Source organism: Geitlerinema sp. PCC 9228 (assembly GCF_001870905.1).
Lineage (GTDB): Bacteria > Cyanobacteriota > Cyanobacteriia > Cyanobacteriales > PCC-9228 > PCC-9228.
The window spans coordinates 3,136-43,873 of sequence record NZ_LNDC01000051.1 but is presented as its reverse complement, the minus strand read 5'-3'; the positions used below and the strand labels follow the sequence as shown (position 1 = coordinate 43,873).

Sequence of the window (40,738 nt, the reverse complement as noted above, 5' to 3'; positions counted from 1 at the left end):
AAGTTGAGTCTATTCTGGTCATTACGGCAAGAGGACATGGATGTCGTCAAATGATGCTCATGGATAAATATGGTTTTCCCCGGGTTGGATATCAGCCCAAAAATCCTCCCAAAGACTGGAAAACGGGAGATATTGTCCGTGTGGTCAAAGGCAAGCACCAAGGTCTTCGTTCGGCAAGGATCAAAATAGTCAGGTCTAAAGGCAGCTTTAGCCTGAGTGTGAAGGGAAAGATAGTCAGTGTCTGCCGTAATCACATCCAGCCAATCTTTAAGAAAGATGGCTACGACTATCAAGTCAATATAAGTCAATTATTGTCCAGTAAACAACCTATTAGGAAGTAGCAGTGGCAAGTAGGGGGCGGCGGCAACACCACCAAAACGCAACTATTTTCCCCTACGGCAGCTCTTTCCCCAAATCCGTATGAAGCAGCGTATTTGGGAAAAAGCTTTTTGAGTTGGCGCAATCGGGATGACAGGATTTGAACCTGCGACATCCTGCTCCCAAAGCAGGCGCGCTACCAAGCTGCGCTACATCCCGTTAGTACCTTTATATCATACAGGAAAATGTTGTGTTTGTCCAAGAAAAATATACCGTTCAATTTTGACCCCTTGTCTGCTTTCAGAACCGCCTATAATGATGCAGGAAGTGGGTAGCCAATCGTTCCTAGCCTTGGCTGCACCGACCCACAACCAAGGGGGAATTTACTGGAACCATATGTGGATACAAAGATTGATTGCCGCTATTTTTCTTGGGGGTCAAGTTATCGTTCATCTGGTCGAGGGGAAACTGCACCGCCGCAATACCATGGAACAAATGTCCATGGTGGGTCCCGAATCCCTGGGAATTACCTTGTTGACAGCTTTGTTTGTGGGGGCCGTTTTTACCATTCAGGTAGCTAGAGAATTTATCACCTTCGGGGCAGGCCAAATGGTTGGCGGGGTTTTGGCTTTGTCGCTGGTGCGAGAGCTGGCACCTGTTTTGACGGCTGTGGTTTTGGCTGGTCGGGTAGGATCGGCGTTTGCGGCGGAGTTGGGGACCATGCAAGTGACCGAGCAAATCGATGCCTTATATGTTTTAAAAACCGACCCCATCGATTATTTGGTAATTCCCCGAGTGGTGGCTTGCTGCATTATGCTGCCTTTGCTGACCATTCTTTCCTTTGTTACGGGAATGGCTGGCGGTGCTGTGGTGGCTGCGAACATTTATAATTTGCCCATCAACAGTTTTATCGACTCGGTGAATACCTTTTTAAGTGTATTGGATTTGGTGAATGCCTCTTTGAAAGGCTTGTGTTTCGGTTTGTTGATTGCCGTGATTGGCTGCAGCTGGGGATTGACCACTACTGGGGGTGCGAAAGGCGTTGGTAAATCCACCACCACGGCTGTGGTCACTTCTTTGCTGGCAATTTTTATTAGCAATTTTTTCCTGTCTTGGATTATGTTTCAGGGATTGGGGCAAAGCCTGCAACAAGGATTTTAAGGGGCGAACTCGATAGAATAGAACCATAGACTTCAAGGATAGCTAGTTTACGAGAAAAGACGGGAGCTGGAAAGCCCTGCCTCTTTCCCAGCCGGGATGAAAAGCGACCCGTGTGGCGGTCGCCGCCATCGGTCAATCTGAAATTTATGCTAGGATTTTCAGAATAATGCAGCATCTCTAGCCATGCTCGTTGTTGAGTTCCAAGTAAAAGGAAAGCCCTACCAATACCGCGCCATTGATGAAGCCATCTCGTGCTGAGCCTGTCGAAGTATCGGACAGCTCAATTTGTCCGCAACCAGGCTTGGTGCCATTGGATGCACCACCGAGGCGTTGACAAACACGATCGGCGCCAATCTTGCCAAGTGTGGTGCCACAAATTTTCTTGGGTTCAACAACTCAATAGCATGGTAGGCAGGCGGCTGCCGAACGAGCCTGGTCGGCGATTTCACGTTTTTACGAACATTGTAAGTAGAAAATTCCTGACAAAAAGGGATATTCTCAATTTAAAAAGAATGAATACTCGTTCGGTCGAATACAAAATCTCAGGTGGGAAGCTTGTTGACCCCAAACAAATCGTCTTCAAAGACAAAAAGGGAATTGGACGTCTCCCAGGTAGTCGAAGGGATTTAGCCTTCTTTGGGGCAGAAAACATCAAGCGGGTTCGTTTAATTTGTAGGGACGCAACGCGTGACGCCCCTACTGATGGCTATTATTGTCAGTTCTGCGTTCGTGCTGACAACGAACAACAATTAGAACCAACGGGAAAAACCTACCGATTGGATGTAGGATTGAAAGCCTTCTACACGGACTCCAACGGTTATAGCGAACCTAATCCTAGATTCGATCGGAAAAGCGAGAAACGATTGAAGCGTTTTCAACGCCGTGTTGGGAGTAAAAAGAAAGGTTCCGCGAAGTTGCTTTCCACACGAATCTATATTTGTCAGTGTGGGTGTCGGTTGGATCGAGAGGAAAATGCGGCACATAAAATTTGGGAACTTGTTTTAAGTACGGTGGGGCACACCGAAACTTCTGTCGGTGAGACAGGAAATGCTTCCGGAGATTGGTCCGCTACGGTAGCTGGCGAAAGCCTGTTTCCGCAAGACGAGTCGTTGAAGGAAGAATCCGCGTCTGGTTACAGTGCGGAGTGTCAAGTATTGGTGTTTAGCAAATGGGAGGGAGTTATTGTGGCTACTGCGTCCTCTATGAATTCATCTGCTTCTACGGTAGAACTACGACCCAGCTACAAATTGCCCTTGGCTTTGGTCGTCATTGCTGTGGCTTTGGTTTGGTGGCAAATTGCGATCGCTTCTGCGGTTGGTTTGTTCGGTTTGTTTCTAGCCTTCCAAGCAGCGACTATTCGCTTGCAGTTTACTGATTCAGCGTTGGATGTCTACCGTTCGGGGAAACTCATCCGCCAGTTTCCCTATTCCGACTGGCAGAATTGGCGCATTTTCTGGTCGAAAGTCCCCATTTTGTTTTATTTTAAAGAAGTCAAAAGCATTCATTTCGTCCCGGTTTTGTTCGATGCTCGCACGCTGCGTAGCTGTTTGGAGCAAAAATGTCCCATTGTCTAGCCGCTTGGGGAAAAATTGGCAAGCATTTTTCATTGCAGGTAGGACAATCCTGAGCTATGTTGCTTTCCCATCCCCAACCCTCCAACTATAGAACCTTCGCTTTGCGGCCTATTTTCGTTTTGTCCATGAATTCAGAAGCAAATCAAAATCGAGATTCGCAAAACCAAAACCCACAAAAGTCGCGATCGCAGGAATTAATGTCCCCAACCAACCAAGTCCCCCCGTCCGATCCCTGGGAAACTGATAGCGAAGCCACTAACGAACCCACCTCGCCAACGGAACCTGTAGAAGGTATTACCGATCTGCAACGCCAAAAAGAGCGTTTGCAAGCAGAGATCGAGCAGTTGCAAGCCAAAAAAAGGCAGCTGAGTGAGGAGCAGTTGCAGCCGACCCAAGCCAAAATCGATCGCATGATCGAGCTGGGATTGCAGGAGTTGCAGGAACGCAAGCAGTCTTTGGAAGTTTCCATCGAACAGCTGGAACGGCGGCGGGAACGCATTCAAAGAGAAATGCGGACGACGTTTGCCGGTGCTTCCCAGGAACTGGCGGTACGGGTGCAAGGGTTTAAAGATTATCTGGTAGGGAGTTTGCAGGATTTAGCGGCGGCGGCGGAACAACTGCAACTTACCCCGGAAGAAGCGATCGTATCGGAACCCACAGCTACGGAAGCCACCCCATCGCCGACCCCCTCACCATCGGCGTCCGAATCCTCTCCATTTCGCTCTCGCAACGGACGTTTCCAAGACGAAGCTCAGGAAATTCGGCGCTGCTTGGACCAATACCGCAAACGACCGGATTACTACGGTCCTCCCTGGCAGCTACGCCGTACTTTTGAACCGGTGCATGCGGAACGGGTTTCCCAATGGTTTTTTGCTCAAGGGGGCCGCGGTGCGGTTCGTTCCATGGGAAGTCGCTTGCAGAATATTCTCATTGCAGCGGCGGCAATTTCTATCTTGCGTCGCTTGCATGGCAACCGCTTGCAAACGATGATTTTGGCCCACACTCCCGAACGTTTGGGAGAATGGCGACGGGGATTGCAAGATGGTTTGGGGATTTCGAGAGCCGATTTTGGTCCGGATAAAGGGGTAACGCTGTTTGAATCGCCGGAGGCTCTGGTTCAGAAAGCGGACCGCGTGGAACAGTCGGGTCAACTACCGTTGATTGTGGTAGATGAAGCGGAAAATCAAGTAAGCCTGTCGATTTTGCAGTTTCCTTTGTGGATTGCTTTTGCTCCCGACCCGTCGGCACCCACTCCGACCTATTGGTAGTCCCATTTCTAAAAAACAATGATTTTCTGAGATTTGTCAATATCTCTGGAAGGGGCGTTTTAAGAAGCGCCCCGATAAAAGCATCCCGATTATTTATTGCAATTTTTTAAGAAGGTGGGCTCGGATGGTTTTGCTATGGGGTTGACAAATCCCTGGGAACCGATGCTGTGTTCGTTTTCTGCTCAAAAGGCTACCTCGCGATCGCGACTTCGGTGTACAGTAACTTTAGAAGATATGTATTCTATGCAATTATGACTTCTTGGCTTGTATTGAACGGTTTCTTGCTGCTCGCAGCTTATTTGCTCGGTTCGATTCCCACTGGCTATCTGTTGGGACGCTGGCTGCAGGGAGTTGACATTCGGGAACACGGGTCCGGTTCCACCGGAGCCACCAACGTTCTGCGTACGGTGGGAAAACTTCCCGCTTTGGTTTCACTGCTGGTAGATATCGGCAAGGGCCTCGCCGCGATCGCTTTGGTAAGCTGGAGCTATACCTGGCCGGTAGCAACCCAACTTGTCCCCGATGCTACCGGGATGGAAACCTGGCTGCCGTGGATAGCTACTTTGGCTGGTTTGATGTCCCTGGTGGGTCACAGCAAATCCCTTTGGATTGGTTTTAGCGGTGGCAAGTCGGTAGCTACCAGTTTTGGCGTTTTGCTGGGAATGTCCAGTTCTGTGGCTTTGGGAACTTTGGGAATTTTTGTTCTTGTCATTGCCCTTTCTCGCATTGTTTCCCTCAGTTCCATGACTGCTGCTATTGGGGCCAGTGCTTTGATGGTTTTCACCCACGAACCCCTGGCATACCAAATCTTTGCTATTGCTGGCGGTATTTACGTCCTATGGCGGCATCGCAGCAATCTCTATCGTTTGTGGACCGGTACCGAGCCAAGATTAGGACAAAAATGGTCTACCAGTAACAGCCAATCTTAAACTTAAAATAATTCAAGGGCAATTGAATTTCCGTATCATTTTTGACACTGCGGACAAAAATGGGAAGAGCGACCGGCTAATTTCAAACGTTCGATGGGGGTTTGGCAGCAGCGGCAGGGTTCTCCGGTACGACCGTATACCCAAGCCATGCCGCTGTAGTTGCCGTTCACCCCTTCTGTATTTAAAAAACTGCTAAAAGTCGTTCCGCCAGCATCGATGGCTTTTTGCAAAATTGTCTGAATAGCTTGCTGCAAGCGTTCGCAGGTATGGCTGGTGATATCGCAACAAAGGGTTGTGGGGTGGATGCCGGCGACAAACAGGACTTCGTCGGCATAAATATTTCCCAAACCAGCTACGATTTCCTGGTCCAAAAGAGCGTTTTTGATCGGACGGCGTCGCTTGTGCAGCTGTTGCTGTAGGTACTGGTAGGTAAAAGTTTCGCCAAGGGGTTCCGGTCCTAGTTTTTGCAAACCAGTCATAATGACCTCGGGGGAAGTTTGCGGCGGTACCCACCAAAGGCGTCCGAAGGTCCGTTGGTCTACAAAACGCAATTCGCCTTCGTTGATAAAGAACAATCGCACCCGCGTGTGTTTGCCAACGGGAGTTTCTGGGGTGACCCACAGCAGCTGACCGCTCATCCGCAGGTGTACTCCCAAGAAACCGGCGTTGGCCTTGGTTTGCGAATAGTAGAGGGAGGCTAGTAAATATTTTCCCCGCCGCTGCCACGAGGCAATGGCGGTTCCAGTTATGTTTCCCCAAAATTCCCATGAGGAAATCGGGTAGGCAAGGCTGCGATGGAGCAAAACCTCACCTCCCGATATGACAGTATGACGGGTTTTTTGATTTAATCCCCGACGAACGGTTTCTACTTCTGGCAATTCAGGCACGAAATGCCAAGACTCCTTGCATGAGGGGAGTACTAACCTTGAGATTTTTTCTTAGATTTTTTCTCTGGTGCCGCTTCGACAACTTCTAGCTCTTCCATAGCGAAGTTGTTGGTGTTTACACCATAAGCACCAGGGGAACTGCTCAGTCCGGTATAGTTAAGTTTATCAAAACGGACGATGACGGGATAGCGGATACCGCTTTGGTCCACAGAGGCCACCGTACCTACGTCTTTATACCAGTAGGATTCGGGACGCAGGATGCGGACTTTCGCACCACGTTTAATTTCAGCTTGTCCTTGAGTCATAGTTTTCCTCTGGAATTTGCTATCAAAAACAAAAGGTTTTCCCTTTAGAGTACTATGCGATTGGCAATCTCAAAACCGTTTCGTTTTTAAGTTTTATTACCGATTGCCATCAAGTGGTTACTGCTGCCACCGCAAACGCACGAAGTGAGCGGGACGACCCCACATATCCTCTACGGGGAGAATTTCCTCGAAGGCTAAGTTAAAGGGGATGCTGGTGGTTAAATATTTTTGCGCGATCGCTCCCAAATCGGGTGCCACGGTTGCGGCTGTGGTGGCTGCCAATCCTAACCCTGCCAGTTGGGTGAGGGGGTCTTTCGGTAAGAAGAAATTGGCGCCAACCGCAAATCCTGCGGTTAGTAATAGGCTAACAGATAAGTTGGTGCCGCAGCGAGGGTGTACGGCCAAGTCCCATTCTCCGCTGGTAATGCGTTGCAAAGCTGTACGGACGGCATTTTCCAGTTGGTTTTTGTTGACTTGACCGTACAGGTAAAATCCCGACTCGGTGGACATTCCCCCCAGCATTTGGTTATCTGTACCCATAGGAGGGTTGGGTGTGCGATCGCGGTGGGGACTGGTTTCGCTCAATACCCACACGGTGGCATGTTCCAGTGCGTGTACCTGACGTAGCATCAGCAGTTCTTTTAACCCAGGAAAAAAGTTGAGCTGTTCTAGCAGTTCCAGGTCCTGGGTGGCTCTGGGTACGAATTCAAAGGGATACTGTCCGGTAGAAGCGGTACTTGTCATGGCAAGGAACCTCCAACAATGGCTTGGGTTGGCTCGATACGATCGATGTCTCTTTATAGATCGACTCTAACCCCAAATTTCAAAAACTGTCGGCGGTTGTTCGGATTTTTTGGCCAATGGCTGGTTGGCCAGTTTTCCCCTGGTGCAACTCACTTGAGCGGCAGCCAACCCAATTCAGAATTGCTTCAGGAAAGCTCGACTTCGATTCGTTGCCGATTTTTTCCACCTGCGGCATTTCCATCCAAAACACCGCCGCCTACGTCCCAGGAAAACAAAAATTCACATATCGGGGTAAACAACTGGAACCAACGTCAAGACGCTCACGGAACCTTTGCCTACGTGGCTAGTTCTGACGACAAACACTACTTCGTTCTCGAATCGCATTTAATGTTGCGTGGCGGTGTGGAAGAAGAAAATATTCGCTTCTGGTTGAAGAACCTCATCAAACATATCAATCCCTTTGAAGAACAGGTAATTGCCACCCTGAAGGAAGTTGGCGAGGATAATAATATTTGTCAAGGAAACGGCAACGGTATTTGGGGTTCTCTGTTGGACCTGACAGCTAGTGCTTTAGATACTTATAATGTATGGAATTCTTCCCGTGACTAGCCGTCTATAAATTTTTCTTTGAGCGATCGCGAACTGCACCCAGGAAACGCGATCGCTCATTTGGGATTATTTTTCCGCCATTGATGGCTGTATTTGCAAGGAATCCATCATGGCATCGAGGATTTTCTTGTTGCGTTGGTAATTGCGCGAGGAACTATCGTAGGTAGTAGCCACGAAAGTGCGATCGCCCAAATCGACTTGATAGCTATAAAATTTCATATTTTTCGGCAGCATTCCTTTGCCTGTTGCTTGTCTTTCTATGACAATCGTCGTGCGATCGCCGATGGTTGTGGTATTTTTAAACAGTTGCTTGCTGCTAATTTTCGTTTCTTTACTCATTTGGCGAAGCTTCTGAAAAGGAATTGCTTCTATGCGAATATTGATGGCAGCAAAGTTTTCCGTACGTGGTTCGATTTCCAGTGGTTGCTGGTCAAAGAAATGACAGGTGGCTACCACTTCCCCTGAATTGGTAAACCATTGCTGGGGATACTGAATGCTATAGCCTTGTTCTTCGTTGGTACAGGTTTGGCTTAAAGCGGGAATGTTTCCGTTTTTCCCTGTTTTGGGTGTTTGAGGTGTTTCTTGATTCGGTTGAGGAGTGGCAGTTGGCGAAGGAGAGGTGGTTGGTTGGTTTTGGGGATTTTTTGCTTGCTTTTGCGTGGTTAAGGTGCAACTACTGCACAAGGCGACGGTCAAAGCCAAGCATCCCCAGCAACTCAAACGGCGAATGAATTGCATGTTTCTTGCATCGACTCTCTAATTCCGTTTGACCACAATAACGTTTTTTCTCCGCCACCAACAAACTAGTACAATCAATTATTCCCAACCACCAAGCGCTCGTTTGAATAGATACCATGTCTAAAAAAACATTGATTTTCTAGAATTTCCCAATTTCCCTGGTAGGAGTACCTCACGAAATGATTTTGCTATTTACTCCTGCCGGATTCAATTTCCGATCGCAGCGATTTTGGTAAGAAGTTTTGGCGAAAAAATTGAACCAGTCTCTACTTCTACATAAGCTGGCGCTCGTCTCTTTTTTGAAAGTTTTTATACGATCTCCTTAAAAGTTGGCAATAAATAATCGGTGTATTTTTGTAAGCTTGTTTCTGCCGCCAAACGCTCAAAATTCTAAAACGCCTACCAAAAGGAGAACGCAAGCGATCGTCCTTCCCAGTCCCCTTCCCATTGGCTAAAATAGCTTATTAGAAAGTCGGTTCTGTAGATATTGCAAAAGCGATCGCAGCAAGCAGGGTTGCAGCCATTTAGTCCTCACGATTTCCGGCGTACGTTTTGTTCGGATTTGCTGGATGCCGGCGTCGATATCGTTACCGTACAACGACTAGCCGGCCAAGCTTCCCCAGCTATGACGGCGCGTTACGACCGAGGCGGCGAAGAAACCAAACGCCAGGCAGTGCAAGTATTGGGATTTTGAACCTTGAGCGCGGCAATTCTCGATCGCCGTGAAAGCAGTTCAATCTAAATTTTCCGCATTGGTTTGGCGACAATGTTGCAAAAATTCCAGCAACTCAGCTTCTTGAAACCGACTGGCTAGCCGAGTAACTTTTTGGGTAAAATCGGCTAGATTGGGGTTGATATTTTGCAAGTGGTGGACGTATTTTTCAACTCTTCTCAAACTACCTTTACGTACTAGTTCTTGCAAATATTGTAGTTCGTTGCTGGGAGGCAACGCCAGCCTTTGCGGTTCTACTGTTTGTGGTTGGGTACTTGCTTCCCGCTCGACCCATTGCAAGTCCAAATGGTATGCCAATTTTTGCAACAACTCCGATAAATCGATCGGTTTGGGTAAAAAATCATCGCTGCCGGCTTGGCGAAAACGATCGCGATCGCTTGCAAAAACCCGAGCAGAAGAAATTACAATTGGTACTTGAGAAAACTCTGGCGAGCAACGCAGTCGTCGAATCCAATCCCAATCGTTTTGGGGCGATACTGATGTATCGGTTATCAGCAAATCTGGGGGCAAATCTTGCGCTTTTTGCCATAGGGTTGGGGCATCAGCAGCTTCCACAATTTCAAATCCCAAAGGTTGCAACCAATTGATAAGAACGGTACGGTTTTCCCAGCGGGCATCGGCTACCAGAATTCGCCGTATTTTTCCTTGATAGCCAATAATTTGGCGTAACTCTGTAGAATCGGTTTTGGCTGTTGTTTCCACCACCGGCAAAATCAAATCAAACCAGAAAGTACTGCCGTGCTGGGGAATGCTACGAACTTGAATAGTACTGCCCATTAATTGTGCAAATTTTTGACTTAAAGGCAATCCCAATCCCGTTCCTTGGGTATTTTTCTTGGTAGGCGAAGCTTGTTCAAAGGGTTGGAAGATTTTTTGGATTTCTGCTTCTGGAATCCCCACGCCAGTGTCTTGAACTTGAAAGCGAATTTTGGCTGTTGGATGGTCTTTATCTGTTTGAGAAGATGCTAATATGTTGACTTGGAGGGTAACGGTTCCGCGCTCGGTAAATTTGATAGCATTGCCCAATAAGTTGACCAGAATCTGTCGCAATCGTTTGGCGTCACCTGCCACCATTTCTGGTAGTTGCTCGTCGGGTAGGTAGCGAAAAGCAATGCTTTTCTGTTGGGCTTTGATACGACACATCTGAACCACACCCTGGAGAAAAGAAGGTAGTTGAAAATCGCTGGGATGCAGCTCCATTTTCTGGGCTTCGATTTTGGATAGGTCTAAAATATCGTTAATCAAGGTAAGCAAATGGGAGCCGCATTCGTGAATAATATCTGCCCCTTGGCGATCGCGTGCAGAAATTTCTTGCGATCGCTGTAAAATTTGTGCATAACCTAAAATTCCGTTGAGCGGCGTACGCAATTCGTGGCTCATGGCAGCCAAAAATTCGCTTTTGGCTTGGTTGGCAGTATCCGCTTGTTCCTTGGCGACGGCAAGTTCTGCGGTGCGTGCTTCAACTTTTTCTTCTAACGTGCGAGAATAGTCTTGCAATTGTTGATACAGGTAGGCATTTTCCAAGGAAATTACTGCCTGTGCTGCCAAAATTTGCCAAATTTCTAGGCGATTTTCTGTAAAAGCCCCTTTGGTTAGGCGATTTTCCAAATAAATTAATCCTTGCAGTTTGCCTTGATTGACCAACGGCGCGCACAGTAAAGATTGGGGTTGGTTGTGTTGGATATAAGGGTCAGTAGCGAAATCTTCCCCGTCACTAGCTTCATTGAGCAAGACTGTTTCTTGGGTTCGCGCGACGTAGTTAATAACGCGAAGCGGTAGTTGGCTGGTATATTGGTCAACTGGAATGGCTTGTCGCACCTGTGGAGGTTCCGTATGGCTATTTTGAATGGCTTCTACCAGCAGTTTTTCGCCCACAACGCGGATAAAGACGCCCCGTTGCGCTCCCGCATTTTTAACCGACGTTTCGACGAGCAAAGCAAGTAATCGATCGAGAGCCAACTCACTGGAAATGGCTTGGGAGGTTTTGAGAATGCTTGTGAGGTCTAGCGCCGTGTTGGTATCGGAACTCGAATTTTGGGAGGCGTGAGAAATAGAAACCGCGATAGACGTTGATGTAGGTGCGGTGGTTGTCTCGGTTGATGGTAAGATGGGAGCTAGCAATTGGGGGTAGTGGGTGGCGAGATGCTGGGTTTTGGCTTGGGCACCCCAACGTTCGTAGCCAAGATAGGCATTTTGCATGTAAGTGGTGGCAATTTTTTCTTTTTCCCAATCCAGATAGAATCGTGCGGCCAGTTCGTTGGCTAAGGCTTCTTCTTGGATGAATTGGTTTTCCTTGGCACCTGCGATCGCTCGATCGTACAAGTCGATCGCATTGGCTTTGTCTCCCAAAACTCGGGATTTTTCTGCTGCCACTAGATCGGCTTTATGCTGGTAATTCATAGGAGCGTAATGTGCCCAATCCCGTTGCAGAGGAACTTGGCTGCGCTCTACCAGCTGCAATTCCTCACTGGTTCCAGTAGAGGTTGCGAGTAGGCTCAAGGCATCGTAAAAATAAAATGCAGGAATGGCCGTGGGTCCTCCAATGCCTTGAAAATATCTTCTGCATGCAAGCGCTTGCTCCCGGGCTGCTGCCATTTCCCGGAACCAATAACCAAGCAGCAATTTGGATGAATGAAACAAAAATAGCCCATAAAGGTCGTTGGCACCATGCAATCGCTCCAAAAATGCCGCTTCTTGAAGAGCTTCTCCAGATAAAATCATTGGATTTTCTGTCTTGCCCAATAAATTTAATAGCAATTGCCAGTAAATATAACAATAAGTAGCGGCTGTATGCTGATTTAATTGCAATAATCCCTGGTAGTAATCACGAGTTTCTTTTTCTAAAGCAGTAAGTTCGCGGCCGCACCAAAAAGAGTCGCGACACAAACTAGAAGCACTATATCCGGCAAATCCCAAATCGCCAACTTCCAAACTTTTGGTATAAGCTTCTCGTAACAGAGGCAGAGTTTCTTGCATATGAGAAGTACGATGGATAAGATACGAGCCAACGACCATTAAAGTCTTCGGTTTGGCTGTTTTTGCTTCTAGTTTGGGGAGTAGTTGCAGGGCGAGGTGACCGAATTGAGCACTCGTTTTTACATCAGAAAATTGAGCACCTAATAGAGTCAACCCATAGGTTGCATACGTAAATGGAGAATCGGAAGTATGACCATGTTGAATGGATAGCTGAGTTGATAAAGAGGTCACTAAGGGAAACAGCAAGGGTCTGGTTAGGAAGGTAGCAGGTATAATACTGTTGGCAATCTCTACAATGGCAATTTTTTCTGGATCTACCATCCACGGCAGATCGATCGGACTTTCAATATGGCGACCGGCAAGCAGTTGATTGGCTTGGGCAATGCTCTTTTGAATATCCTCTGGCGTTGGATTTTCCGGGAAGATAATATCGAACTGCTGCAAAAATTCCCGGGCAAGGGTGATGGCGGTGGCAAATTCTCCCTGACAGGTGTAAGCTTGGATTTGAATGCGGTAAATGGTTGCCTGTTCTGGCAAGGAGTGGGTGTGTGCAATAATTTCCCCTGCCAACTGTTCCATGGTTTCCCGGTCGCCACACAAAGCAGCCAGTTCCGCAGCGAGTTCGTATAAGGTACGTGTTAGTTCGTATTGGTGCGACCAAGGAGTTTCTCCTAACAACGATAATCCTTGATGGGCATACTCGCGACTGGCTTGATAGGCGGTAGCGGCTTTAGCTTTGCGACAGGCAAGAAGGTTCAGCTGGGCGAGTTCCTCTCGTTCCCACGGGGTTTCCAAGCGGGAAATGCCCTGATTTAGCTGGGTGACTACATTGAAAATTTGTTCTTCCCTTTCGTCTGGAGAGAGGTTCTGCAACAGCAATCGCCCAATGCGGTAGTGGGTGGCTTCCTGTTGGTTTCTTGGAATGAGTGCGTAAGCAGCTTGCTGGATGCGATCGTGGAGAAAACGGTAGTAAATCGTGAGGTCTTTTGATTTTTCTCCGATGCGATCGCTTGTTTGAAAGAATTTGTATGTCTCGTTTTCGGGCACCACCAACCCTTCTTGCAAAGCAGACCACAAATTCCAGGCTACCTCTTCCCCATCGCGATCGCAAACCACTGTCAGGGTCTCCAAGTCAAAGCGATTGCCAATACAAGCTGCCAGACGCAATACTTCCTGAGTGGTTTCCGGCAGCTTCTGCAACCGCCCAACCAAAAAATCCACCACATTATCGGTTAAAGCCGACTGCCGCACTTGCGCCAAATCACACTGCCAGGAACCTGACGTCAAATCGAAGTAGATATATCCTTCTTCATAAAGTCCTTGCAAAAATTGGGTAATAAAGAAAGGATTGCCCTGGGTTTTTTGATACACTAACTGCGCTAGAGAGGTGGCAGCTTTTGGCGAACACAGCAAAGTATCGGCAATCAGTTGGGTGGTATCGGATTCTTCCAAGGGGGATAGGGCTATTTTACTAACTTTCGTTCCCTGCCTTTCAATTTCATTAAAGGTTAAAAGCAACGGATGTCCCGGAAATACTTCGTTATCTCGATAGGCACCCAACACCAATAAATATCCCGATGCCGCAGGGCCGACCAACAGTTTCATCAACGCCAGCGATGACGCATCCGCCCATTGCAAGTCGTCTAAAAATAGAACCAAGGGGTGTTCTGGCGCAGTAAAAACGCGCACAAATCTACGAAAAAGCAAGTTGAAGCGATTCCGGGCGGCGTCCCCTGATAGTTCTGGTACGGCCGGTTGTTCTCCAATAATTTTTGTCAGCTCTGGGATTACATCAATAATAACTCGACCGCTCTCTCCCACGGCTGCTAAAATTTTCTCCTTCCAAGCAGCTAGATCCACATCGGGTTCTGACAGTAGCTGTTCGATCGAGCCGCGGAAAGCTTGCACAAAACCAGAGAAAGGGACATTGCGATTGAATTGGTCGAATTTTCCTTGGATAAAAAATCCTTTTTTTCGAGTGATAGGCTTATGAATTTCGTTGATGGCAGCGGTTTTGCCAATCCCGGAAAAACCAGCGACCAGCATCAGTTCCGTTTGCCCTTCGCTAACACGGTTGAAGGCTTCTAGCAGGATTTGTACCTCTTTTTCTCGCCCGTAAAGTTTTTCGGGAATCAAAAAGCGATCGCAACTATCCCGTTGGGCAATTTCAAAGGAGGCAATTTCGCCGGTGGCTTGCAACTGTTGCTGGCATATTTCTAGGTCGTATTTCAGCCCCAGGGCACTTTGGTAGCGGTCTTCAGCATTTTTGGCGGTCAGCTTCCGAATTATGGCTGGCAAGGGTTGGGGAAGGTTTCGCTGGCTGGCGTGGGGAAATTCTATCGGACGCGCCAGGTGGCTGTGTACCAGGTCCATGGGATCTGTACTGGTAAAGGGAAGTTCTCTCGTGAGCAGTTCAAATAAGGTGATTCCCAAAGAATAAAAATCGGTGCGATAGTCGATGCCTCGGTTCATACGTCCGGTTTGTTCGGGAGAGATATAAGCGAGGGTTCCTTCCAAAACGTTGGGATTGGTAAGTTGCTGGCGTTCTTTGGGTAGCAGTGTAGCGATGCTGAAGTCAATGAGTTGAATTTGACCGGTTACTGGATGAATGAGGATATTGCTGGGTTTGATGTCTTTGTGAATGACGCGCTGGGTGGTGAGGTAGTGAAGAATATCTGCCATTTGAATGGCGATGGAGAGAAAGGTGGTGAGATGGCGATCGCTTTTTGACCAGTACTGACTCAAAGAAACCAATCCCTCGTCGGGCATAATCAGGGCGTAACTGTTGCCGTAGGATTCCAGGGCGAGGGGGCGAACAATACCGGGATGGTCTAGCTGCCGGGCAATGGCATACTGATTGCGAAATTGAAGCAGTTCGTCGAAACTAGGCTGGGAATTGCGTAATACTTTGACGATTGCCGTTCGATGGTCTGTCTGGCGAATAGCCCGATAGACGAAAGTGCGATTGCCGGTGTAGATGGGATGGCATTCTTGGTAGCCAGCGACGGTCAGCATGGAAGCTATGAAGATATATCGTAGGAACTACTTTTATTCTGCCCGGCTATTCGCTATATATCAACCGATAGTTGGGTGAAATTTTGCCGCCATAGGGGGAAATTACTTAGAAAATGGCATCTTTGGTCCTATTTTTCTAGCAATTCCTGGAATAAAGACAGGTAACGTTTGGCTTGAATTTCCAAGGCAAAGGCGCGTTCGGCTTTTTCCCTAGCATTTGTGCGTAATTGTTGGTAGCGATCGCGATCCTGTAAAATCCAAGCAATTCCCCTGGCCAAATCTTCGGTTTCGTAAGGTTTGGCTAGATAGCCATTTTGTTGGGAATCTACAATATCCCGCAACCCAGTTGTATCAAAAGCCACCACTGGCGTTCCGCAGGCTAAAGCTTCCGAAGCTGTTTGTCCAAATGATTCTTGCAACGAAGGTACCACCATGACATCAGCCGCCGAATAAACTAAAGCCAAGGAGAGGTCATCGGAAAAATTGCCCAAATAATGAACTTTGAAGCCCACATCCAACGGTTTTTCCGGTGGGGAAGCTCCAAAAACCACCAGTTCCACATTTTCTTGAGATTCCCATTGGCTGAGTTTTTGTAAAGCGGGTATTAGTAAATGAAAGCCTTTACGGGGGTCAGCGGTGGCAGAAATTGCCCCAAACAAAACCAAATGCTTGTCTTGGGGCAATCCTAATAAGTTTCTGGCTACGTTTGTATCGATGGGGCGGTAGGTTTGTGTACTTAAACAAAAGGGAATAACGGCAATACGGCGATCGCCTAACAAAGAACTAGCTTGTACGCATTCTGCCATCCACCGGCTGGGGGTGACCACGGTGAGGTTAACATGTTTCCATGCTTTTTGTTTCCTTTTCCATATTTTCCGGGAAAGGTCCCGTTCCTTGTGACTTTTTAGTTGGGGGCAGCTGCCACATTGTTGCTGGTAGCGATCGCAATTTTGGCTGTAGTGGCAACCACCGGTAAACGCCCACATATCCTGCAACGTCCACACCACCGGCTTTTGCAATTTGGCGAGCGTTTCAATGCGTACGTAGCCGCTACAAACCCAATGTAAGTTTACAATATCCGGATTCAGTCGTGCTACCTGCGCCGCGATCGCATCGGGGAACCATTGCGCGGAAAATAAGGTTTTTTCCCGTTGGGGATAGCGACGTAGGGGCCACCGACTGGCAGGTGGTCCTAACTTGGTCAGGACGCTTTTTTCGGCCAGAACATGGCGATCGCTGCTATACTTGGCACGAACCAACATTTGCGACCCCTCACCCACAGCCAGCAATCCCTGGTGTAGCCGATAAGCCGCGCGCGCCGCGCCACCTTCAATATCTGAGGTACTGAGAATCAGCGTTTTCATAAAGCCAGAGGCTGAGAAACCTCACGTGTGGTTTTCTGGGAAAGAATGGTTTGGAAGATACGATCTAGTTTAGCTACCGAATGGCAATTTCTATATCCCGCAAAATCAAAACGCAATTTCGGGGTATCGCTTTCTAATTGCTGGCAGAGAAAATGCAAAGCTTCTTTACATTGTTCCACGTTTCCTTCCTCAATGGTTGCTCCCATTTCAAAAGTTTCCACCCGGTTGCCCATACAATATCCTTGGCTGACCACAATGGGTTTTTCAAACGCCGCCGCTTTGGCAAGCAAGTTGCTGCTGTAGGGGAAATTTTCGTAGGCAGCAAACAAAATATCGCAGGTATTGATTAACGCATTAAATTGCGGTTCGTCGGGAATGTAGTCAAAATGGAAGTAACAATTGGGCAGACCATTTTTAAGGATATCAAGAATGCGGTAGTAGTCTTCATTTTGTTTGTGGCGAAAATCTTGATGGAATGCTTTTTGGGAAAAATGACCGGCAAACACAAAAAACCAGTCCTCGCCGAGGGATTTTTGCGCCACTTCGAGCAAGGTTACCATGCCTTTACGTTTGCTCATGGAGCCAATGATACCGATAATTTTGCGATCGCCGGCTTGTTTTTTAATTTCTTGAGCGATAGAATAGGTAAAATCTGGTGGTGCTTCGTCGGTAAAATCGGGAAAGGACAACACTGGATTCCCAATTTTTTCCTGTAAAGAAGCTACCCTATCTTCGTTGAGAATCGCCAGCGCTTGGCAGCGACCAGAACGAGCTACCAATTCATGGTATAGGGGAAAGTTGAATATAGGAAAAGTGCGATCGCCAAAACGAAATTCCCCCGGTCGAAAATAAATTCCCGACCATTTATAAGGAAAAATTATATCTAAAAGCAAAGGAGGCAGATAGTAGCTAAAATAGTTATCCAACCAGTTAAAAAATACCAAATCGGGAACCACAGCCAAAGCCTGGCAAGCCTGACGCACTCGACTGGCAGCGTATTGCCAGCGCGCCATTGCCGCGACAAACTGCGGCGGTCGCTTGAACACCGGCATACTACGGGGGAGTTTTCCGTAAATAGGAATTTGCCGGCTTTGCAACTCCTGCATCGACCGGGCAAACAAATGGGTAGCTCTTTGAGGAGAATGCTCTTTGATCCACCAGCGAATTTCTCTCGGTTGGGGATACAAAACCACCACCCGGCAATCCATTTCTAGCAAGGATTTAGCCAAAAATCGCATATATGTAACGTGGTGACCGCCGTGGTTGGTATCAATGAGGACGACTGTTTTCATGGTTGGCTTGATGAATTTTTATTCTCTTTGTAGGGAAGTTTTGCGAAATTCTCCTACATTCAATTCCTGTAAGATCGTATCGACCGCTCTGGCTGTGGATTGACCATCCAAAGCATAGGTAATATCGCGAACAATTGTTTCGTGGAATGGGTGTTCGCTAGTAGAGTCAGGCGGAGAAAACAACGCTTGGGAAATTACTGTGGCTAGCTGTTCTTTGGGTTTGGCATAGGCAGTAGTATAGCGACCGTACTCTTCTAAATGTTTGTATCCTTTTGATGGACCTTCGGGAAATAGATCGAAGGCAACCACTTTTTTGTTTGCCAGCAAAGCTTCCTCGGCTACAGTGGAACAGCGGGTTAGCAATAAATCGGAAATTAAGAGAAGTTTGTAAATATCCAATTCAGTAACTTCCGGTTCGATAATCGCCATTGCATTCCTATCGATAAGTTCCTCGGCGGCTGTTTGATAGAGATTGGGATGTTTTTTATCTAAAGGATGCATTTTCACCAACAACACCACTTGGGAAAAATCCAAACTGCGATAGATATGACGGATATATTGTTGGTAGAGTTCTTGTTCGTTTTCGTAACCGTAATATTCGCTATGCAAGCAGCTAGCGAGCAAGATAATTTTTTTGGTTTCGATTTGTTTTTGTAGGTAGGGATAGCGATCGCGCAATACCTGTAAAACCGATTGTGGCTTGCTAGAATTGATACTATCTCGCAACATTTGGGCAGAAGCATCGTGCAAAGGATTGCCCACCAAACGCAAGCGACTGGCATTGACGCCGTAGGTTTCTACCAACTGCCGATAAACCCGTTTTCCCCACACCAAAACCACATCCGAAGCCGCCGTTGATAAGCCTTCCACGGCATCTTCCCGCGTACCGCCGTGTTGGATAGAAAGGGTTTTGACGCCAAAAGTTTTTAACGTATCGGCGATATCAACACCACAGCGATGGAACTGGGAAAGATGGCGGTGATCCAAACACAAAACCACCAATTTGTTTTGGGGTTGCTGGCAAAAACGAAGCAAACTATAGTGGTCGGTTTCTACAGAACAGCCGAGTTTTTTTAGATGAGCGATCGCATGGGGATTTAATTTCAACTCGTGAACCCCACTTAAAGCGATCGCACGTATTTTATATCTTCCCAACTGGGTTTCTTGCCGCTGTAACAAATGAAACAGCAACGGCAACAACATACGTTCGCAAGCCTTAGAATACAACACAAAACAAATTTCCGGTACTGCCACCTGCGAAGATGGAGTTGTCACCGGAACCAACATATATTTGCCCAGCAACCGCCAGCGTTCTGCTATGGTTAAATAGCGATGGGTAGGGAAATAATATGGCGAGAAAATGGGTTTTTCCACCGTTGTGAGAAACTGGCGCAGCTGCTGGCGAATTTGCTTTTGGAAAGCCGGTTGCGTACTTATCAAAGTCTTTCCCCACCAAGAACGAAACTACGTTTTGCCGTGTAAAGAAAGTAACAAATTGCAAATTTCCCGTACGGCACCATCGCCACCTGATTTTTCCGTGATATAAATAGCAACAGCACGATTGGCAGGCATGGCATCGGCAACCGTTAGCGGGCAACCCACCGCACGCATCGGTGGTAAATCATTGATATCATCTCCCATATAGGCAACTTGGGAAAGGTCGAGTTCGAGTTTTTGGCACAGTTCCTTCAAGGCAGTGAGCTTATCCTCAACCCCCACACGAACATGCTGAATGCCCAATTTTTGGGCGCGGTGACGGGTAGCTGGTGCCTCGCTGGCGGTGATGATGGCCGCTTGAATACCGGCTTTGAGAATCAGCTTAATCCCCATGCCGTCTTTGACATTGAATTTCTTGAATTCTTCGCCGCTTGCGGTATAGTATAAGCCACCATCGGTGAGTACGCCATCCACATCCAAAACCAGCAGTTGAACGCGGGCAAAGTTGGGTTGCAAGTCGGTAGGAACGATTCGAGTCATGAAGATAGTACCGGTATATCCGTCTCAGCTTGTAAGGCATAGCGGATTTCCAGAATCGGCCGCAAAACGCCTTCCAACTGTGCCAGGGGAATCATGTTGGGTCCGTCGCTAAGGGCAATATCGGGGTTTTCGTGGATTTCCATAAACAAGGCATCCACGCCTACAGCAGTAGCAGCGCGCGCTAGGTAAGGCGCAAACTGACGCTGACCGCCGGAATGTTTTCCTTGCCCTCCCGGCATTTGTACGCTATGGGTGGCGTCAAACACCACCGGATATCCCAACTGGCGCATTTGCGGTAGCGAACGAAAATCCACTACCAGGGTATTGTAGCCGAAACTGGTACCGCGTTCGGTCAGCAAAATATTACTGGCACCACCAGCAACTAGCTTGTTGACCACGTTTTGCATATCCCAAGGGGCGAGAAATTGCCCTTTTTTGACATTGATGGCGCTGTCAGTCGCAGCAGCCGCTAGCAGCAAATCGGTTTGGCGGCAGAGAAAGGCAGGAATTTGCAGTACGTCAGCCACTTCGGCTACTGGTGCCGCTTGATGGCTTTCATGAATGTCGGTGAGAATGGGAACGCCTACTTCTTCTTTCACCCGTTGCAGGATTTTTAGACCATCTTCCAGGGGTTTTCCCCGAAACGAGTCCACAGAAGTACGGTTGGCTTTATCAAAAGAAGATTTAAAAACAAAGGGAATTTGCAAGCGATCGCAAATTTGCGCAATCCGATCCGCCATGCGGAGGGTAAAATCTTCTGATTCGATGACGCAGGGACCGCCAATTAACAGCAGCGGCAAGCCGTCACCCACAGCAATTTGGTCGGTAATTTGAGCGCGAACCATTAGGCAATCCTTTCCGAAACAAACAACTGAGCTCTTTCTAAATCTTCGGGCGTGTTAATTTCTAAGGTAGAAGTTTGCGTAAAGGCGACGCGAATGGTATAGCCGTGTTCCAACACCCGCAACTGTTCCAATCCTTCGCATTGTTCCAGAGGCGTAGGCGTTAGCTGGGCGTAAGCAGCCAGGAAATCCCGGCGAAAGGCATAAAGCCCCAAATGATGGTAAACTGGCACTTCTCCGCGATTCCGGAAATAGGGAATGGCAGCGCGGGAAAAATATAAGGCATGACCCTGAACCGAACAAATAACTTTGACCGTGTGAGGATTCAGGCGGTCTTCTTCACAATTGAGGGGACATCCCAAAGTGGTCATTTCCGGGGCTTCTCCTTGCAAGTAGGGTGAAACCAACTGCTGCAACGCCTCGGTCGTCACAAAAGGTTGGTCCCCTTGTACGTTGGCAACCACCTGCATTTTGGGATAGCGGGTGGCAACTTCCGCCACCCGGTCGGTTCCAGTGAGGTGGTCCTCGCGGGTCATTTCTACTTTACCACCAAAATTCCGCACGCAGGTGGCAATTTGCGGGCTATCGGTGGCAACAATGACTTCGTCAAAAACTTGGGCGTTTTTGGCGGCTTGGTATACCCATTCTATCATGGGGCGATCGCCCACCAAGGCTAAGGGTTTTCCCGGAAACCGCTGGGATTGATAGCGCGCTGGAATGACAGCTAAAATCTTCACAGGAGACCACTCCTAGCAATATCGTGCAATCGTAACAAACCAACGCAGCGGCGGTCGGCATCCACCACTGGCAAAACGGCAATTTGGGAAGGTCGGTTTTCCATCACCTGCAAGGCATCGTACGCCAACCACTCACGCATAGCGGTAATGGGGTTGCGGGTCATGATGCTTCCAGCTTGGAATTTAGCTAGTTCTACTGGCTGAATCGTTTCCATAGCCCGACGCAAGTCACCGTCGGTAATGATGCCTAACAGCCGCTGCTGTTCGTCAACAACGCTGACAGCCCCCAATCCCCCCTGGCTGATACCGGTAACCACCTCCAACCAACTGGCATCGGGAGAAATGGTAGGATTATCTGTTCCCCCATGCATGATATCGGCAACCCGCAGGGTTAAGCGTTTGCCCAAACGACCGGCGGGATGGTTGAGGGCAAATTTTTCCGGGGTGATGCCTTTGGCGGTGGCAACGGTCATTGCGATCGCATCGCCAATGGCAATGGCTACCGTGGTACTGGTGGTGGGTGCTAAATTGAGGGGGCAAGCTTCCCGTTCGATGGTGGCAGCGAGGACCACATTTGCCTGTCGCGCTAGGGTAGAATCGAGATTCCCCACCAAGGCAACAATGGGAACGCAACGCTGTTTTAAAGAGGGCAGCATCGCCAGCAGTTCGTCGGTTTCGCCGCTGTTGCTGAGGGCAATTACCACATCATCCGATTGTACGATGCCCAAATCCCCGTGAAGGGCTTCTGCGGGGTGCAGAAAAATGGCCACTGTGCCTACGCTGGTGAGAGTAGCAGCAATTTTGCGGGCAACGATGCCGGACTTGCCTACCCCCGTGAGGACGATTTTCCCCGTGCAAGTACTGAGAAGTTGGACAACGCTTTGAACGGATTCTGGTTGCAATCGCTGACTCGTCTGTGCGATCGCTTCTGCTTCTAGCTGCAGTAGTTCGGTAACTTGCTGAAAGTACGAACGACTCTGGGAGAAAACGGAAGGAGAGGCTTGGGTTTGCATAGTTGGCTAGGACGATTTGAAACGATGGATATCCGTAAAACTCGCGAATTACGCCACAAGCTAACTCAATTCAGTATAATTTTCCAGTGCTAGCACGGAGCTTTATCAAAAAAATACATAAATTTTTCCTAGTACGTTCCCGATGGCAAGCCGATACTTGCGTATTGCAGCACTTAGGACAGTTTTTGGCCGGGGCAAGCGATCGCATTTTTGTATAAAGTTTTGGCAAAGATACCCTACATGCGTTTATATTACGCCAACCACGCCGAGAAATCTCGTTGCAGCAAATCCTGTAGCTGTAAAATATCCTCGCGATATAAATCTACCAGTTGCTGGCGAATTTGCGGGGATAATTTCGGTTTGGCGAGATTTTGTTTGTTGATGCGAGTTGCCAGTTTGCGGGTTACCCCTGCCGGAACCAGGGTTTTCACGGCTGCCTTGAGGGGATTGCTGGTAAAAATCATATCGTGTAACAGTTCGCTTTTGCGAGTGTAGGATTGATTGTACTTACCGGAAAAATCGGGAATAAAAGTGTCATCAACTTTTAGAAATCGGAAAATATCTTGCATGGTAGCTATGGGATTGGCTTTCAAATCCTCAAACAAATACACCCGAATTTGTTCGCGTTCAAAACGCTGAAAATATTCCCGAAGATATCGCGAGTAGAAACCGATTTCTTGGTAATGCCAAGCAGGTCCCCAATTTTCTTGCAGGCGACGTTTTTCATCTTGTAAAGCTGCAGCAAAATCAGTAAGCGGTTCCCGGCGATCGCGAATATTATTAAGAAAATGGGAAAAAGCACGCTCGGCAGGATGGCGTAAAATAGCAATGAGTTTGGGACGATCGAGATAGTGACGAATACGCTGGGGAGCTTTGGGGGTAAAATATAGATAGATAGGAGAAGCCTCGCCAATCGCTTTTTCGTTGGTGACACCAGCAAATTCAGCCTGGTAAGTATCCAAATCTCTGATGCCGCATTTGTAAAGATAGGTTTGCTGGAAACCAGGTCCATTAAAGTCTAAATCATCCCCTTCAATGGCAAAGAAACTGGTTTCTTTGGTAGGGCTCATGTAGATTTCTGGATGTTGCTTCAGATAGTGATAAACAGATGTTGTCGCTGATTTGACAGCACCAATTACTAAAAAGTTGGGCATCGTCATAGTTTTTCCTCCATTGGATACAAAAATTGGCAGTAAGATGAAATCCGTGTTTCCCGAGCCTGCGGGGGACTACAGGGGGTTCTTTTTCATAAGTTTACAGCAGGATTTCGTATAAGATTGGGAAAAAAGCTAGGCACTATTATTAACAGCATTTTCTACTTCGTTTGTAGCTTCCACGACTTCCTGATAGGTTCCCGATTTGACAATTTTTCCTTTTTCCATGAGATAAATGCGATCGCAATTTTGAATCGTACTCAGGCGATGCGCGATCGCAATGGTGGTTTTTACACCAGCTAAAGATTCAATGGCTTCGCTGACCAAATTTTCAGTTTCGTTATCGAGAGCAGAAGTTGCTTCGTCAAGTATTAAAATGGGTCGGTCGTGGTAAATCGCTCTGGCAATACCAATTCGCTGGCGTTGACCTCCAGACAAACGCACCCCTCGTTCCCCTACAGAAGTTTTCATTCCTTCTGGAAGTTCGGCGATTAAATCTTGTAACTGAGCAGCTTGTATGGCTTTTTCTACTTTTTCGCCATCGATGGCTTCATCGGGAACCCCAAAAGCAATATTCCTTTCGATGGTATCGTCAATTAGGTAAATAGATTGGGGAATGTAGGCAATTAAATTTTGCCAGGAACGCAAATTTTGGTAAATTGAAGTATCGTCTACTTGAATATCTCCTTGCTGGGGTAATAGCAGTCCTAAAATGACATCGACCAGGGTGGTTTTGCCAGCACCGGATTTGCCGATAAAAGCAATGGATTCTCCTTTTTGAAGGGTTAAGGAAATATCGCTGAGGGCATGTTCGTTAGCTTCCGGATAGCGATAGCTAACCCCATCCAAAACAATGCGATCGCGGAAGGTTAAATTTTTCTTTTGGTAATTTTCCCTAGATCTGGTATTCATAGCCACAGAAAATTGAGAAACAGCTTCTTTTTGAAAAGATTCTATTTCTTTAAATTCCAAATAGAGCCGGTCCAGCGTGTAAGTGGAGTTGCGCAGGGTACTGGCTCCTTTGACCAACCCTGTAATGGCTGGAACCATGCGCAAAGATGCCACGGTAAATATCCCTAAAACTGGCAAAAGAGATTCCAAATTTTGGTACACGATTAACGAGATCGATGTAAAGCCAACCAACCCCAAAACCAGCATCGTTTCGATCATCAGCCTGGGCAAAATTTTAAATGAGAAAAATCCCGTCATGGCATCGGCTAAGCGATTGGCTTGTTGGGAAATTTGCCCTTGAAAATGGGGTTCGCAGCCAATAATTCGCGTTTCCTTAATGCTGCCCAAACTGTGATTGACAATGCGAATCATTGATGCATTGGCTTCCCCCACTTCTTGTCCCCATTGTTTGATTTTCTGGCGGAAATGATGGAAAAGCAGCAACAAAGGTAGCAAGATCGATAAAACCATCACCACCGCAATAGAATTGGCAATAAACAGAAGAGCGGTTAGGAACAAAACGATTGTTAGGTTGGAAAGTTCCACCAAAAACGTAATCAAAATTGTGCCAGAAAACTGTCCGGTAAATTGAATAACATTTTGAATGCTTTTGGCACTGCTATTACTTAGGTGAAAAGAATAGGGAGCTTCCAGATATGCTTGCAGCAACTGGCGACACAGCTCAGCTCGTTGTTGAAAACTGAAGCGAAAAATATGAACGTTAACGCGCCAGTGAACGTAGGATTTCAGGATAAAAATAGCCACAATCAACAAACCGAGAAAACCTAGAAAGTGGGTTTCGTTTTGGAAACCCGTTTGTAGGTAAATTTGATGCAACCAAGGCGTTTGGGAAATGGTTTGTGGGTTGCTAGCGAGGGAAATAAACGGACCAATAGAACCAATGCCAAAAACTTCTAACAGCGATACCAGGAGAAACAACACAACCAACATGACCAAGCTGCGTTTTCCCGCTGGCAAAACGTACAAAAATTTTGATAGGTATGCAGACACGTACGCCTCCTGAGTTTGCGATCGCGAAAACAACGAGAAACGAGAAAAAATTCTGACCCTCTATCCAAATCGTTCCAGAAAACCCCTCTGTTCGATTCCCCAATCGCTCCGTGTGGCAGCGAGCGATCCCTCATATCCACCAGCTGACCGACCGCTCTATTCCCAATCTTCGCGATCGTGTGTTCCCCCGTTCGATCCTCCCTCCTCATACCAGCTGCGGATGTAGTATACGTGACAGTACTGAGAATGAAGCATCCGAAGGTATTATAACCAGGAACATTCCTCGTTGTCACACGTAAATGTATTGGGTATATCCTTTTTGTGCAAAAAAAAGGCAAACCGAGAACGTCGCGATAAACTGGAGACAAGATCACCATGCAACGTATTGTTGGCCAACATCTTATGCGGTCTGCTGCTTATGCTGTGCTGGTTTGGGGGGTCACTGCTTCCCTCGTACTGTTCGGTTCCGGAGGACGCGCGCAAGTGCCACCTCTTTTCCCAGAAAGGGAAACTGCCACCCCACCCAGTCCCAATCCCAACTTTCCCAACATCGATCTGGAAAACCACACCCATCCCTTCCCAGGGAACGATCGCGGCGAGGCTTCCCACCACCGTCCCTACACCCTAGGGGCCGGCGATCGCATTCAAATCGATATTTTTGAAGTTCCCCAATACAGCGGCCAGCGGGAAATCCTCGTCGGTGGCAACCTGCAACTGCCTCCCATCGGTACCATCACCGTGGAAGGACTGACCCTAGAAGCCGCCGCCAGCGCGATCGCTGCAGCCTACGAAGAAGCCAGAATTTTGCGCAATCCGCGAGTCACCGTTACCCTGACCACCCCCCGTCCCTTGCGAATTGGCATCGCCGGAGAAATCCAACGTCCCGGTTCCTACACCCTAGAATTCAACGGGTCTCAGTTCCCCACCCTCACCCAAGCCATTCAAACCGCCGGTGGTATCACCCAGGCAGCCGACCTGCGGCAGGTGCAAGTACGCAGCTGTTGCTCCGATGGTCAAACCATCACCGTCAACCTGTGGCAACTGTTGCAAACCGGTAACTTACAAAGCGACATTCCCCTGCGAGACGGCGACACCATTGTCATTCCCACCAGCAACCAAATCGACATCGCAGAAAGCAACCAACTGGCCGCTGCCAGCTTCGCCAGCGATCGCGCAGAACCGATAGATATCGCCGTCTTAGGAGAAGTGCGCCGTCCCGGACCCCATGCCGTAGCTGGAGAAGGCGGTCCTGGAGGCAAACCCACCGTCACCGAAGCCTTACAAGCCGCCGGTGGCATTCAACCCCTCGCCGACATTCGCAACATTCAAGTTCGCCGCACCGCCAAAAACGGTACCACGCAAACCATTCAAGTCAATTTAATGAAACTGCTACAGGACTCGCAACTGCAGCAAGATTTAATTTTACAAGACGGCGATACAGTGGTCGTACCGACAGTTCCGGAAACCAACCTAGCAGAAATCTCCCGGCTGCGTTCTGCCAGCTTTGCCCCCGCACAAACCCAACCCATCAACGTCGATGTTTTAGGGGAAGTACGCCGTCCCGGTCCCCACACGGTCACCGGTCAGGGAGGTCCAGAAGGCGCTCCCACGGTTACGCAAGCCTTACAAGTCGCCGGCGGTATTGACACCCAAGCAAACATCCGCCAAATCCAAGTCCGTCGCCAAACCAGCAGCGGCGAACAACGAACGCTAACCGTCAATCTTTGGAAACTGTTACAAGCTGAAGATACCAGCCAAGATATTGTCTTGCAGGAGGGAGATACTATCGTGGTTCCTACTGCCAGGGAATTGCGACCGGAAGAAACCACCCAGCTAGCTGCCGCCAGTTTTGCTCCCGAGACGGTGAAGATCAATATTGTGGGGGAAGTGCGGCGTCCTGGTGCCTTGCAGCTGCCTCCCAATACTCCCCTCAATCAAGCCTTGCTAGCAGCCGGTGGCTTTAACAACCGCGCCAAAACCGGTTCGGTAGATTTGATACGCCTGCAACCCAACGGGACGGTGACCCAGCGGGAAATTGCGGTGGATTTCGAGCAAGGGGTGGATGAGGAGAAAAATCCGGTATTGCGCAGCAACGATACCATTATTGTGGGTCGTTCGTTTCTAGCCAGCGTCGGCGATGTATTGGATACTACCCTAGGTCCCATCAACCGTGTCTTAAGCATTTTGGGACTGCCGGCTCGCTTATCAGATGTGGTGGACACTTTGCAAATGGATTGATTTGCGGGCATAGTAAGGAGTAGGGATCGAAGATGTTAGCTGCACCATGCTTGTTTCTGCTAGGAGAAAATTTCGATATATTGTCGCCCATGTCTGGAATTGGCTAGTAGCTTGGTTGCCTGGGGTGCAGAAGAAACGCTATCGAATTTATGACTATACGAGCGCGATCGCTGGCCAAGACTATATTGTGGATCTCATCCAAAACGGCGAACAAGCCTATTTGAGCGCTCAGGGAAATGTACCACGATCCGGCGATCGCATTTGGCTGGATGTGGCAGGTCGCACAATGCAGTTTCGCGTTATAGAAGCTGACAGCTATGACGATGCCGCCGAAACCTGGATGGCTTTGCTGCTGCGGGAGTCATAAATTATACGCTCCCAGACGCTCAAAAATGAAATTGATATCGATGGTATTGATTTTTTCTATTGTTTATGAACGCACAATCCCCTTCTCAACTGCTCAAAATGTCGGAAGCTTCTCAATTTGACGATAGCGATGAAGGTGGCTTGGATCTAGAACGGGTGCTACGAGCCATTCGCCGCCGCGTCTGGCTCATCGCAGGCAGTACTACAATTTTAGCAGCTGTGGCTGCCTACGACGCAATCACCGAAGTTCCCGTATTTCAAGCACGCTTCGAACTGCTTACCAAACCAGTGACCCTAGAAAGCCAAATTATTTCCTCCGCCAACCCGGAAACCCTCAGCAATCGCGAAGAGATTGTCGGGGTCAAAGTAGACGAAGTGAAATTAAAAATTCTTAAAAGTCCCGACGCGCTCGATCCCATTGTAAAAAAACTGCAAGACGAGTATCCCCAAATCAGTTACGGAACCATTGCCAAAAACCTCGACATCAAACAAGCCGGCGGTAACACCGATATTTTGGTGGTTTCCTACCGCCATACCAACCCGCAATTGGTCCAAGCTGTTTTGGAATCTCTCTCGCAAGCATATCTCAACTACAGCTTGCAAACGCGGCAACGGGATATCAACCGCGGTATCGACTTTTTGGAAGACCAGCTACCGCTACTGCGCAGCCGCGTGGAAGCCAGACAGCAAGACTTGCAAACCTTGCGGACGCAATACAACTTGGTGGATCCTACCACCACCGGCCAGCAGCTCTCCACTCAGGTAAGTGGTTTTACCCAAAATCTTTTGGATACCCAACTGCAGCTGAAGGAAACGCAAGCACAATACCAAGCCTTGCAGCAACAACTGGCGAATAACCCAATTACCGAAATCACCGCACCGGCTTTGAAAGAAAATACCCGCTATCAAACCCTGCTGGCGCGCTATCGGGAAATCGAGCAGCAACGAGCTGAGTCCTCGACCTTATTTTTAGAAGCTAGTCCCGAACAGCAATTGTTGCAGGACAAACAAGCCCAGTTATTGCCCCTGCTGCAGCAAGAAGGAGAACGTACGCTCCAGGAACTAGCCAGTCAAATTGACCAGTTGCGATCGCGCGAGCGGATTTTAGAAAATACCATCGAACGCCTCAACCAGCAAATCAAACAGCTGTCGGCTATCGACCGGGAGTATACGGAAATTCAACGACAGTTAAAAATTGCCACGGAAAACCTCAACCAATTTCTGACCAAACGAGAGGCGTTCCGTTTGGATGCCGCCCAAAAAGAAGTTCCCTGGCAGTTGCTGACCCCACCCAGCCCTCCCCACTCGTCCACAGCTAGTATCCGCAAAAATGCCGTTTTGGGTGCTGCTTTGGGTATGATGGTGGGATTGGGATTGGTCCTATTGCTGGATTGGTTGCGCAACGTACTGCATACGCCGAAGGAACTGAAAAATGTGGCCAAACTGCCTTTGCTGGGGGTAATTCCCAAGGAAAAAGGATTGGAGAAAGCGCCGGTGGCCCGTGCCGAAGTGGCGGCGGCACCCAGTGCTGCCATCATCCGTGCTGGCGATCCTAGCGGTCCCAGCGCTCAGTATCAATGTAGCAAGACGCTGCTGTTTTTGGAGGCGTTTCGTTCTCTGTGTACCAACATTCGCCTGTTGGGACACGATTTGTCTATTTTTTCCTTTGTGGTCAGTTCCGCAATGCCACAGGAAGGAAAGACTACGGTGGCTTTTTATTTGGCACAAGCAGCCGGCACCATGGACCGGCGGGTTTTGCTAGTGGATGCCAATTTGCGCCATGCCAATTTGCACCAGCATTTGGGATTGGACAATACCCAGGGACTTACGGAGGTCATTGCCCAAGATTTGGACCCCTATCAAGCCATCCAAAAATCGCCTTTGGAGGAAAATTTATTCGTGCTGCCAGCGGGGTCGGTTCCTCTAGATCCGGTACGCTTGCTGGCTTCCCATAAGATGCAAGAGTTGATGGATAAGTTGCAGGCGGCGTTTGATTTGGTGGTGTACGACGCGCCTTCGCTGTTGGGATGTGCTGATGCTCACCTGCTGGGCAATCACACCAGCGGCATTTTGCTGGTGGCTGGTTTGGGTCGGGTCAAAGGTCCGCGCCTGCAGGAAGCTTTGGAAGAGCTGCGTTTGGCTCGAACGCCGGTGTTGGGCATGGTGGCTAATGGGGCCACTCCCAGCCACGATGCCTGTTCCATTACGGCTTATTCCACTCCCGATACCGGTGGAAATCGGACTTCTGGAAGCTCGGAAACTTCGGAAAATGCCACCCAAAGCCATTCCCAAACCCTGCAAACGTGGTACGACCCCCAGAAATCGAGGTCAGTGGCGGAAAATCCAGTCCGGGCTTGGTTGCAAAAATGGCGGCAAAAGTAAAAAGTAAAGAATGTTTGAGATTTTGTCAAGGAAGTGTTTGCAGTAGAAGCGAAAATTTACAAAAAATTTAAAAAAGTAGGCGATCGCAACGGGGAATTATAAATTTGCAGTAAAAAAAACGATTTTCCGGAAAAACCTCTAGGAATATTTGGCTGTCTTCTCCTACAATACCTAGGTGATACGGTTTCTCCGTGGAAGTACGGAAGCTTTTTTGAACGGTATTGACCTAAAAAAAGCAACCTACGGGCAATGGTTCTCCAGACAGCTGTCTTGGAAACGTTGCTTTTACGAACAAAGGAAATTGCGTCCCCTTCTACTAGGTTCGTTTTATGGAAAGCAGGCTATTCCCCCCTGGGTCTTCCGTGCAACTACCGAAACAGCGCCTCCTTCGCTCTGGCGTAACGGCAGCACGTTTGGAAGAACAGGTGGATGCAATCGTACAATGGGCTCGGCACCGGGAGAGTCGCAACGTTTGCGTGGCCAACGTGCACATGCTCATGGAAGCTTACTGGCATCGGGCGTTTGCACGAGTTTTAGAAAGTGCCGATTTGGTCACACCGGATGGCATGCCGCTGGTGTGGATGTTGCGGTTGTTGGGATTCCCCCAGCAAGACCGCGTTGCCGGTATGGATTTATTTTTACAACTTTGCGATCGCGCCTCTCAAGAAAACCTCCGTGTCTTCTTCCTGGGGTCGCACAGTGCCGTTCTCGAACGCATGCACCAGCGTTTGCGTCGGGAATTTCCCGACTTATCCATCGTCGGCATGGAACCTTTACCCTTTCGACCCCTCACCCCCACCGAAGACCGGGAATTGGTGCAAAGAATTCGCGATCGCCAAACGCAAATCATCTTTTTGGCCTTGGGATGTCCCAAACAAGAAAACTGGATGGCACAGCATAGCCACCAACTCTCGGCAGTGACCCTGGGTGTAGGTGCCGTTTTTCCCGTATATGCTGGCTTGCACAAGCGCGCTCCCGAATGGGTGCGGCAAGTAGGTTTGGAGTGGCTGTATCGCCTCATTCAAGAACCGCGCCGCCTGTGGAAACGCTACGCCAAAACCATTCCCCCGTTTGTGTGGCTAGCCAGCCAGCAATTGGTACAAACCTGGTGGTTTCGCCGCCGTAGAGATTGCCCACCAGCATCAATGGTATCTGTTCCCCCAGCCAAACCCAGAATTGGCGAAGCCCTCCAACAAGCTGGTTTGCTCTCTACCGAGCAAGTAGAGACCACCCTCCAGCTGCAAAACCAGCACACCCAAAACCAATCTTCCCAACAACCTTCTCCCCGGTTCGGTGAAATTCTGGTCCAGAAAGGATGGGTGGAAATAGAAACCGTGGACTTTTTTGCCGTGCAGCTACCGCAACTAGCCAACCATCATCCCCAACATCCCATTGGCTACTATCTCAAATCAGCCGGCTTGCTCGACGACGGCAAAATTAACCATATCCTTCAAGAACAAGTCCACACCAGCCTGCGTTTTGGCGAAATCGCCGTACGCAAAGGTTATATCAAATCAGAAACCCTCAATTTTCTCTTACAATATATTCTTCCCGCCCAAAGTAGCGACGATTGCACGGCGGGGTATCGTTCCATGGCAGCGTAGTGGTTTTTGGGAGATGAGGGATCGGGGCGTTGGAGAAAACAAGCGATCGTACTTTTCTATCTCCTAGGCAGTACGCTCCCAATCTCTTATCGCCCGATTCCCCGTTGGGAAACAGCTTCTGCAGGCTCGACCGCATCCACCGATGGCTTGTGATTTTCTTCTTTGCGAAAGATATTGACAATGCCACCGCTAAAGCGATCGATATAGCTGAACAGCACCGGCACCACCACCAGCGTTAGCAACGTAGATGTGGAAAAACCACCAATTGCCGCGATCGCCATGGGAGAGCGAACCTCGCCCCCCGCACCTAACGCCAACGCAATGGGCATCATCCCCGAAATCGTAGAAACCGCCGTCATGAAAATCGGGCGCAAACGGGAAACCCCCGCTTCAATAATTGACGGAATCCGGGGTTTGCCTTCCCGTTGGTTGGAGCGCGTAGCATCCACCAGCAAAATAGCATTTTTGGTTGCCAGCCCCATCAACAGCACAATGCCAATCAATGCAAACAGCCCCAACTCCTTCTGGGTAACCAACAGCCCCAGCAACGCCCCACCAATGGATAACGGCAGCGCCACCAAAATGGCAAAGGGATGGAGGAAATTGTTGTACAGCAACACCAACACCGCATAAATACACAGAACCCCAAAACCCAGGGCACCGAAAAAGCGGCTAAACACCTCCCGCATAATTTCCGCATCCCCATCGGGTTTCTGATTCACCTCCGGCGGTAAATTGCGAAAAGCTGGCAAATCTTTCACCGCAGTCAGTGCCTCGCCTAGGGAAAGCCCCTGCAAATTCGCCGATAGGGTCACTTGCCGGGCGCGATCGCTGCGATCGATTTGTGCCGGACCGCTGCCAATCGTAATATCGGCAACAGTAGACAAAGGCACCAACTCTTGGGTATTGGTGGGTACCTGCAAATTGCGCAAGGTTTCCAAATCGTTGCGAAACTCCGGTGCCAGTTGCACGCGAATGGGAATTTGTCGGTCGGGCAGGTCAAATTTGGGCAAGTTCGCCTCATTATCGCCAATGGTTGCCAAGGTCACTGTTTGGGAAATCGACTGTACCGAAACCCCCAAATCCGCAGCCCGCGCTGGGTTGGGCTTGATGAGAATTTCCGGTTTCACCAAACTAGCTGTAGATTCCACTTCCACCATGCCGCTAATATCCCGCATTTGCCGCTCTATCTTGTTTGCTGATGACACCAAAGCGTCGGGATTTTCGCTGGTTAGCACCAAACTGAAATCTTTGCTGCTACCGCCAGCACCACGGGATTGGAAGCTGATGCGGGCACCGGGAATATTGGCGAGAACACGCCGCAGGGTTCGTTCGAATTCTGACTGGGAAACCGCCCGTTCGGATTTTTCTAATAAGTTTACATACAGGGTTGCTGAGTCAATTTCCTTTTGTTGGTCTCCGCCAATACTGGCAAAAACATTCGCTGCAGCTGGATGTTCTAACAATATATTACTCGCCTGACGGGCAATGCGATCGGTATCTTCCAGACGAGACCCCGGCGGCAGTTCCACCGAAACCACGCTCAAACCATCGTCTTGGCTGCCAAACAATCCCTTCGGAAGGTACGGAACCAACTGCAAGCTGCCGATAAACAGCGCTACTGCTAGCAATAAAGTGGTAATCCGGTGTTTTAATGCCCAAGTGAGCAAACTGCGGTAAGGACCGGATTGGGGAACTGGACCGTTGCAGGCTGCTGATGGTCGCCGTTTCGGTTTGAGAATATATGCCGCCAGCATCGGCGTCATGGTCACTGCTACCAATGTGGAGAATAGGGTGGCTGCAGAAACTGTCACGCCGAAGGGTTGGAAAAATTTCCCCGGTACGCCACCCATAAACGCTACTGGCATAAAGACGGAAACAATGGTTGCTGTGGTGGCAACTACTGCTAGTCCAATTTCCCGGGAACCATCTAATGCTGCCTGCCGGGATGTTTTCCCTTGCAGTAGGTGTTGGTCGATGTTTTCTACCATGCAGATGGCGTCGTCTACTAGGTTCCCTACGGCTAGGGAGAGCGCTAGCAGGGTCATGTTGTTGAGGGTGTATCCCAACAGTTTCATGACGATGAAGGTGGGGATAATGGAAAGGGGTAATGCCAAACCGGTGATAACGGTGGGTCGCCAATCTTTTAGGAAGATTCCTACGGTGATGACTGTGAGCAAGCAACCCAAAATCAGGGCGTCGATGGTGGCTTGGTAGGAATCCCGGGTGGCGTCGGCGCGGGTGAAAATTAATTGTAGCTGGATGTCTTCGGGGAGGGTTGGGCGTAAATCGGCGATCGCTTCCCGTACTCCTGATTCTACATTCACTAGGTTGCTACCGCTGCTGCGCAAAACGGAAAAGGCAACTACCTGCTGGTTAGCCCCATTTTCTTTTGTGGCATAGCGCGCCAGTTCTGTGGGGTCGGCGTAGCTGTCTTTGATGCTGGCGAGGCTTTCCAGGGTAACGCTATCGCCGTTGGGTAGGGAAATGCGGTAGTTGCGTAGGGTTTCCACGCTGGGGGCACTGCCCAGGGTACGGATGTTCTGCTCGCTAGAACCTACTGTGGCGCGACCGCTGGGGGAGTTGAGGTTAAAGGCGCGGATTTGGTTGTTTACTTCTGTGGCGGTGATGTTTAGGGCTTTCAGGCGGGTGGGGTTGAGTTCTACTAAGATTTCTCGGTCCAAACCGCCGGTACGTTCTACCTGCGCTACTCCCGAAACGGAGAGCAAGTCTTTGGCTATTTTATCGTCTACTAGATTGCTGAGTTCTTCTACGGAACGTTTGTCGGAGGTGACGGCGTAGGTCATGATGGCACCGCCGGCAAATTCTACCCGTTGTACGACTGGTTCTTCGATGTCGGCGGGCAGTTCTTGGCGAATTTGTGCGATCGCGTTGCGTACGTCGTTGGTGGCGCGATCGCTATCGGTTCCCAGTTCAAATTCAATGCGGGTGTTGGAAACGCTATCGTTGACTGTAGAGGTCAATCGGTCGATATCCCCCAAACCGGCTACCGCATCTTCTACGGGCTTGGTTACCTGAGTTTCCAATTCGCTGGGGCTTGCTCCTGGTTGGGTTACGGTGACCGATACCACTGGCAAGTCAATGTTGGGATTGCTATCGATGCCCAGTTGGTTGAAGGAGAATAACCCACCAATGGCGAGGATTAAGAATAAAACAATGGTGGGAATGGGTCTGCGAATGGATGCTGATGAGATATGAAAGTTCATGGAATGAATGGATGCATGACCAGCAATATACGGTGTAGGGGCGGTTCGCGAACTGCCCGCCCCAGACGGGAGTTACGTTATTTGGTAATGGGTTTGACGCGATCGCCATCAGCCAAGTAGGGGGCACCTTCCACCACTATGCGATCGCCCGGTTGCAAACCCGATAGAATTTCTACACGGGTGCCGTTGCTACTGCCTGGGGGACCGCTTGCGGTGAGCTCCGTCGTTGGGCTGAGGATTTCTCCTACCTCTACCGATACCGCTTTGACAGTATTGTCGGGTTGCAGCTTAAAGACTGTATTGTTGCCATCGGATTGCGGCAAAACGGCTTTCCCCGGTATGGCAACGCGCTGGGCAGTTACTGTTGCCATTTTCGCATGTAAAAACATTCCCGGTCGCAATTGCTTGGTAGGGCCGATTCGCGATTCGCCCCTAGTGGGAATGTGAATTTTGACTGTAGCTTGGCGACTTTCCGCATCTACCAAAGGGGCAATTTCGTGGATGGTTCCTTGCAGTTGCAATTGCTCAAAAGCTTCGGAGGTAATTTCGGCTGTTTTGCCTACTTGCACCTGCGGCAGTTGGGTTTCGGGAACTTTGACTTGTAGTTCCAAAAGTCCGTTTTCAATTAAGGAAAATAATTTTTTGGTATTGCTGGTTACATCTCCCACTTGCGCCAAACGTTCTGCCACTAGACCCGAAGCTGGTGCTCGTACAATGGTTTGTTCTAACTCCACCTCCAGTTGGTTCACTGTTGCTTGGGCAGATTGGACGCTGGCTTCGGCTTGAGCGATCGCTTCGACGCGGGGTCCGTTGCGCAACTGTTCCAGACGTTCGCGGGCGCGGGAGAGCTGGGCTTTGGCTTGGGCTAGTTCGGCACGGCGGTTGCTCGCCGATGTGAGAATTTCATCCAAGCGATCGCGGGCGATCGCTCCTTCATCAGCCAGTTGGCGATTGCGTTCTACCCGGGCGTTAGCCAGTTCCAAAGAAGATTTCGCCGATTCTAGCTGCGCCTCGTACCGTTCCACATCTGCTTTGGCTTGGGCAATTTCTTCTTGGCGGGTTCCCGAACGCAATTCCTGCAACGCTGCCCTTTGCCGGGCTAAATCGGCACGAGCTTTTTTCAAACGGGAACGCAACACGTCGTTATCCAAACGTACCATGACCTCCCCAGCCTGTACCCGATCGCCTTCATCCACCAAAATCTGTTCGATTTGCAAACCAGTGGCTTTGGGATAAACGGGGACCATCTCCCGCGCTTCCAATGTTCCCGTTGCTTCCAAGGTGCGAGACACTTGCATGGCTTTGGCTGTTGCCGTTGTGACCGCCACCGCCGAGGAGGTTTGGTCTTCTGAAGCCACCGCAGTGGCAGACATAGTAGGGGCCAATCGCGAATCGCCCCTATTTTGAGAAAATTGGGACGTATCCGACAGCAAAGCAAAGGTTGCTACAGCCCCAGCAGCCAGACCGGTACCAATTCCCCAAACAAAGCCACGACCAATGCCGCGCGTTCGCCCAGTACCAGGCTGGTGGTTGCTAGGAAATCGATTTTGAGATGGCGATTCGACTTGCTGATGTTCGTGGGATAGTCCTTCGTTGGCGGGGGCACTTCCCGTTGCGCCCCTATTGCTTTCGCCGCCAGCAGTTTCGCGTTGCTCGTCGCTAGAAGATGGGTTCAAAGTCACGATCGTCCTCGTAAATCTGCCTGCAAGGTTCAAAGGATTAGGCACGGGGGCACTGCCCCTACAGTGTCGGTTGCGCTTATCGCCAGCTACAACCATATCGCCTAGCTGGTGAAGGCTCCTTAAATATATTAACGTAACTTTACATAGAACCGTATTTTTCTTTTCCAGGTGTCGATCTCAAAAATTGCCTTCCCCCCCGAACTAGCAAAACAGAACGAAAATCATCATCGCTCGTCGTTTCCCACTCTCCCCACCGTTCCCCCTCTTGATATTCCCGAGTTCCTTCTTTGGAGAAATTCCCTTTGCACGCGATCGCGATCGCATTATACTGAGACCAAGACAGAGTAGGCTGTTACTAAGACAAACTGGGAGATTGGGGTTGGTTTCTCCCCACACCCAAAGCAAATTCCTTGCTCTCCTTTTTGCCGTCTGAACCACCAACGCTATCCTTTTCAAACTGGACCATGGTATTTAACGCCACTGAGATCCTCATCGACGAATTTGTCAATCGCATTCGAGAAGGCTACCGCCGCACCTACGGCGGTTTAAAACCGAACTATTCCGATATCATCGCCTGGGCAGGCAGCATGGCCCTAGAAAACATCGCCAACAGCGATGCCCTGTACCACAACGTAGAACACACCATTCTCGTTACCCTGGTGGGACAGGAAATTTTGCGCGGGCGTCACATTCGCGAAGGCGGTGTTTCCTGCGAAGACTGGTTGCACTGCATTATTTCCCTAGTTTGCCACGATATTGGCTATGTCAAGGGGGTTTGTCGCGAAGACCGCAATGGGGTTTACGCCACAGGCAGAGAAGGCGTGAAGGTATGCCTGCCCCCAGGTTCTTCCGATGCCGGGTTGACCCCTTTCCACGTAGACCGTGCCAAACTCTTTATCGACGAGCGTTTTGGCGGTCACAATCTCATCGATGCGGAAGTTATCAAACGCAACATCGAACTCACCCGTTTCCCGGTTCCCGCAGCCGAAGACCACCAAAATACCGTGAATTACGCCGGATTGGTCCGCGCCGCCGACCTCATTGGTCAATTGAGCGACCCCCGCTATCTCAAGAAAATTTGCGCCTTGTTCTACGAATTTGAAGAAACTGGCACCAACCAAGTATTAGGGTACAAACATCCCGGGGATTTGCGATTGAACTATCCCCGTTTTTACTGGAACGGCGTTTATCCCTATGTGAAAGATGCCCTCGCCTATCTGTCGCTCACTCAACAAGGACAGCAAATTATTGCCAATCTCTACTCCAACGTATTTGTGGTAGAACACAAAACAGAAGTAGAAGCCTAAAACGTAGAGCGAGGCGCGTAATTTATGAAATGGTGGCAACGGCTGAAAAAGAACCCCCTAGCCCAGCTAGGGGCAACAATTTTGCTCATCCTATATATCATGGTCCTGGGAGCGGATTTTGTCGCGCCCTACGACCCCTACGTCTCCCAGCCGGGCGGTTCCCTCTTGCCACCAACGCAGATTTATTGGAACGACCAACAAACCGGCGAGTTTATCGGTCCCCACGTTTATCCCACCCAACAAGGACCGACGGATTTAGAAACCGGAGAGCGGGAATTAATTGTCAACTGGGACGAACCATCCCCCCTGCGGCTGTTTGTTCAAGGCAGCAGCTATAAGTTTTTGGGACTGATTTCCAGCGATCGCCATTTATTTGGTACCATCGGCGCAGGCAAATTCAATCTGTTAGGCACCGACGAACAAGCCCGCGACCAATTTAGCCGCATCGTTCACGGCGGCCGCATCAGCCTCAGCATCGGTTTGGTGGGCATTGCCATCTCTTTCCCCATCGGAATGCTAGTCGGCGGCATTTCCGGCTACTTCGGCGGCTGGATCGACACCATCCTCATGCGACTGGTGGAAGTCCTCATGACCATTCCCGGTATTTACCTATTGGTCGCCCTCGCCGCCATCTTGCCCCCGGGATTGAGCAGTACCCAGCGATTCTTGCTAATTGTGGTCATCACTTCCTTTATTAGCTGGTCGGGATTGGCGCGGGTCGTACGCGGACAAGTGCTTTCCATCAAAGAACGAGAATTCGTCCAAGCCGTGCAAGCCATGGGCGGTGGGAATTTCTACGCGATCGCTCGCCACATCTTGCCCCAAACCGCAACTTATGTTATAATATCCGCCACTTTAAGCATTCCCAGCTTCATCATCGCCGAATCCGTCCTCAGCCTCATCGGTCTAGGCATCCAACAACCCGACCCCTCCTGGGGCAACCTCCTCTCCATCGCCACCAACGCCTCCATCCTAGTCCTCCATCCTTGGCTCGTCTGGCCCCCCGCCATTCTCATCGTCGTCACCGTTTTATCTTTCAACCTCCTAGGAGACGGACTCCGAGACGCCCTCGACCCCCGCAGTTTCTCCCAGTAGTTTTTTTAGGAATACCGAGGAGTGGGAGGAGGGGGAAGAGTGGGAGGAGGGGGAAGAGTGGGAGGAGTGGGGAGACTGACTGGACAGACAAGGTTTTGCGACAGAACTGGTCCCGATCTACAATAAACCTGTTTCCATTGCCCCCATGCTCCCACGCCCCCACGCTCCCACGCTCCTACGCTCCCACGCCCCCACGCCCCCACGCTCCCACGCTCCCACACTCCCACACTCCCACGCCCCCACACTCCCATGCTCTCCAAACTCCTCCACCCCCTCAAAACCCTCTGGCGTGCCATCAAACGCCTCTTCTCCCACCCCTCCCCACAGCAACCGCCAACAGAACCCGACCTACAACCCCTTTCCGACAGCAACTACGAAGCCTTATTTTTTGAACTGCTAGACGGCGTCGCCGAGAAAGGCTGGGGGGCAGCGCAACTGGAAGCACATTTGGGCAACCGGTTGCAAGACAAACACTTTCGCGGCTGGCTGCGACGCTTCGGCAAAAAAGTCACCAACGCCCCCGTTCCCAACTTAGAATTGGGGCAACGCATGGTACAGCTATCGCAAACCGGCGGTGGCGAAATCGGTAAACTAGCCGGCGACATCGGCAACCAACTGCTGCAACGCCAGCAAGAACCCCTCCAACCAGAAGACTACGAACCCGTCTTTCGCCAACTCCTGGAACGCCTCGCCCAGGGAGAATCCGCCGTCCAGCAATTTTTACAAGAACTTGCTCCCCGCGCCAGCAAGGACGATATGGCGGCTTGGCTGCGGGAATGGGGCAACCAACAGCTAGCGGCTAACGAACCCAACTACAGTCGTATTGTGCCTTTGCTACAGTTGGGGCAAATGTCTGTAGGCGAGTTGGCATCGGTGGCGCAAGAGGTAGGTACGCAGTTGCAACAGCGTCAAGAGGAAGAGGCGATTTGGGAATATGCGGGACCGGATTTGTTTTCGGTGGCGGAGAATCGGGGCAATGGTGAGGAAGGGTCGGATTCGGATGTAGAGGCTGAGGCTAAGAGTTGGTTTGACAGAGGTGTACAGCAGTTTGAAGCAGGAGATATGGAAGGAGCATTAGCCAGTTGTGACCGAGCCTTACAAATCCAACCCGATTACTACCAAGCCTGGACCAACCGGGGCGCTGCCCTATACAAGTTAGGAAGAAAGGAAGAAGCGCTAGCTAGTTATGACCGAGCCTTACAAATCCAACCCGATTACTACCTAGCCTGGAACGGACGG

General features: G+C 49.5%; 28 protein-coding genes, 1 tRNA gene and 3 pseudogenes. 15 read left to right on the top strand and 17 right to left on the bottom strand.

The genetic code is table 11. The features are described from left to right. A pseudogene (locus AS151_RS22460) lies at positions 1–341 on the top strand (HNH endonuclease); the annotation flags it as partial. Positions 342–463: 122 nt separating this feature from the next. On the opposite strand, the gene AS151_RS03820 reads toward AS151_RS22460, so the two are convergent. Continuing rightward, positions 464–537 (bottom strand) — tRNA-Pro (locus AS151_RS03820). Between the two features lie 63 nt (positions 538–600). On the opposite strand from AS151_RS03820, the gene AS151_RS03815 reads away from it, so the two are divergent. The 5 genes and pseudogenes from AS151_RS03815 to plsY all read left to right on the top strand — a co-directional run bounded on the left by AS151_RS03815 (position 601) and on the right by plsY (position 5,250). Then, positions 601–1,479 carry an MlaE family lipid ABC transporter permease subunit gene (locus tag AS151_RS03815; RefSeq protein WP_139240491.1) on the top strand — a complete coding sequence of 293 codons (879 nt, stop codon included), beginning with the start codon at positions 601–603 and terminating at the stop codon, positions 1,477–1,479. A 183-nt stretch (positions 1,480–1,662) separates the two neighbouring features. Then, positions 1,663–2,570: pseudogene (locus tag AS151_RS20610) on the top strand (transposase); the annotation flags it as partial. 111 nt (positions 2,571–2,681) lie between these two features. After that, the gene (locus AS151_RS03810; RefSeq protein ID WP_071515736.1) at positions 2,682–3,053 is read left to right on the top strand and encodes a DUF3119 family protein; all 372 of its coding nucleotides are present in this window, start codon (positions 2,682–2,684) and stop codon (positions 3,051–3,053) included. A gap of 125 nt (positions 3,054–3,178) precedes the next feature. Continuing rightward, positions 3,179–4,321, top strand: coding sequence for a DUF3086 domain-containing protein (locus AS151_RS03805; RefSeq protein ID WP_244532877.1), 1,143 nt, complete (start codon positions 3,179–3,181; stop codon positions 4,319–4,321). 251 nt (positions 4,322–4,572) lie between these two features. Further along, complete coding sequence (gene plsY / locus AS151_RS03800) at positions 4,573–5,250, top strand: glycerol-3-phosphate 1-O-acyltransferase PlsY (RefSeq protein ID WP_071515731.1); 678 nt, start codon at positions 4,573–4,575, stop codon at positions 5,248–5,250. A gap of 35 nt (positions 5,251–5,285) precedes the next feature. Here the strand turns inward: plsY and AS151_RS03795 are convergent, their stop codons facing one another. From AS151_RS03795 to AS151_RS03785, 3 genes are all read right to left on the bottom strand, one after another. Further along, complete coding sequence (locus AS151_RS03795) at positions 5,286–6,137, bottom strand: DNA-formamidopyrimidine glycosylase (RefSeq protein ID WP_071515730.1); 852 nt, start codon at positions 6,135–6,137, stop codon at positions 5,286–5,288. Positions 6,138–6,169: 32 nt separating this feature from the next. Continuing rightward, positions 6,170–6,442: a photosystem I reaction center subunit IV gene (locus tag AS151_RS03790; protein ID WP_071515729.1), complete on the bottom strand. Its 273-nt coding sequence runs from the start codon at positions 6,440–6,442 to the stop codon at positions 6,170–6,172. Between the two features lie 117 nt (positions 6,443–6,559). Continuing rightward, complete coding sequence (locus tag AS151_RS03785; protein WP_071515728.1) at positions 6,560–7,186, bottom strand: DUF6391 domain-containing protein; 627 nt, start codon at positions 7,184–7,186, stop codon at positions 6,560–6,562. A 339-nt stretch (positions 7,187–7,525) separates the two neighbouring features. On the opposite strand from AS151_RS03785, the gene AS151_RS21290 reads away from it, so the two are divergent. Continuing rightward, positions 7,526–7,795 (top strand): hypothetical protein, encoded by a 270-nt coding sequence (locus AS151_RS21290; protein WP_139240490.1) that lies wholly within the window; start codon positions 7,526–7,528, stop codon positions 7,793–7,795. A gap of 66 nt (positions 7,796–7,861) precedes the next feature. Here AS151_RS21290 and AS151_RS03775 read toward each other — a convergent pair whose 3' ends face one another. Continuing rightward, positions 7,862–8,533 (bottom strand): hypothetical protein, encoded by a 672-nt coding sequence (locus tag AS151_RS03775; RefSeq protein ID WP_071515726.1) that lies wholly within the window; start codon positions 8,531–8,533, stop codon positions 7,862–7,864. Positions 8,534–9,008: 475 nt separating this feature from the next. On the opposite strand from AS151_RS03775, the pseudogene AS151_RS03770 reads away from it, so the two are divergent. Beyond that, positions 9,009–9,227: pseudogene (locus AS151_RS03770) on the top strand (site-specific integrase); the annotation flags it as partial. Between the two features lie 39 nt (positions 9,228–9,266). Here the strand turns inward: AS151_RS03770 and AS151_RS03765 are convergent. The 10 genes from AS151_RS03765 to AS151_RS03720 form a co-directional block, all read right to left on the bottom strand. Further along, positions 9,267–15,257: a hybrid sensor histidine kinase/response regulator gene (locus AS151_RS03765; RefSeq protein WP_071515725.1), complete on the bottom strand. Its 5,991-nt coding sequence runs from the start codon at positions 15,255–15,257 to the stop codon at positions 9,267–9,269. 128 nt (positions 15,258–15,385) lie between these two features. Beyond that, positions 15,386–16,621 (bottom strand): glycosyltransferase family 4 protein, encoded by a 1,236-nt coding sequence (locus AS151_RS03760; RefSeq protein WP_071515724.1) that lies wholly within the window; start codon positions 16,619–16,621, stop codon positions 15,386–15,388. Further along, entirely contained in the window at positions 16,618–17,913 is a 1,296-nt protein-coding gene (locus AS151_RS03755; RefSeq protein WP_071515723.1) for a glycosyltransferase, read from the bottom strand. Before AS151_RS03755 ends, AS151_RS03760 begins: the two co-directional genes overlap by 4 nt. Before the next feature lie 18 nt (positions 17,914–17,931). Then, the gene (locus tag AS151_RS03750) at positions 17,932–19,353 is read right to left on the bottom strand and encodes a hypothetical protein (RefSeq protein WP_211517509.1); all 1,422 of its coding nucleotides are present in this window, start codon (positions 19,351–19,353) and stop codon (positions 17,932–17,934) included. A gap of 24 nt (positions 19,354–19,377) precedes the next feature. After that, entirely contained in the window at positions 19,378–19,890 is a 513-nt protein-coding gene (locus AS151_RS03745; protein ID WP_071515722.1) for an HAD hydrolase family protein, read from the bottom strand. Continuing rightward, positions 19,887–20,735 carry a 3-deoxy-8-phosphooctulonate synthase gene (kdsA, locus tag AS151_RS03740; protein ID WP_071515721.1) on the bottom strand — a complete coding sequence of 283 codons (849 nt, stop codon included), beginning with the start codon at positions 20,733–20,735 and terminating at the stop codon, positions 19,887–19,889. The genes AS151_RS03745 and kdsA overlap by 4 nt, the downstream gene beginning before the upstream one ends. Next, the gene (kdsB, locus tag AS151_RS03735) at positions 20,735–21,469 is read right to left on the bottom strand and encodes a 3-deoxy-manno-octulosonate cytidylyltransferase (protein ID WP_071515720.1); all 735 of its coding nucleotides are present in this window, start codon (positions 21,467–21,469) and stop codon (positions 20,735–20,737) included. Before kdsB ends, kdsA begins: the two co-directional genes overlap by 1 nt. Continuing rightward, positions 21,466–22,482 carry a KpsF/GutQ family sugar-phosphate isomerase gene (locus AS151_RS03730; RefSeq protein WP_071515719.1) on the bottom strand — a complete coding sequence of 339 codons (1,017 nt, stop codon included), beginning with the start codon at positions 22,480–22,482 and terminating at the stop codon, positions 21,466–21,468. Before AS151_RS03730 ends, kdsB begins: the two co-directional genes overlap by 4 nt. 251 nt (positions 22,483–22,733) lie before the next feature. Further along, a complete protein-coding gene (locus AS151_RS03725) occupies positions 22,734–23,642 on the bottom strand; it encodes a sulfotransferase (protein ID WP_071515718.1) in 909 nt (302 codons plus the stop codon). A gap of 129 nt (positions 23,643–23,771) precedes the next feature. Continuing rightward, the gene (locus AS151_RS03720; RefSeq protein WP_139240489.1) at positions 23,772–25,598 is read right to left on the bottom strand and encodes an ABC transporter ATP-binding protein; all 1,827 of its coding nucleotides are present in this window, start codon (positions 25,596–25,598) and stop codon (positions 23,772–23,774) included. Between the two features lie 375 nt (positions 25,599–25,973). On the opposite strand from AS151_RS03720, the gene AS151_RS03715 reads away from it, so the two are divergent. The 4 genes from AS151_RS03715 to AS151_RS03700 all read left to right on the top strand — a co-directional run bounded on the left by AS151_RS03715 (position 25,974) and on the right by AS151_RS03700 (position 32,188). Continuing rightward, the gene (locus AS151_RS03715) at positions 25,974–27,836 is read left to right on the top strand and encodes an SLBB domain-containing protein (protein WP_071515717.1); all 1,863 of its coding nucleotides are present in this window, start codon (positions 25,974–25,976) and stop codon (positions 27,834–27,836) included. A gap of 46 nt (positions 27,837–27,882) precedes the next feature. Next, on the top strand, positions 27,883–28,203 hold the full coding sequence (locus tag AS151_RS03710; RefSeq protein WP_071515716.1) for a hypothetical protein: 321 nt from the start codon (positions 27,883–27,885) through the stop codon (positions 28,201–28,203). A gap of 65 nt (positions 28,204–28,268) precedes the next feature. Next, positions 28,269–30,584: a tyrosine-protein kinase domain-containing protein gene (locus tag AS151_RS03705; RefSeq protein ID WP_071515715.1), complete on the top strand. Its 2,316-nt coding sequence runs from the start codon at positions 28,269–28,271 to the stop codon at positions 30,582–30,584. A gap of 329 nt (positions 30,585–30,913) precedes the next feature. Continuing rightward, a complete protein-coding gene (locus tag AS151_RS03700; RefSeq protein WP_071515714.1) occupies positions 30,914–32,188 on the top strand; it encodes a WecB/TagA/CpsF family glycosyltransferase in 1,275 nt (424 codons plus the stop codon). A gap of 86 nt (positions 32,189–32,274) precedes the next feature. Here the strand turns inward: AS151_RS03700 and AS151_RS03695 are convergent, their stop codons facing one another. Together AS151_RS03695 and AS151_RS03690 are read right to left on the bottom strand one after the other, a co-directional pair. Then, positions 32,275–35,415, bottom strand: coding sequence for an efflux RND transporter permease subunit (locus AS151_RS03695; protein WP_071515713.1), 3,141 nt, complete (start codon positions 35,413–35,415; stop codon positions 32,275–32,277). Positions 35,416–35,492: 77 nt separating this feature from the next. Continuing rightward, on the bottom strand, positions 35,493–37,091 hold the full coding sequence (locus AS151_RS03690; protein WP_170861304.1) for an efflux RND transporter periplasmic adaptor subunit: 1,599 nt from the start codon (positions 37,089–37,091) through the stop codon (positions 35,493–35,495). Between the two features lie 470 nt (positions 37,092–37,561). Between AS151_RS03690 and AS151_RS03685 the strand changes: the two genes are divergently transcribed. From AS151_RS03685 to AS151_RS03675, 3 genes are all read left to right on the top strand, one after another. Further along, positions 37,562–38,404 (top strand): Npun_R2479 family HD domain-containing metalloprotein, encoded by an 843-nt coding sequence (locus tag AS151_RS03685; protein WP_071515712.1) that lies wholly within the window; start codon positions 37,562–37,564, stop codon positions 38,402–38,404. A 24-nt stretch (positions 38,405–38,428) separates the two neighbouring features. Next, complete coding sequence (locus AS151_RS03680; protein ID WP_071515711.1) at positions 38,429–39,499, top strand: ABC transporter permease; 1,071 nt, start codon at positions 38,429–38,431, stop codon at positions 39,497–39,499. Between the two features lie 249 nt (positions 39,500–39,748). After that, on the top strand, positions 39,749–40,738 hold a 990-nt coding region (locus tag AS151_RS03675; RefSeq protein WP_170861303.1), incomplete at its 3' end, for a tetratricopeptide repeat protein.

What these genes read in the sequence shown, in the direction of transcription:
- AS151_RS03790 (WP_071515729.1), bottom strand. Translation starts at nt 6,442, where the DNA reads ATGACTCAAGGACAAGCTGAAATTAAACGTGGTGCGAAAGTCCGCATC.
- AS151_RS03785 (WP_071515728.1), bottom strand. Translation starts at nt 7,186, where the DNA reads ATGACAAGTACCGCTTCTACCGGACAGTATCCCTTTGAATTCGTACCC.
- AS151_RS03685 (WP_071515712.1), top strand. Translation starts at nt 37,562, where the DNA reads ATGGTATTTAACGCCACTGAGATCCTCATCGACGAATTTGTCAATCGC.
- AS151_RS03710 (WP_071515716.1), top strand. Translation starts at nt 27,883, where the DNA reads ATGCTTGTTTCTGCTAGGAGAAAATTTCGATATATTGTCGCCCATGTC.
- AS151_RS03805 (WP_244532877.1), top strand. Translation starts at nt 3,179, where the DNA reads ATGAATTCAGAAGCAAATCAAAATCGAGATTCGCAAAACCAAAACCCA.
- AS151_RS03695 (WP_071515713.1), bottom strand. Translation starts at nt 35,415, where the DNA reads ATGAACTTTCATATCTCATCAGCATCCATTCGCAGACCCATTCCCACC.
- AS151_RS03810 (WP_071515736.1), top strand. Translation starts at nt 2,682, where the DNA reads ATGAATTCATCTGCTTCTACGGTAGAACTACGACCCAGCTACAAATTG.
- AS151_RS03745 (WP_071515722.1), bottom strand. Translation starts at nt 19,890, where the DNA reads ATGACTCGAATCGTTCCTACCGACTTGCAACCCAACTTTGCCCGCGTT.
- AS151_RS03765 (WP_071515725.1), bottom strand. Translation starts at nt 15,257, where the DNA reads ATGCTGACCGTCGCTGGCTACCAAGAATGCCATCCCATCTACACCGGC.
- AS151_RS03730 (WP_071515719.1), bottom strand. Translation starts at nt 22,482, where the DNA reads ATGCAAACCCAAGCCTCTCCTTCCGTTTTCTCCCAGAGTCGTTCGTAC.
- AS151_RS03705 (WP_071515715.1), top strand. Translation starts at nt 28,269, where the DNA reads ATGAACGCACAATCCCCTTCTCAACTGCTCAAAATGTCGGAAGCTTCT.
- AS151_RS03760 (WP_071515724.1), bottom strand. Translation starts at nt 16,621, where the DNA reads ATGAAAACGCTGATTCTCAGTACCTCAGATATTGAAGGTGGCGCGGCG.
- plsY (WP_071515731.1), top strand. Translation starts at nt 4,573, where the DNA reads ATGACTTCTTGGCTTGTATTGAACGGTTTCTTGCTGCTCGCAGCTTAT.
- AS151_RS03725 (WP_071515718.1), bottom strand. Translation starts at nt 23,642, where the DNA reads ATGACGATGCCCAACTTTTTAGTAATTGGTGCTGTCAAATCAGCGACA.
- AS151_RS03680 (WP_071515711.1), top strand. Translation starts at nt 38,429, where the DNA reads ATGAAATGGTGGCAACGGCTGAAAAAGAACCCCCTAGCCCAGCTAGGG.
- AS151_RS03775 (WP_071515726.1), bottom strand. Translation starts at nt 8,533, where the DNA reads ATGCAATTCATTCGCCGTTTGAGTTGCTGGGGATGCTTGGCTTTGACC.
- AS151_RS03700 (WP_071515714.1), top strand. Translation starts at nt 30,914, where the DNA reads ATGGAAAGCAGGCTATTCCCCCCTGGGTCTTCCGTGCAACTACCGAAA.
- AS151_RS03755 (WP_071515723.1), bottom strand. Translation starts at nt 17,913, where the DNA reads ATGAAAACAGTCGTCCTCATTGATACCAACCACGGCGGTCACCACGTT.
- kdsA (WP_071515721.1), bottom strand. Translation starts at nt 20,735, where the DNA reads ATGGTTCGCGCTCAAATTACCGACCAAATTGCTGTGGGTGACGGCTTG.
- AS151_RS03715 (WP_071515717.1), top strand. Translation starts at nt 25,974, where the DNA reads ATGCAACGTATTGTTGGCCAACATCTTATGCGGTCTGCTGCTTATGCT.